At 73.4% G+C, this 54090-nt stretch carries 61 protein-coding genes (1 of these 61 running past the window's edge); 28 read left to right on the forward strand and 33 right to left on the reverse strand.

Annotated features, from left to right (window positions below):
• From Q9S36_RS21675 to Q9S36_RS21690, 4 genes are all read right to left on the reverse strand, one after another.
• Positions 1-420, reverse strand: the 5' portion of a protein-coding gene (locus Q9S36_RS21675) for a SurA N-terminal domain-containing protein (protein WP_311286926.1). Its footprint begins 378 nt before the window's first position; 420 of the gene's 798 nt are visible here — the first part of the coding sequence; its start codon is at positions 418-420; its stop codon lies off the left edge, out of view.
• Positions 421-482: 62 nt separating this feature from the next.
• Entirely contained in the window at positions 483-872 is a 390-nt protein-coding gene (locus Q9S36_RS21680) for a hypothetical protein (RefSeq protein ID WP_311286927.1), read from the reverse strand.
• A 33-nt stretch (positions 873-905) separates the two neighbouring features.
• Entirely contained in the window at positions 906-1688 is a 783-nt protein-coding gene (locus Q9S36_RS21685; protein WP_311286928.1) for a sigma-70 family RNA polymerase sigma factor, read from the reverse strand.
• Positions 1689-1825: 137 nt separating this feature from the next.
• On the reverse strand, positions 1826-2179 hold the full coding sequence (locus Q9S36_RS21690) for a helix-turn-helix transcriptional regulator (RefSeq protein WP_311286929.1): 354 nt from the start codon (positions 2177-2179) through the stop codon (positions 1826-1828).
• A gap of 168 nt (positions 2180-2347) precedes the next feature.
• Between Q9S36_RS21690 and Q9S36_RS21695 the strand changes: the two genes are divergently transcribed.
• Both Q9S36_RS21695 and Q9S36_RS21700 read left to right on the forward strand, forming a co-directional pair.
• A complete protein-coding gene (locus Q9S36_RS21695) occupies positions 2348-2707 on the forward strand; it encodes an ANTAR domain-containing protein (RefSeq protein ID WP_311286930.1) in 360 nt (119 codons plus the stop codon).
• Complete coding sequence (locus Q9S36_RS21700; protein ID WP_311286931.1) at positions 2704-3414, forward strand: GAF and ANTAR domain-containing protein; 711 nt, start codon at positions 2704-2706, stop codon at positions 3412-3414. Before Q9S36_RS21695 ends, Q9S36_RS21700 begins: the two co-directional genes overlap by 4 nt.
• A 23-nt stretch (positions 3415-3437) precedes the next feature.
• Here the strand turns inward: Q9S36_RS21700 and Q9S36_RS21705 are convergent, their stop codons facing one another.
• Positions 3438-4151: a GAF and ANTAR domain-containing protein gene (locus Q9S36_RS21705; protein WP_311286932.1), complete on the reverse strand. Its 714-nt coding sequence runs from the start codon at positions 4149-4151 to the stop codon at positions 3438-3440.
• 212 nt (positions 4152-4363) lie between these two features.
• On the opposite strand from Q9S36_RS21705, the gene Q9S36_RS21710 reads away from it, so the two are divergent.
• Genes Q9S36_RS21710 through Q9S36_RS21720 form a run of 3 tightly spaced genes read left to right on the forward strand, consistent with a single transcriptional unit; the run spans position 4364 to position 7016 of the window.
• The gene (locus Q9S36_RS21710) at positions 4364-4801 is read left to right on the forward strand and encodes an SRPBCC family protein (RefSeq protein WP_311286933.1); all 438 of its coding nucleotides are present in this window, start codon (positions 4364-4366) and stop codon (positions 4799-4801) included.
• Entirely contained in the window at positions 4798-6402 is a 1605-nt protein-coding gene (locus Q9S36_RS21715) for an NAD(P)/FAD-dependent oxidoreductase (RefSeq protein WP_311286934.1), read from the forward strand. The genes Q9S36_RS21710 and Q9S36_RS21715 overlap by 4 nt, the downstream gene beginning before the upstream one ends.
• Positions 6399-7016, forward strand: coding sequence for a class I SAM-dependent methyltransferase (locus Q9S36_RS21720; protein WP_311286935.1), 618 nt, complete (start codon positions 6399-6401; stop codon positions 7014-7016). Before Q9S36_RS21715 ends, Q9S36_RS21720 begins: the two co-directional genes overlap by 4 nt.
• Before the next feature lie 5 nt (positions 7017-7021).
• Here the strand turns inward: Q9S36_RS21720 and Q9S36_RS21725 are convergent, their stop codons facing one another.
• The 3 genes from Q9S36_RS21725 to Q9S36_RS21735 are packed head-to-tail and all read right to left on the reverse strand — an operon-like array spanning position 7022 to position 9362.
• Positions 7022-7234 (reverse strand): CDGSH iron-sulfur domain-containing protein, encoded by a 213-nt coding sequence (locus Q9S36_RS21725; protein WP_311286936.1) that lies wholly within the window; start codon positions 7232-7234, stop codon positions 7022-7024.
• Positions 7231-8178 carry an iron-containing redox enzyme family protein gene (locus Q9S36_RS21730; RefSeq protein WP_311286937.1) on the reverse strand — a complete coding sequence of 316 codons (948 nt, stop codon included), beginning with the start codon at positions 8176-8178 and terminating at the stop codon, positions 7231-7233. The genes Q9S36_RS21725 and Q9S36_RS21730 overlap by 4 nt, the downstream gene beginning before the upstream one ends.
• A 2-nt stretch (positions 8179-8180) precedes the next feature.
• Entirely contained in the window at positions 8181-9362 is a 1182-nt protein-coding gene (locus Q9S36_RS21735; protein WP_311286938.1) for an alcohol dehydrogenase catalytic domain-containing protein, read from the reverse strand.
• Positions 9363-9487: 125 nt separating this feature from the next.
• Here Q9S36_RS21735 and Q9S36_RS21740 point away from each other — a divergent pair, with 125 nt between their 5' ends.
• The 3 genes from Q9S36_RS21740 (at position 9488) to Q9S36_RS21750 (ending at position 11341) form a co-directional block, all read left to right on the forward strand.
• On the forward strand, positions 9488-9997 hold the full coding sequence (locus Q9S36_RS21740) for a CinA family protein (RefSeq protein ID WP_311286939.1): 510 nt from the start codon (positions 9488-9490) through the stop codon (positions 9995-9997).
• Positions 9998-10116: 119 nt separating this feature from the next.
• Complete coding sequence (locus Q9S36_RS21745) at positions 10117-10812, forward strand: ANTAR domain-containing protein (RefSeq protein WP_311286940.1); 696 nt, start codon at positions 10117-10119, stop codon at positions 10810-10812.
• 52 nt (positions 10813-10864) lie between these two features.
• Positions 10865-11341: a hypothetical protein gene (locus Q9S36_RS21750; protein ID WP_311286941.1), complete on the forward strand. Its 477-nt coding sequence runs from the start codon at positions 10865-10867 to the stop codon at positions 11339-11341.
• On the opposite strand, the gene Q9S36_RS21755 is transcribed toward Q9S36_RS21750, so the two are convergent.
• The 3 genes from Q9S36_RS21755 to Q9S36_RS21765 all read right to left on the reverse strand — a co-directional run bounded on the left by Q9S36_RS21755 (position 11338) and on the right by Q9S36_RS21765 (position 13736).
• A complete protein-coding gene (locus tag Q9S36_RS21755) occupies positions 11338-12315 on the reverse strand; it encodes a TIGR03557 family F420-dependent LLM class oxidoreductase (protein ID WP_311286942.1) in 978 nt (325 codons plus the stop codon). The two genes, Q9S36_RS21750 and Q9S36_RS21755, sit on opposite strands and share 4 nt — an antisense overlap.
• A 67-nt stretch (positions 12316-12382) precedes the next feature.
• The gene (locus Q9S36_RS21760; protein ID WP_311286943.1) at positions 12383-13039 is read right to left on the reverse strand and encodes a hypothetical protein; all 657 of its coding nucleotides are present in this window, start codon (positions 13037-13039) and stop codon (positions 12383-12385) included.
• Between the two features lie 88 nt (positions 13040-13127).
• Entirely contained in the window at positions 13128-13736 is a 609-nt protein-coding gene (locus Q9S36_RS21765) for an NAD(P)H-dependent oxidoreductase (RefSeq protein WP_311286944.1), read from the reverse strand.
• A 201-nt stretch (positions 13737-13937) separates the two neighbouring features.
• Between Q9S36_RS21765 and Q9S36_RS21770 the strand changes: the two genes are divergently transcribed.
• Positions 13938-14114 (forward strand): hypothetical protein, encoded by a 177-nt coding sequence (locus Q9S36_RS21770; protein ID WP_311286945.1) that lies wholly within the window; start codon positions 13938-13940, stop codon positions 14112-14114.
• On the forward strand, positions 14111-15541 hold the full coding sequence (locus tag Q9S36_RS21775; protein ID WP_311286946.1) for an FAD-dependent oxidoreductase: 1431 nt from the start codon (positions 14111-14113) through the stop codon (positions 15539-15541). Before Q9S36_RS21770 ends, Q9S36_RS21775 begins: the two co-directional genes overlap by 4 nt.
• Positions 15542-15553: 12 nt before the next feature.
• On the opposite strand, the gene Q9S36_RS21780 is transcribed toward Q9S36_RS21775, so the two are convergent.
• The 4 genes from Q9S36_RS21780 to Q9S36_RS21795 form a co-directional block, all read right to left on the reverse strand.
• Positions 15554-16006: a hypothetical protein gene (locus Q9S36_RS21780; protein WP_311286947.1), complete on the reverse strand. Its 453-nt coding sequence runs from the start codon at positions 16004-16006 to the stop codon at positions 15554-15556.
• A gap of 333 nt (positions 16007-16339) precedes the next feature.
• A complete protein-coding gene (locus tag Q9S36_RS21785; protein WP_311286948.1) occupies positions 16340-17272 on the reverse strand; it encodes a carbohydrate ABC transporter permease in 933 nt (310 codons plus the stop codon).
• The gene (locus Q9S36_RS21790; RefSeq protein ID WP_311286949.1) at positions 17269-18204 is read right to left on the reverse strand and encodes a sugar ABC transporter permease; all 936 of its coding nucleotides are present in this window, start codon (positions 18202-18204) and stop codon (positions 17269-17271) included. The genes Q9S36_RS21785 and Q9S36_RS21790 overlap by 4 nt, the downstream gene beginning before the upstream one ends.
• A 3-nt stretch (positions 18205-18207) precedes the next feature.
• Entirely contained in the window at positions 18208-19554 is a 1347-nt protein-coding gene (locus Q9S36_RS21795; protein ID WP_311286950.1) for an ABC transporter substrate-binding protein, read from the reverse strand.
• Positions 19555-19720: 166 nt separating this feature from the next.
• Here Q9S36_RS21795 and Q9S36_RS21800 point away from each other — a divergent pair, with 166 nt between their 5' ends.
• From Q9S36_RS21800 to Q9S36_RS21810, 3 genes are read left to right on the forward strand one after another with little or no spacing between them, the layout of a single operon-like run.
• Positions 19721-21727, forward strand: coding sequence for a beta-galactosidase (locus Q9S36_RS21800; protein ID WP_311286951.1), 2007 nt, complete (start codon positions 19721-19723; stop codon positions 21725-21727).
• Positions 21727-22530, forward strand: a complete 804-nt coding sequence (locus tag Q9S36_RS21805) for a DeoR/GlpR family DNA-binding transcription regulator (RefSeq protein ID WP_311286952.1) — start codon at positions 21727-21729, stop codon at positions 22528-22530. Before Q9S36_RS21800 ends, Q9S36_RS21805 begins: the two co-directional genes overlap by 1 nt.
• The gene (locus tag Q9S36_RS21810; RefSeq protein ID WP_311286953.1) at positions 22520-24670 is read left to right on the forward strand and encodes an alpha-galactosidase; all 2151 of its coding nucleotides are present in this window, start codon (positions 22520-22522) and stop codon (positions 24668-24670) included. The genes Q9S36_RS21805 and Q9S36_RS21810 overlap by 11 nt, the downstream gene beginning before the upstream one ends.
• Here Q9S36_RS21810 and Q9S36_RS21815 read toward each other — a convergent pair.
• The 9 genes from Q9S36_RS21815 to Q9S36_RS21855 form a co-directional block, all read right to left on the reverse strand.
• A complete protein-coding gene (locus tag Q9S36_RS21815; protein WP_311286954.1) occupies positions 24654-25631 on the reverse strand; it encodes a zinc-binding dehydrogenase in 978 nt (325 codons plus the stop codon). The genes Q9S36_RS21810 and Q9S36_RS21815 overlap by 17 nt on opposite strands.
• Positions 25632-25663: 32 nt before the next feature.
• Positions 25664-26257, reverse strand: a complete 594-nt coding sequence (locus tag Q9S36_RS21820; RefSeq protein ID WP_311286955.1) for a rhomboid family intramembrane serine protease — start codon at positions 26255-26257, stop codon at positions 25664-25666.
• A gap of 43 nt (positions 26258-26300) precedes the next feature.
• Positions 26301-26990, reverse strand: a complete 690-nt coding sequence (locus Q9S36_RS21825; RefSeq protein ID WP_311286956.1) for a response regulator transcription factor — start codon at positions 26988-26990, stop codon at positions 26301-26303.
• Between the two features lie 52 nt (positions 26991-27042).
• Positions 27043-27699 carry an ANTAR domain-containing protein gene (locus Q9S36_RS21830; protein ID WP_311286957.1) on the reverse strand — a complete coding sequence of 219 codons (657 nt, stop codon included), beginning with the start codon at positions 27697-27699 and terminating at the stop codon, positions 27043-27045.
• Between the two features lie 86 nt (positions 27700-27785).
• A complete protein-coding gene (locus tag Q9S36_RS21835; RefSeq protein WP_311286958.1) occupies positions 27786-28448 on the reverse strand; it encodes an HAD family hydrolase in 663 nt (220 codons plus the stop codon).
• Between the two features lie 35 nt (positions 28449-28483).
• Positions 28484-29080 (reverse strand): hypothetical protein, encoded by a 597-nt coding sequence (locus tag Q9S36_RS21840; RefSeq protein ID WP_311286959.1) that lies wholly within the window; start codon positions 29078-29080, stop codon positions 28484-28486.
• Between the two features lie 12 nt (positions 29081-29092).
• Complete coding sequence (locus Q9S36_RS21845) at positions 29093-30520, reverse strand: gamma-aminobutyraldehyde dehydrogenase (RefSeq protein WP_311286960.1); 1428 nt, start codon at positions 30518-30520, stop codon at positions 29093-29095.
• A gap of 8 nt (positions 30521-30528) precedes the next feature.
• Complete coding sequence (locus Q9S36_RS21850; protein WP_311286961.1) at positions 30529-30852, reverse strand: cupin domain-containing protein; 324 nt, start codon at positions 30850-30852, stop codon at positions 30529-30531.
• A gap of 143 nt (positions 30853-30995) precedes the next feature.
• The gene (locus tag Q9S36_RS21855; RefSeq protein ID WP_311286962.1) at positions 30996-32624 is read right to left on the reverse strand and encodes a PucR family transcriptional regulator ligand-binding domain-containing protein; all 1629 of its coding nucleotides are present in this window, start codon (positions 32622-32624) and stop codon (positions 30996-30998) included.
• A 107-nt stretch (positions 32625-32731) separates the two neighbouring features.
• Here Q9S36_RS21855 and Q9S36_RS21860 point away from each other — a divergent pair, with 107 nt between their 5' ends.
• From Q9S36_RS21860 to Q9S36_RS21875, 4 genes are read left to right on the forward strand one after another with little or no spacing between them, the layout of a single operon-like run.
• Positions 32732-34279 (forward strand): CoA-acylating methylmalonate-semialdehyde dehydrogenase, encoded by a 1548-nt coding sequence (locus Q9S36_RS21860; protein ID WP_311286963.1) that lies wholly within the window; start codon positions 32732-32734, stop codon positions 34277-34279.
• On the forward strand, positions 34272-35627 hold the full coding sequence (locus tag Q9S36_RS21865; protein WP_311286964.1) for an aspartate aminotransferase family protein: 1356 nt from the start codon (positions 34272-34274) through the stop codon (positions 35625-35627). The genes Q9S36_RS21860 and Q9S36_RS21865 overlap by 8 nt, the downstream gene beginning before the upstream one ends.
• 13 nt (positions 35628-35640) lie before the next feature.
• The gene (locus Q9S36_RS21870) at positions 35641-37065 is read left to right on the forward strand and encodes an FAD-dependent oxidoreductase (protein ID WP_311286965.1); all 1425 of its coding nucleotides are present in this window, start codon (positions 35641-35643) and stop codon (positions 37063-37065) included.
• A gap of 40 nt (positions 37066-37105) precedes the next feature.
• Positions 37106-38203, forward strand: coding sequence for a heparan-alpha-glucosaminide N-acetyltransferase domain-containing protein (locus Q9S36_RS21875; RefSeq protein ID WP_311286966.1), 1098 nt, complete (start codon positions 37106-37108; stop codon positions 38201-38203).
• Here the strand turns inward: Q9S36_RS21875 and Q9S36_RS21880 are convergent.
• From Q9S36_RS21880 to Q9S36_RS21900, 5 genes are read right to left on the reverse strand one after another with little or no spacing between them, the layout of a single operon-like run.
• Positions 38188-38973, reverse strand: coding sequence for a putative hydro-lyase (locus Q9S36_RS21880; RefSeq protein ID WP_311286967.1), 786 nt, complete (start codon positions 38971-38973; stop codon positions 38188-38190). The genes Q9S36_RS21875 and Q9S36_RS21880 overlap by 16 nt on opposite strands.
• 5 nt (positions 38974-38978) lie before the next feature.
• Positions 38979-39848 (reverse strand): biotin-dependent carboxyltransferase family protein, encoded by an 870-nt coding sequence (locus tag Q9S36_RS21885; protein ID WP_311286968.1) that lies wholly within the window; start codon positions 39846-39848, stop codon positions 38979-38981.
• Positions 39845-40456 carry an allophanate hydrolase subunit 1 gene (locus tag Q9S36_RS21890; protein ID WP_311286969.1) on the reverse strand — a complete coding sequence of 204 codons (612 nt, stop codon included), beginning with the start codon at positions 40454-40456 and terminating at the stop codon, positions 39845-39847. Before Q9S36_RS21890 ends, Q9S36_RS21885 begins: the two co-directional genes overlap by 4 nt.
• Positions 40456-41229 carry a 5-oxoprolinase subunit PxpA gene (locus Q9S36_RS21895; RefSeq protein WP_311286970.1) on the reverse strand — a complete coding sequence of 258 codons (774 nt, stop codon included), beginning with the start codon at positions 41227-41229 and terminating at the stop codon, positions 40456-40458. Before Q9S36_RS21895 ends, Q9S36_RS21890 begins: the two co-directional genes overlap by 1 nt.
• Before the next feature lie 11 nt (positions 41230-41240).
• On the reverse strand, positions 41241-42470 hold the full coding sequence (locus tag Q9S36_RS21900; protein ID WP_311286971.1) for a divalent metal cation transporter: 1230 nt from the start codon (positions 42468-42470) through the stop codon (positions 41241-41243).
• A gap of 92 nt (positions 42471-42562) precedes the next feature.
• Here Q9S36_RS21900 and Q9S36_RS21905 point away from each other — a divergent pair, with 92 nt between their 5' ends.
• Both Q9S36_RS21905 and Q9S36_RS21910 read left to right on the forward strand, forming a co-directional pair.
• Positions 42563-43252, forward strand: a complete 690-nt coding sequence (locus tag Q9S36_RS21905) for a GntR family transcriptional regulator (RefSeq protein WP_311286972.1) — start codon at positions 42563-42565, stop codon at positions 43250-43252.
• A gap of 58 nt (positions 43253-43310) precedes the next feature.
• Entirely contained in the window at positions 43311-43754 is a 444-nt protein-coding gene (locus tag Q9S36_RS21910) for an SRPBCC family protein (protein WP_311286973.1), read from the forward strand.
• Here Q9S36_RS21910 and Q9S36_RS21915 read toward each other — a convergent pair.
• Positions 43735-44289: a D-alanyl-D-alanine carboxypeptidase family protein gene (locus Q9S36_RS21915; RefSeq protein WP_311286974.1), complete on the reverse strand. Its 555-nt coding sequence runs from the start codon at positions 44287-44289 to the stop codon at positions 43735-43737. The genes Q9S36_RS21910 and Q9S36_RS21915 overlap by 20 nt on opposite strands.
• A gap of 87 nt (positions 44290-44376) precedes the next feature.
• Between Q9S36_RS21915 and Q9S36_RS21920 the strand changes: the two genes are divergently transcribed.
• The 6 genes from Q9S36_RS21920 to ppk2 are packed head-to-tail and all read left to right on the forward strand — an operon-like array spanning position 44377 to position 48269.
• A complete protein-coding gene (locus tag Q9S36_RS21920; RefSeq protein ID WP_311286975.1) occupies positions 44377-45054 on the forward strand; it encodes a response regulator transcription factor in 678 nt (225 codons plus the stop codon).
• A complete protein-coding gene (locus Q9S36_RS21925) occupies positions 45047-46150 on the forward strand; it encodes a HAMP domain-containing sensor histidine kinase (protein WP_311286976.1) in 1104 nt (367 codons plus the stop codon). The genes Q9S36_RS21920 and Q9S36_RS21925 overlap by 8 nt, the downstream gene beginning before the upstream one ends.
• Before the next feature lie 32 nt (positions 46151-46182).
• Positions 46183-46518 carry a metalloregulator ArsR/SmtB family transcription factor gene (locus Q9S36_RS21930; RefSeq protein WP_311286977.1) on the forward strand — a complete coding sequence of 112 codons (336 nt, stop codon included), beginning with the start codon at positions 46183-46185 and terminating at the stop codon, positions 46516-46518.
• Positions 46515-47009, forward strand: a complete 495-nt coding sequence (locus Q9S36_RS21935; protein WP_311286978.1) for an SRPBCC domain-containing protein — start codon at positions 46515-46517, stop codon at positions 47007-47009. Before Q9S36_RS21930 ends, Q9S36_RS21935 begins: the two co-directional genes overlap by 4 nt.
• Positions 47006-47422, forward strand: a complete 417-nt coding sequence (locus Q9S36_RS21940) for a DUF6069 family protein (RefSeq protein WP_311286979.1) — start codon at positions 47006-47008, stop codon at positions 47420-47422. The genes Q9S36_RS21935 and Q9S36_RS21940 overlap by 4 nt, the downstream gene beginning before the upstream one ends.
• Before the next feature lie 34 nt (positions 47423-47456).
• Positions 47457-48269 carry a polyphosphate kinase 2 gene (gene ppk2 / locus Q9S36_RS21945; RefSeq protein ID WP_311286980.1) on the forward strand — a complete coding sequence of 271 codons (813 nt, stop codon included), beginning with the start codon at positions 47457-47459 and terminating at the stop codon, positions 48267-48269.
• Positions 48270-48272: 3 nt separating this feature from the next.
• Here the strand turns inward: ppk2 and Q9S36_RS21950 are convergent, their stop codons facing one another.
• Both Q9S36_RS21950 and Q9S36_RS21955 read right to left on the reverse strand, forming a co-directional pair.
• Positions 48273-49304, reverse strand: a complete 1032-nt coding sequence (locus tag Q9S36_RS21950) for an NADPH:quinone reductase (protein WP_311286981.1) — start codon at positions 49302-49304, stop codon at positions 48273-48275.
• Positions 49305-49366: 62 nt separating this feature from the next.
• Positions 49367-50098 carry a M15 family metallopeptidase gene (locus Q9S36_RS21955; RefSeq protein WP_311286982.1) on the reverse strand — a complete coding sequence of 244 codons (732 nt, stop codon included), beginning with the start codon at positions 50096-50098 and terminating at the stop codon, positions 49367-49369.
• Between the two features lie 115 nt (positions 50099-50213).
• Here Q9S36_RS21955 and Q9S36_RS21960 point away from each other — a divergent pair, with 115 nt between their 5' ends.
• The 3 genes from Q9S36_RS21960 (at position 50214) to Q9S36_RS21970 (ending at position 52811) form a co-directional block, all read left to right on the forward strand.
• The gene (locus Q9S36_RS21960) at positions 50214-50741 is read left to right on the forward strand and encodes a SigE family RNA polymerase sigma factor (RefSeq protein WP_311286983.1); all 528 of its coding nucleotides are present in this window, start codon (positions 50214-50216) and stop codon (positions 50739-50741) included.
• Positions 50738-51403 carry a hypothetical protein gene (locus tag Q9S36_RS21965; protein ID WP_311286984.1) on the forward strand — a complete coding sequence of 222 codons (666 nt, stop codon included), beginning with the start codon at positions 50738-50740 and terminating at the stop codon, positions 51401-51403. The genes Q9S36_RS21960 and Q9S36_RS21965 overlap by 4 nt, the downstream gene beginning before the upstream one ends.
• Before the next feature lie 130 nt (positions 51404-51533).
• Positions 51534-52811, forward strand: a complete 1278-nt coding sequence (locus Q9S36_RS21970; protein WP_311286985.1) for an MFS transporter — start codon at positions 51534-51536, stop codon at positions 52809-52811.
• Here Q9S36_RS21970 and Q9S36_RS21975 read toward each other — a convergent pair.
• Positions 52765-54042: a hypothetical protein gene (locus tag Q9S36_RS21975; protein ID WP_311286986.1), complete on the reverse strand. Its 1278-nt coding sequence runs from the start codon at positions 54040-54042 to the stop codon at positions 52765-52767. The two genes, Q9S36_RS21970 and Q9S36_RS21975, sit on opposite strands and share 47 nt — an antisense overlap.
• Positions 54043-54090: the final 48 nt, after the last annotated feature.

The raw sequence follows: 54090 nt of genomic DNA on the forward strand, positions 1-54090 counted from the left end.
GTCGCTGACCGTGATGCCGCGCGACTCGGCCTCCTGGGCGAGCAGCTCGGTGTCGACCAGGTCGTCGACGGCCTGCTTGCGCAGCGCCTCCTCGTCGGGGGCCTGGCCACCCATCTGTGCCTGCGCCGAGGCCTGCTGGAAGGTCGCCTCGTAGATCGGGACGAACTCGTCCTTGGTGACCTCCTCGCCGTTGACCTCGGCGACCACGTCGGGGATGCCGGAGAGGTCCGGCCCCGAGTCGGACCCGCCTTCGGACCCGGCGTCAGCGTCGGAGCCCGGTGACGGGTCGGCCGACGACGAGGAGCCGGACGCCGGGGCGTCGTCGTCGCCGCTGCAGGCGGTGAGGGAGAGGAGCGCGGCGGCCGCGAGGGCGCCGGCGGCGGTCCGGACAGTCCGGTGGGTGCGCATCGTGTGAGTCATCGCGACCGACCGTACGCACCGAACCTGAGCGCCATCCTCAGGTTCGGTGCGTCAGAGGTGCGTCACAGGTGGTCGGGCACGACGAGCGCGTCCGGGTCCTGGCGCACAGGCAGCTGCGCGAGCGCCGTGCGCACGAGGGTGACGCGGGCGGCCACCGCCACCTTCTGGCGCAGCCGGCCGACGCCGCTGTCGCCGAGCGTCTGCTCGACCGCGGCGGCGACCTGCTCGTCGGTGAACGTCGGCCGGGTGCCGGCCGGCACCTCGACGTCGGGCAGCGCGAGCAGGACCGGCAGCACCTGGCCGCCGACCCCCTCCAGCAGGTGGTAGCGGTCGATCTTGCTCATCGCCTCCCAGGCGTCGTCGTCCTTGGCCCGCCGGCGCACCCTGCCGGCCGCCACGGTCCTGGCGGCGGCCGTGACGGCGACGGTCAGCTCGTGCTCGGTGAAGCGCATGCGGCCAGCATGCCCGATCGTCCGCCCGTCGGCTCAGGCGGGCGAGGGCTCGCCGAGCCGCTCGCGGAGGTCGGCCAGGATGCGCGTCAGCACCCGGGACACCTGCGCCTGGGTCAGCCCGATGTCCTCGGCGATCTCCTGCTGCGTGCACTCGTCGAAGAAGCGCAGCCGCACGATGCGCCGGTCGCGCTCGGACAGCGTCCGGACGACGGGGTCGAGCACGACGCGGGCCTCGGCGGACTCCATGGCGCGGTCGTCGGCACCGAGCAGGTCGCCCAGCGTCGACGTACCGTCGCCGACCGTGCCGTCGAGCGACGTGGGCGTGAAGCAGCCGTCAGCGGACAGCGCCTCGACCACGTCGTCGATGCCCTCGTCGAGCTGGCGGGCCACCTCGCTCGGCCGCGGCGAGCGGCCGAGCTCGGCCTCGAGCTCGCGCTGTGCAGTGGCGATGCGCGCCTGGAGGTCCTGCACCCGCCGGGGCGGGCGGACCATCCAGCCGGCGTCACGGAAGTGCCGGCGCAGCTCCCCGCGGATGGTGGGGACGGCGTACGACAGGAAGTCGTGGCCGGCGTCGGGGTCGAAGCGTTGCGCGGCCTTGGTCAGGCCCAGCAGGGCGACCTGCTCGAGGTCGTCGAGGTCGATGCCGCGGTTGCGGTAGCGCGCGGCCATGGACCGGGCCAGCGCGAGGTTGTCCTCGATGAGGACCTCGACCGGCGCGTGCCGCTCGGCCTCCACCGAGGACGGGGCGGAGGACGGGGCGGAGGACTGGGCTGCGGGAAGGACAGGGTGCTGATCGCGGGTCATGGTGTGGACCACGGCTGGCTCCCTTCACGTACGGGTGACGCTTGCCGTGGTCTCCAGCAAGGCGATGTCTCGACTGTGGCATGGTCTGGACCACCGGGACAGCCGCTTTGCGAAGCGTGCGGTGAACGGCGGGCGAACCCCCGGAGCGCTCAGGAGCCGGAGCGACCGAGCGTGTCGCTCGGGTTCTCGTCGAACGCCTCCCGGTAGCCGGCGGCGAACCGGCCCGGGTTGAAGAAGCCGTACCGGGCCGCCGCGTCGCCCACGGTGGACGCGGCGCCGTCGCGCAGCTCCTGGCGGGCGAGGTCGAGCCGGAGGCGGCGGAGGTAGGCCATCGGGGTGCAGCCGAGGTGGCGGCGGAAGGCGTACTGGAGCGCCCGGGGCGTCACCCGGCACGCACGGGCCAGCTGGCCCACCGACAGGTCCTCCTGCGCGCGCTCCTCCATGAGACGCACCGCGCGTCGGAGCGTCTCTGAGGTGACGGCGAGCGGGCTCGGGCGGGGCACGTTCGCCTCCCTTCGGAGAGCAGGGCGACCACCGGGCTCGAGTCCCTTCGACCATACCCCCGATCCCGCGCGACCGCGCGTTGTCAGTGCGCCCTTGTAGACTCCTCAGGTTCGCATTGTTCGAGCTTCCGCCCTGTGTCCGCGGACCGACGTCATGGAAAGGTGACGATGTCTGGGACACCTCTATCCCCGGGCGGGCCGGCCGAGCCCGCCGAGACGCCCGACCCCGCCCTGCGCGACGAGATCGCGCAGCTGCAGGCGGCCGTGCAGTCGCAGCGCGCCATCGGCATGGCCATCGGGCTGCTCTCCGCACGCTACGAGTGCAGCACCGAGCAGGCCTGGCGCACCCTCCTGCGCATCTCGCAGGACAGCAACACCAAGGTCCGGACCGTCGCCCGGGTCCTGGTCGCCACCCACGACGGGTCCGCCGACGGGGCCGAGCGGGCGATCCTCGACGCGTTCGTCGCCCACCTCCCCGCGTCCCGCTGGCCTCCGACGCCCACGACGGGGAATGATCTGGCACCGTGAACATCGACGACGCCGCACTCGCCGAGAGCATCCGCCGGCTCACCCAGTCCGGCACCGACGACGGCAGCGTGCTCACCGCCCTGGAGCAGGTCGTGGCGGCCTGCGTCGACCTGTTCGGGGTGGGCGGCGCCGGCCTGCTGATCGCCGACGAGCAGGACGTGCTCGCCTACGTCGCCGCCAGCGACGGTCCGGGCCGCGTCCTGGAGACGACGGAGGCCGAGACCGGCGAGGGGCCCTGCACGGAGGCGTTCGTCAAGGACCTGGTCGTGGTCAGCCGCGACATCACGGCCGAGTCGGAGCGGTGGCCGATCCTCGCGAGCCGCCTGGCCGACCAACCGGTGCGCGCCGTGCTCGGCGTCCCGGTCCGCATGGGCGGCGTCCCGGTCGGGACGCTCGACGTCTACCAGGAGCACCCGCACGACTGGGACGCGAGCGAGGTCGCCGCCCTCGGTCGCTACGCGGAGGTCATCGCGACCACGCTCGCCGCGGCGCTCCAGGCCCACACCGCCGGCGAGCTCGCCCGCCAGCTGCAGTACGCCCTCGACTACCGCGTGGTGATCGAGCGCGGCGTCGGCTACCTCATGGCCAAGGAGTCCGTCGACGCCGTGATGGCCTTCAACATGCTGCGCGGCGCGGCCCGCCACCGGCGCGCCAAGATCGGTCGGGTCGCCGAGCACGTGCTCGAGCACGGCAGCCTGCCCGCCTGAGCCGCCCGACCCGGTCGCGACCGTCAGTCGTCGACGGCGGTCCCCGCCCGCTCCTGGGGGATCGTGCGGGTCTCGACGATCTGGGCGGCGACGTCGCGGAGCTTGACGTTGGTCGTCGACGACAGCCGGCGCAGCAGCTCGAAGCTCTGGTGCTGGTCGATCCCGTAGCGCTCCATCGCGATGCCTTGCGCCATCCCGATCACGTGGCGCGAGCTGACCGCGGTCTGCAGGGTGCTGGCCCGGCGCGCGGACGAGAGCGCGGTCGTGGCGTGCACGGCGTACACGAGCGCGAGGTCGACCACGTCGCGGTCGGCGAAGCTGCTCGGCTCCGCGCTGTAGAGGTTGAGCGCGCCGAGGGGCTCCTCCCGGTCCGTCACGGCCACCGACAGCAGGGACCGCACACCGAGCCCGTCGGCCCGCGGGCCCCACTGGGGCCACCGCGGGTCGGTCCCGACCGACCCGCTGCGCAGCCAGCCGCCGGTGTCGGCGATCTCCAGGCACGGACCCTCGCCCAGCTCGTACTGGAGCGCGTCGGCCTCGGCCGCGACCGCCGCACTGCTGGCCAGGGTCTTGTGGCCGTCGCGCGAGGTCCGGATGGTGAGGCTGACGTGGTCGGCCTCGGGGACCAGCTCGCGCATCCGGGTGACGATGGCGCGTGACGTCAGCGCCTCGTCGGGCTCCAGCTGGAGCTCAGCGGCGAGCGCCGCGAACACCGCCGAGGAGTCGTGGGTCGACAATGGAGATCCTTGCAGACATCGCGCCTACGACCCGTGTTCTGGAGTCGGGGCAAAAGTTAGCGAACCCACGCACCCGGGTTCAACGCGACACATCCCTTGGAGTGGAACGGCCCCGGCCGGCATCGTGGGAGCGTGACGCATGGCGGGCCCCCGAGCGGGTACGACGCCACGGTGACGACGTGTACGGGGACGAGCATGGGAGGGACCGACGCATGAGCACCCGAAGCAGGCCGGTCAAGGCGAGCGCCGAGCAGGTCTGGTCCGTGCTCGCGGACGGCTGGCTCTACCCGCTGTTCGTGGTGGGGGCCTCGCGGATGCGGGACGTCGACGACGGCTGGCCGGCCGTCGGCACCCGCCTGCACCACAGCGTGGGCACCTGGCCGCTCCTCATCAACGACTTCACCGAGGTGCTGGAGGTCGAGCCGAACCGCCGGCTGCTGCTGCGCGCGCGTGGCTGGCCGGCCGGTGAGGCGCGCGTCGAGTTCACCCTCGAGGAGAGCGGCGACGCCACGGTGGTCACCATCCACGAGGACGCGACCGCCGGACCCGGCCTGCTGATGCCCAAGCCGTTGCGCGACGTCCAGCTCAACGTCCGCAACGACGAGGCGCTGCAGCGCCTCGCCTACGTCGTGGAGGGTCGGACGAGGTGAGCCCGGCGGCGGGCCGCAGCTTCGACGCCGTCGTGGTCGGGGCCGGCCCCAACGGACTGGTCGCGGCCAACGTGCTCCTCGACGCCGGCTGGGACGTGCTGGTGCTCGAGGCCCAGCCCACCGTGGGGGGCGCGGTCCGCAGCGACCGCGAGCTGCACCCGGACTTCGTGCACGACACCTTCAGCGCGTTCTACCCCCTCGCCCTCGCCTCGCGCGCGATCACCTCGCTCCGCCTCGAGGACCACGGCCTGGCGTGGGAGCACGCCCCAGCGGTGCTGGGGAACCCGTTCGGCGACGGCCAGTGGGCCGTGCTCCACCGCGACCGCGAGGACACCGCGGCCGGCCTCGAGGCGCAGCACGCCGGTGACGGCGAGGCGTGGCTCGACCTGTGCCGCACCTGGGACCGCATCGGCGACGCCCTGGTCGACGGACTCACCTCACCGTTCCCACCGGTCCGCGCCGGCGCCCGACTGCTCCCGGCCCTGGCCCGCAGCGGGGGCCTCGACACCGTCCGGCGCCTGGCGACACCGGTGGCCTCCCTGGGCCGCGAGCTGTTCCGCGGTCCCGCCGGCGGCCTGCTGCTCGCCGGCAACGCCGGGCACGCCGACTTCCCGCTCTCCTCCCCGGGGTCGGGGGTCTTCGGCGTGCTGATGACGATGCTCGCGCAGACCGTCGGCTTCCCCGTGCCCCGCGGCGGCGCCCAGGCGCTCACCGACGCGCTCGTCACCCGCCTCACCTCGCTCGGCGGCCAGGTCGCCACGGGCCAGGAGGTCACCCGCGTCGTCGTCCGTGACGGGCGAGCCGTGGGGGTGCGGACGCGGGACGGCGAGTCGTACGACGCCCGCGCGGTCCTGGCCGACGTCGTGGCCCCGCGGCTGTTCGGTGGGCTGGTCCCGGTCGAGGACCTGCCCGCGCGCCTGGTGCGCGGCATGCGCGACTTCGAGCTCGACCCGGGCACGGTGAAGGTGGACTGGGCGCTGACCGGCCCGATCCCCTGGACCGGACGCCCCGAGGCGGCGCCGGGCACGGTGCACGTCGCGGACTCCGTGGAGGAGATGACCGAGACGCTCGCCAAGGTGTCGTCCGGCGTGGTCCCCGACCGGCCCTTCCTGCTCACCGGGCAGATGACGACCAGCGACGCGACGCGCTCCCCTGCCGGGACCGAGTCGTTCTGGGCCTACACCCACGTCCCCCAGCCCGGGATGACCCGGCACGACGCCGGCGAGGGGATCACCGGCCGCTGGGACCACGACGACTGCGAGCGCTTCGCGGACCGCATGCAGGCGCGCATCGAGGCCCGCGCACCGGGCTTCGGCGACCTGGTCGCCGCGCGCCGGGTGATGGGGCCGCAGGAGCTCGAGGCCCGCAACGCCAACCTGGTGGGAGGTGCGATCAACGGCGGGACCTCGCAGCTCCACCAGGAGCTGGTCTTCCGCCCGGTGCCGGCGATGCGCGGTCGCGCCGCGACCGGCGTACCCGGGCTGTTCCTGGCCTCCGCCTCGGCCCACCCCGGCGGGGGCGTGCACGGCGCCGCGGGCAACAACGCCGCCCGGGCCGCGCTGTGGGAGCACCGCACCCGTCGGATCAGGGGGCGGCGATGACGGAGCACCTCGCCTTCGGCCCGCTGACCATCGTCTTCGACGAGCGCGTGCTGCGCCCGCGCGAGTGGACCGCCGCCCAGTCCGCCTGGGCCGCGGAGCTGATGGCCACGGCGCCGCCGGGCCCGGTTCTCGAGCTGTGCTCCGGTGCCGGCCACATCGGCCTGCTCGCCGTGCTGGTGTCCTCACGCCCGCTGGTGTGCGTCGACGCGAGCGCCGCGGCGTGCGACTACGCCCGCGCCAACGCGGTGGCGGCGGGGATCGCCGACCGTGTGGAGGTCCGGGAGGGCCGGCTCGAGACCGCCGTCCGCGACGACGAGCTGTTCCCCGTCGTCATCGCCGACCCGCCGTGGGTGCCGGCGGCGGACACCGGTCGCTTCCCGGAGGACCCGCTGACCGCCATCGACGGCGGCGCGGACGGCCTCGACGTGGCGCGCGCCTGCCTCGCCGTCGTCGACCGGCACCTGGCTCCCGGGGGCTCGGCCGTGCTCCAGGTGGGCACCACCGCGCAGGTGGACGTGCTGGCGTCCGAGCCGTCGTTCGCCGAGGGGCGCCTCGCCGTCGTCGAGGTGCGTCAGGAGGAGCGCGGGGTCCTCGTGCGCATCGACCGGGGCTGACCGCCCTAGCGGGGGATCACCTTGTGGGTGCCGTCGCACCAGGGCAGCCGGCTGGACTTGTCGCACCGGCACAGCGCGACGACCGGGCGCTCCACGCGGTGCACGGTGCCCGACTCGTCACGGACCGCCTCGGCCCCCCGCACCAGCATCGGGCCGTGCGGCTGGATGACGATGTCCGGGTGGGCGAACTCGCGCTCCGCGTCCTGCTCGGCGCTCATGCTCCCGCGTCCCACTGCTCGAGCAGCGCCGTGGCGAACCGCGCCTCGAGGTCGAGGCACGTCCACGCACCGAACAGGATGTCCGCCGCCTGGTCGGGCTCGTCCTCGGCCAGCGTGCCGCAGATGTCCTGCGCGGCGAGGTGCTCGTGGATGGCGTCGGCCTCCACGTGCTCGTCGTAGTAGGCGGACATGGCTCCGGCGAGACCCAGCCGATCGAGCCCCTGCACCATCTTCCGTGAGGGCAGCGAGCTGGTCATCTCGAACGCCGCGAGGTGGCCCATCGCCGCACCGCGCAGGCGGCGGTGCAGGCCGAACAGGGAGACGGCGTTGTTGAGCTCGAGGGTCTCGGGCAACGCGTCGTCGACGTAGGCGCCGTACTCGGAGCGGAGGCCGACGGCGTCCATCCCGCGGGCGAAGAGGTGGTGGTGCAGCCGGTTGGGGTCGCCGTCGCCGTACTCGTCGTACTGGAGCTCCATGAGGGCGGCCTTGGCCCGCACGGGCAGGCGCGGCACGACCCACGCGACCGGGTCGGACTCCTTGAGGTGGTAGATCGAGCGCTGCCGCAGCAGCTCGAGGACCTCGTCGGCGGTGGCGCGACGGCGCACGTGGTCGGCGAGCGAGGGGCCGTCGTCCTCCGACACGACCGTCTCCAGCGCCGCGGGCACGTCGGCGGGGTCGGGGTCCGCGCCCGGCCAGCGCGCCCGCAGGCGCTCCTCGAGGGCGGACTCGAGGCGGTGCCGGACGACCAGCACCTCGGGGTCCCACTCGCCGTCGTCGGTGGCGTCCTCGAAGCCGCGGTAGGACAGCTCGTGGAGCGTCCACAGCGCGACGGCCTCGTCCTCCCGGGAGTCCGCGGCGGGCGCGGGTCCCAGGCTGTGCTCCGACGCCGAGGCGCCCAGCCGGGCGACCGTCCACTCGCTCAGGCCGCCACGCGGCTTGGGCATCCTCACGGCGTGAACACCACCTTCACCATGCCGTCCTCCTTGTCGCGGAACTTCCGGTAGGCCTCGGGGGCGTCGTCGAGCGGCAGGTGGTGGGTGGCGAAGGACTCGACGCCGAGGACGTCCTCCTCCTGGTCGAGGAGCGCGAGGATGTCGTCGCTCCACCGGTGCACGTTGGCCTGACCCATCCGGATCTGCACCTGCTTGTCGAACAGCTGGAACATCGGGAGCGGGTCGGTCGGGGCGCCGTACACGCCGGAGATGCTGATCGTGCCACCGCGGCGGACCGCGTCGATGCCGCTCATCAGGGCGGCCAGCCGGTCCGAGCCGACGTTGAGCATCATCTTCTCCTGCACCTTCTTGGGCAGCAGCGCGAGCGCCTTCTGGGCGGCCTCGGCCACCGGGGAGCCGTGGGCCTCCATGCCGACGGCGTCGATGACCGCGTCGGCGCCGCGGCCGTCGGTCAGCTCGCGGACCCGGTCGCCGATGCCGTCGACCTCCGTGTGGTCGATCGTCTCGGCGCCCCGGCCGTGGACCCGGGCCAGGCGCTCGCGGACGGAGTCGACGGTGATCACCTTCAGGCCGCGGTGCAGCCCGATCCGGGTGGCCATGTCGCCGATGGGCCCGGCGCCGATGACCAGCAGGGTGCCGCCGTCCTCGACGTCGGCGTACTCCACCGCCTGCCACGCGGTCGGCAGCACGTCGGAGAGGAAGAGGAATCGGTCGTCGGGCGCACCGTGCGGAACCTTGATCGGGAGGGCGTCACCGAACGGGACGCGGAGCAGCTCGGCCTGCCCGCCCGGCACCTGGCCGTAGAGCTTGCTGTAGCCGAACAGGCTGGCGCCGGTGCCGCTGTCCCGGTTCTGCGTGGTCTCGCACTGGCTGAACAGGCCGCGGTCGCACATCCAGCACGAGCCGCAGCTGATGTTGAACGGCACCACCACGCGGTCGCCGGCCTGCAAGGTCTGCACGGCGGAGCCGACCTCGCGCACGATGCCCATCGGCTCGTGGCCGACCACGTCCCCGGCCGTCATGAACGGCGTCAGCGGGTCGTACAGGTGCAGGTCCGAGCCGCACAGTCCCGTGGACGTGATCTCGACGACGACGTCCGTCGGCTCCTCGATGACGGGGTCGGGGACCTCCACCACCTGCATGTCCTGCCTGCCCTGCCACGTCACTGCCTTCACCCGGAGACCTCCTTGGTCGCGTACATGCCGACAAAGTGCCCCGCTGCGCCCCGAGCATGCGTGCGCGACACCGACGCATGCGGCGGCGGCGAAGAGGGGACGTGGCAGCGCACGGAGGAGGTGCCATGACCACACGACCGTCGACCGGGACGGAGGACCTGCAGTCCGAGGAGGAGCTCGCCGAGCTGGTGGCGAAGCTGGCCAAGGAGGGAGGACACCGCGTCGCCGTCGCGGAGTCCCTGACCGCAGGACGCGTGTCGTCCATGCTGGGCCGGGGCGAGCAGGCCTCGCAGTGGTACCGCGGCGCGGTCGTGGCGTACGACGAGGACGTGAAGTTCCGCGTCCTCGGCGTCACCCCCGGGCCCGTGGTCACCGACCTGTGCGCCCGCGAGATGGCCGAGGGCGTACGACGGCTCCTCCGCGCTGACGTGGCGCTGGGCATCACCGGGGTGGGCGGGCCCGGCCCCGACGAGGACTGCCCCGCCGGCACGGTGCACCTCGCCGTCGCCACCGCGGCAGCCACCCGATCCCTGCACGCCTGCCTGCCCGGGGACCCCTCCGAGGTCGTCGCCGAGGCGACCCGGCTCTGCCTCGGCGAGCTGGTGCGCGAGCTCGTGGACGGCGATGACGCATAGGTTGCCCTCTGAGTGCGGGCGTGGGACGGTGACGGGTAGAGGCACCACCCATGCGGCCCGCACCGCCGACCCCCGAGTCTCGGCTCTTCGCTCCGTGACGGACGAAGGAGGCTGGGCCGATGACGACCGAGGGGTTCGAGCGCCAGCTCGCCGATGCCGTGCGCGAGCTCAACGCGCAGGAGGACCCGCCGCACACGCTCGAGACGATCGTGGCGATCACGCCGGAGTTCTTCGGGTCCTGCGACTTCGTCGGTGTCTCGCTGGTCGACCGACAGGGCATCCACACCCCGGCGGCCTCCAACGAGAAGCTCCGCGAGCTCGACGAGTCGCAGTACCGCGCGGGACAGGGTCCCTGCTACGACGCGATCCGGCACCACGCGACGGTGCTGGTCGACGACCTCGCCACCGACACCCGGTGGCCGGACTGGGGCCGTGCGATGGTCTCCGAGCTCGGGATCCGGTCGAGCCTGAGCTTCCGCCTGTTCACCCGTCCCGACGATTCACGGGGCGCTCTCAACGTCTACTCGACCGAGCCCGCCGCCTTCGACGACGAGGACCTGCTGCACGGCCAGACCATCGCCGCGATGTGTGCCGTCGCCCTCGCCCGTTCCCTCCACGACGAGCAGCTCGCCGCGGCGCTGGAGTCACGGACCGTCATCGGCCAGGCGCTCGGGATGGTGATGGAGCGGTACGGCATCGACGAGGACACCGCGTTCAACGTGCTGCGTCGCATCGCGTCGCACGACAACCGCAGGATCCGCGACCTGGCGGCCCAGATCGTCCGGGACCGCCGGCTGCCCTCGACCCAGCCGTAGCCCGCCCGTTGGAGCGTGGTGGCACCCGCCCGCGGCTTGTCAGGGTGGGCCCATGGACGACCACCCCACGCAGCAGCACACCCGCCCCGACGGCGTCACCGACGAGACGGTCGAGGCCGTCGGCAAGCTCTCCGCCGCGCTCGACCACATCGAGGACGCACGCGGTCACCTCTATGCCTTCCACCGGCTCATGGGCAGCGCCGAGAACACCCTGGAGGAGGCGACCTCGATGGTGCGCGAGGCCGGCCACGACGACCTCGCCGACGCGCTCGACCGCGACGCCCTGGGAGCCAACCCGCTCCCGGGCATGTGGTCGTTCCAGATGGTCGACGAGTTCGACGACGGGTTCTACGCCCGCGCCAAGGGCCTGCACCAGCGGGCGCTGGACGAGCTGATGGGCGGGCGCCGGCACGTCTTCGAGGCCGAGATGAAGGAGCTGCGGCGCACCCGCGACGGGCGCGAGGGCCACGAGGCGCGCCCGGCGGACGTGCAGGGTGACCCTGAGTACGACGAGGACGCGGAGGGCTAGGTCGACCGCTGGGTCCGACGCCGCAGCTCAGGCAGCACGTCGGACCCGTAGATGGCCAGCATGTCGGCGTAGTGCGGCCCCATGTTGGCGACGTACACCTCGGTGAAGCCGGCCTCGACGAACGGCGCGTAGGCCTCGACGTGCTCGGCGACGTCCGGTCCGAAGGCGCCGTTCTCGGCGAACGCCTCCCGGGTGACGAGCTCGGCGGCCTGCTCGAAGTGCTGCGGGTTCGGCAGCACCTGGCTGAGCTCCCCGGGGACCCCCGCGTTGGGCCACAGCTCGTACGCCGCGTCGATGGCCTCGTCGCGGGTGGGCCCCCAGGCGACCTTGAAGCCGGCCTGGGCCGGGGCGTCGGCGCCCTTCGCCTCGCGGAAGGTCGTCACCGAGTCGGCGTCCGGCTGGGTGGTGATGAAGCCGTCGGCGATGCGGCACGCCACGTCGAGGGCCTTGGGGCCGAACGCGCTCATGTAGATCGGGGGCGGGGTCTCCGGGCGCGTGTAGATCCGTGCGGTGTCGACCTGGTAGTGCCGGCCCTCGTGCGACACCACGTCGCCCTCCCAGAGCCGGCGGATGACCTCCACGGCCTCCTCGAGCATCTCCAGGCGCTTCTCGGTGCGCGGCCAGGCGTCACCGAGGACGTGCTCGTTGAGCGCCTCGCCGGTGCCGACGCCGAGCGTGAACCGGCCCTCGCCGAGCAGCACCGCGGACGTGGCGGCGGCCTGGGCCACGATCGCCGGGTGGGTGCGGACGGTCGGGCAGGTGACGGCCGTCGTGACGGGCAGGTCGCACACCTGCGCGATCGCGCCGATCATCGACCAGACGAAGGGCGACTGACCCTGCGCGTCGGTCCACGGGTGGAAGTGGTCGCTGATCCACAGCGCGTCGAACCCCGCCTCCTCGGCGCGGCGGGCCTGGTCCAGCAGCTGGTCGGGGGCGTACTCCTCGCAGGAGAGGAAGTAGCCGAAGCGGGTCACGACGCGGTCTCCGGGCGCAGGTCCATGACCGGCCACGTACCCCCGGCTGCAGCCACCATGCGCGGCGTCAGGCGAGCAGCGCCTGCGCCACCGTGGCCGCCTGCACCGCGCTCACGCCCGCGCGCTCGGCCGCCCGGGTCAGCAGCTCGTCAGCGTCGCTCGTGGTGAGCCCCAGCCGGGCCGCGACGACGCCGATGGCGACGTCGAGCACCCGCTGTTCCCGCAGCCGCTCAGGTGCCGCCTCCGCGCGTCGCAGGGTCTCGAAGCCCAGGTCCGCGTTGGTCACCGCTCCCGCCTGCCACCCGCCGAGGGCGTCGACGAGGCCCTCGATGCGGTCGTGGAAGGCGTGCGGCGTGGACGCGTAGAGGTCGATCGTGAGCACCGCCCGGCCGTGCTCGACCACCGGGAGCGACACGGTGCTGAGGATCCCCGCGAACGCGCGCTCGCGGGCCATCTCCGCCCACTCGCCCTCGTCCAGCGCATGGGCGTCGCCGGTCGCGTCCGCCGACGCCTGCCCGCCCTCGTCGGCGGGACGCGTCGTCGCCGTGTCGTCGACGAGGGTGAAGGTGAGGTCGTCGTCGAGCAGCGTCACGCTGAGCGCGACGCACTCGGGCACCGTGCGCACGGCCCAGCCCTCGATCACCCTCAGCAGCACCTCGACGTCGTCGACCGCCGTCGTGACGTACTCGTCCAGCGCCTCCCTGCTCTGCGGCAGAAGCTCCATGGCGTCCTTCGAGTCGGTGCGGGCGAAGCCTCGATGGTGCGCCTCCCTCGCCGTACCTGCCACACCCGGCGGGGCGTGGGTGCCGCGGTCAGCCGGGCGGGTACGGCGACCCGGCGAGGAGGCCGGCGAGGTGCGCTGCGTTGCGCGCGAGCACCTCGGTGGTGCCGGCGGTCTTCTCCGGGGTGGTGTCGAGGTCCCGGTAGTCGACGGCCTGCATGGCCTCGCCCACCCAGTACGTCGCTGCCTGCGCCGGGAGCGTGAAGCCCACGTCGGACAGGGCCTGGGCGAGCTCGGCGGTCACGTGGTGAGCGCCGTCCTCGTTGCCGACGACACCGATCGCGGCGACCTTGCCGAACACCAGCGGGCGTCCCTCGTCGTCGGTCTCGGAGAGCTCGGCGTCGAGCCGCTCCAGCACCATCTTGCAGACCGAGGACGGCTGGCCCATCCAGATCGGCGTGACCAGCACCAGGACGTCTGCGGCGAGCATCTTCTCGCGGATCGACGGCCAGGCGTCCCCGTCGCCCTCGTCCGTGCTCACGCCGAAGCGGACGTCGTGGTCGACGACGCGCTGCATCACCCCGGGGACTCCGCGTTCCTCGAGGGCGGCAAGGACCTGCGAGCCGAGCAGGTCGGAGCTGGACTCGGCGGGCGAGGGCTTGAGCGTGCACGAGAGCACGAGGCAGGAGAGATCGGGCATCCGCACCGGTACCCCGCTGGCGGACCGCGATGCGCCGAGCGCCGGGGACGTCCTCGCACGGCGTACGGGAGGACGTCCCCGGCGGACCCCTGCTGCGAGGTCGTGGTACCCCAGGAGGGTGTGGCGCATGCGCGACGCTGCGACGCGGCTCATGGACGGGGAGGGGATGGGTACGAGGACGCCGACCCCGAGGAGGACCCCATGAGCTCGTCCGGCGACAACGCCCCCGACACCCAGGCCCCCGACACCCAGGCCCCCGACACCCAGGCCGACCCGCAGACCCATCTCGACACGGACCCGGTCAACGCACCGAACCCGGAGACCGACCTGGCGGGCGACCCCGTCGAGGACCAGGACGACGAGGCGACCGACGCGTGACCTCGCTCTGGCTCGACGGCGCCCCCGCCGTCGCGGACGACGCGCTCCCCGACCGGACGCCCGACGTCCTCGTCGTCGGCGCCGGGCTGACCGGGCTCACCACCGCCCTGCTCCTGGCCCGGGCCGGGCAGGACGTGGCGGTCGTCGAGGCCCGCACGGTCGGCGCCGTGACCACCGGCAACACCACCGGCAAGGTGTCGTTGCTGCAGGGCACCCACCTCTCCCGGATCCTGCGCCACCAGACCGCCGAGGTGGGACGCGCCTACGTCGAGGCCAACCGCGAGGGCATGGAGTGGCTGCTCCGCTTCTGCGACGAGCACGACGTCGCCTACCAGCGCCGACGCGCCGTGACGTACGCCGCGGACGACCCCGAGCGCTCCAGCGTGCAGGAGGAGCACCGCGCCGCCGCGTCCCTCGGGCTCGAGGTCCGGTGGCTCGACCGGCTCGACGTGCCGTTCCCCCACGTCGGGGCGACCGTGCTGGAGGAGCAGGCACAGATCGACTCGATGGAGGTGCTCGCCGCGCTCGTCGCGGAGGTGCGCCGCCACGGCGGCACCCTCACCCAGGGCGCCCGGGTCCGGTCGGTGTCGAAGTCCGGCGAGCCGGTCGTGACCCTGGAGGACGGGCACGAGCTGCGCGCGCGCCACGTCGTGGTGGCGACCGGCGCATCGATCCTCGACCGCGGGCTCCACTTCGCCAAGGTCGAGCCCCAGCGGTCCTACGCCCTGGCGTACCAGTGGTCCGGGGCGCTCGACGGCATGTACCTCTCCGCCGGCTCCGACTCCCGGTCGGTGCGTGACGCACCCGGTGGTCACCTCGTCATCGGCGGCAGCGGCCACGTGGTCGGCCGCACCCGCTCCGAGAGCGCCCACGTCGAGGAGTTGCGCGCGTGGACCGCACGGTGGTTCCCCGGTGCCGCCGAGACCCACCGCTGGTCGGCGCAGGACTACAGCAGCTACGACGGGGTGCCCTTCGTCGGGCGCCTGCCCGGTGGCGAGGGCCGCGTGCACGTCGCGACCGGCTACGAGAAGTGGGGCATGGCCAACGCGGTCGCCGCGGCCCGCACCATCTCCTCCGACCTCCTCGGCGACGTGCCGTCCTGGGCGGCGGTGCTGGCCGGGCGCACCCCGCGGGCCATGGGTGCCGCCGAGCTCGCCCGCGTCAACCTCGGGGTCGGCGTGGCAGCCGCGGCGCGCGCGGCGAAGGCCGCGGTCGACCGGCTCCCGGGCGCCGGCACGACCCCGACCGGGTACGACTGCGGCGTGGTGGGCGTGTGCACCCACCTCGGCGGACTGCTCTCCTGGAACGACGCCGAGCAGACGTGGGACTGCCCGCTCCACGGCTCGCGGTTCGCCCCCGGCGGCGAGGTGCTCGAGGGGCCCGCGACGCGCCCGCTGAGGAAGCGTGGTCGGACCGAGCCGCAGTAGAGGGAGCTGGAGTCAGCGGTTGGCGCAGACGATCTCGGCCTTGAGGGCGTCCTCGGAGGAGAGGTCGGCGCCCGGGCCGCAGACGAGGTCCAGCGGGTCGGCCGCACCCTCGACGGCGGTGACGCCCTTGTCGAAGGCGGGCACCACGTCGCTGCACGCGTGCTCCAGGCCGATGCGGGTCAGCGCCGAGGTGGCGGTGTCGCCGCTGAGCGCGAGGTGCACGCCCCACGCGGCCGCGTCGGTGCGCTGGCAGTCCACGGCCGCGTTGGCCTGCAGCGCGGCGAAGTCGAAGGCGTCGGTGCCGAGCTCGTCCGCCACGGCGGCCCGCCAGGCAGCGGTCGCCTCGTCCTCCTGCTGGGCCACCTCCCGGACGGCGCCGTCCTGCTCGGACGCCGACGCGTCGCCACCGGAGCAGGCGGACAGGGCGGGGACGAGCAGGGCCAGGGCGAGGACGAGTGCACGCATGCGAGCAGGCTAGGAGCGCGCCGCGACTCCCGTCCGGAGATTGTTACCCGCGGGTACGTGATGCTCGCAACATGATCTCCGCTGGTTGAGCAGGGCGCCCTGCGCCCGTGTCGAAACCGAGGACTCGCGAGAACCTTGGTTTCGACACGCTCGCTGCGCTCGCTGCTCAACCGGCGGCCAGCCCGAACCGGACGTCATCGACCGGTGACACGCGCCGGAGCGAAGCGGAGGCGCCAAACAGCACAGGACCAGTGTGCTCGACCGCGCCCATCTGGGACATCGTGGTTTCGAGGCTCGCTGCGCTCGCACCTCAACCGACGAGGAAGATCTGCGCTACCCCTTGGTGGAGCCCAGCGTCAGGCCAGCGACGAACTGCTTCTGGAGGGCGAAGAAGACCACGAGCACCGGCAGCGCGACGATGATCGAGCCGGCCGCGACGAGGTTGGTGTCGGTGAAGAACTGTCCGCGCAGGTTGTTCAGCGCGGACGTCACCGGCAGCTTGTCGCCCTGCTGGATGAGCACGGTCGCCCAGAAGAACTCGTTGTACACCCAGGTGACCTGGAGCGTGGCGAGCGCCGCGAGGGCCGGGCGGACCAGCGGCATGGTGAGCTGCCAGTACTGCCGCCACACGCTGGCGCCGTCGAGCTCGGCCGACTCGTAGATCTCGTAGGGCAGCGTCTTCATGTAGTTGCTGAGCACGAAGGTGCAGAAGCCCATCTGGAAGGCCGTGTTGACCAGGATGAGCGCCCAGAAGCTGTTGAGCATGGACCCGGAGTCGCTCAGGAAGTACGGCAGCGGGATCTCGCGGAACATCCGGAAGACCGGGATGAGGAGCGCCTGGGGCGGCAGCAGGTTGGCGGCGAGGAAGACCCCGAGCAGCGTCAGGTTGAAGCGGTAGCTGAACCGGGCCAGCACGAACGCGACCATCGAGGAGAGCCACAGCGTCAGCAGGACGGCGGGGATGGTGACGAGCAGCGAGTTCTTCATGTGCAGCCCGAAGTTCGCCCGCGTCCACGCCTCCTCGTAGTTGTCGAGCGTCCACCCGCCGAAGGAGAGGTAGCCGTTGGCCTGGGTGTAGTCGTACTCCCGGAAGGAGTTGACGAGCGCCCAGAGCAGCGGGAACAGCCAGACCAGCGCGAGCAGCGCCATCACCACCGTGGCGATGGTCCCGCGCCGGCGGCCGAGCGCCACGCCACCGCCCTCCTGGCGCGGGGCGGTCCGCTCGGTCCGGACGCTCGGCGCGGCGACAGGGGTCTCGTACGTCATCCTCGACGCTCCTCACGGAACACGGTGCGCAGGTAGATGGTGATGAACACCGACGAGATGACCATCATGATCACCGCGAGCGCGGAGCCGAAGCCGTAGCGCGTCGCCTCGCCGATGACGTTCTGCGCGACCAGCGCGCCGATCACCTCGAGGCCGTTGCGGCCCTTGTTGATCACCCAGACCAGGTCGAACGCGCGCAGCGACTCGATGACGACGATGACGACCACGATCATGTTGATGGGCCGCATCACCGGGAAGATCACGTTGAAGAAGGTCCGCACCTCGCCGGCGCCGTCGACGGCCGCGGCCTCCCGCAGGCTCGCGTCGACACCCTTCAGCCCGGCCAGGTAGATGAGCATGATGTAGCCGGTGTGGCGCCACGACGTCGCGACCAGGACCGCCCACAGGTTGATGTCGGGATCGCCGTACCAGTCCACCTGGGTGCCGAAGAGGTCGTTCACCAGGCCCTGGTCGCGGGAGTAGAAGAGCTGCCAGATGAACCCGATGAGGGCCAGCGACAGCACGACCGGCATGTAGAACGCGGTCTGGTAGAACCGGCTGCCGCGCATCTCGCGGTCGAGCACCACCGCGAAGAGGATCCCGAGCGGGGTCGGGACCAGGAACAGGAACGCCAGCCAGATCAGGTTGTGCTGGATCGCCGGCCAGAACGGCGGGTAGATCGTGGCGATGTCGCGGTAGTTCTGGAGGCCGACCCACTCGATCGTGTCGAGGTCGCCGAAGCCGTTCCACCGGCCGAAGGACAGCGCCACGGACCCCAGGGCCGGCAACCACACGAGGGCCAGCACGAGCACGAGCGGCACCGTGACCATGAGGACCACCGTGAGGCGGTCGCGGGCCGACCGGCGCTTCTCCCGGCCCTGCTTCGGCGCCGCGGCAGCAACCTGCCGCGGCGCCTCGTCGATGTGTGCCATGGCTCAGCCGAAGATGGAGGCGGCCTGCTCCTGGATGCTGGCCGTGACCCCGTCGATGTCGTCGGGGTTCTTCAGGAACTCCTGGATCGAGGGGATCATCACCGTGCTGGCGAAGTCGGCGTTGGTGTCGCGGTCCATGAACTGCGCGATGTTCGACGCGGCGCCGACGACCTCCGCGGACTTCTTCTGCAGGTCGCTGTACGTCGACGTGCTGGCGCCCTCGTTGGCCGCGATGAACGGCGCGTCGGCCGCCTCGTTGCCCGCGTCGGCGGCGGCCGCGCTGCCGAGCCACTTCGCCATCGCCTTGCCACCCTCCTGGTTCTTGCCCGCGGCCGCGACGCAGAAGCCGTCGATGGGGGCGTCCAGGGCGTCGGAGCCGATGGAGGAGTCGAGCTCAGGGAAGGTGAAGAAGTCGAGGTCCTCGCCGTTCTCGCCGAGCGCGTCCACCACGAAGGTGCCGAGGAGGTACATCCCGCACTCGCCCTTGCCCATGGATGTCGCTGCCTCCTGCCAGGTGCGCCCCAGCGGGTCCTCCTGGTGGTACGGCAGCAGCTGGCGCCAGGTGTCGAAGACGAGCTTGACCTCGTCGCCGTCCCACGCCTCCTCGCCCTTCATCAGGCTCATGTGGAAGTCGAACCCGTTGAGGCGCATGTTGAGGATGTCGAAGGTGCCCATGGCGGGCCAGCCGTCCTTGTCGCCGAAGGCGAACGGCGTGATCCCCTTGCCCTGCATGTCGTCCATCAGCGCCATGAAGTCGTCGTTGGTGGTGGGGGCCTCCCAGCCGTTCTTCTCGAAGACCGACTTCCGGTAGAAGACCGCCCACGGGTAGTAGCTGATCGGCACGAAGTACTGCTTGCCGTCGGCGGCGGTCGAGGCCTCCTTGAACGAGTCGTTCAGGCCGTCGATGGGCCACTGGTCGCTCAGGTCGGAGATCAGGCCGTTCTCGGCGAACTGCGCCATCCGGAAGCCGGCGAACCAGGTGAACACGTCGTCCGGCGTGCCCTGGAGGTAGGTGTTGATGCTCTCCTGGAAGGTGTTGTGGTCCACCGCGTTGAGCGCGACGGTGTTGCCCGACTCCTTCTCGTACGCCTTGGCGATGGCCGCGAGGCGGTCGTGCGCCGCGCCGACGCCCTCGGCCTCGTTGATGCCGAACTTCACCGTGCCCGAGCCGGACCCCGAGCCCCCGCCGGAGTCGCCGCCACAGGCGGCGAGCAGGCTGGCCCCGCCCACGGCGAGGCCGGAGAGGGCGGCGCCGCGCAGGATCGTGCGGCGCGTGGCGGCCATGGTCACGAGAGCGGACCGGGGCACGGAGGTGCCGCCCAGGGCACCGGTGGGACGGGGTCGGGACACGGGAGCCTCCAAGACACAGAATCAAACAGGGAACGACAGCATGTGACGGCCGACACAGCCCCGTCAACCCTCAGGATGTCGATATCTCGATCGAAAGTCCACAGAAAACAAACAAAGTCACCGTCGTTCCGTTGACTTGTGGTGCGATGCTCGTCACAGTTCTGGCATGCCGACTCCTCTGCCCGCGCTCGCCTTCGGCGGCGACTACAACCCTGAGCAGTGGCCCCGCGAGGTCCAGGAGGAGGACCGCCGGGCGATGGGCGAGGCCGGGGTCGACCTGGTCACCCTGGGGGTGTTCTCGTGGGCTTTCCTGCAGCCCGCTCCCGACCAGTGGGAGTTCGGGTGGCTCGACGAGCAGATGGACGAGCTGCACGCGGCCGGCGTCCGTGTCGACCTCGCGACCGCCACCGCGTCCCCGCCGCCGTGGCTGACCCACCGGCACCCCGAGATGCTCCCCGTCACCCAGGACGGTCGCACGCTGTGGCCGGGTGCACGGCAGGGTTTCTGCCCGAGCTCGCCGGTCTACCGCGAGCACGCGCTGGCCCTGTGCCGCGCACTCGGTGAGCGCTACGCAGACCACCCCGCCCTGGCCCTGTGGCACGTCTCCAACGAGCTCGGGTGCCACAACGCGCGGTGCTACTGCGACGTCAGCGCGGCGGCGTTCCGTGACTGGCTCCGGCGGCGCTACGACGACGACGTCGACCGCCTCAACCACGCCTGGGGCACCGCGTTCTGGTCCCAGCGCTACGGCGACTTCGACCAGGTCCTGCCGCCGCGCGTCGCCCCGGCGTGGGCCAACCCCACGCAGCAGCTGGACTTCCTGCGATTCTCCTCCGACCAGCTCCTCGACAACTTCGTCGCCGAGCGCGACGTGCTGCACGAGGTCTCCCCCGGCGTCCCGGTGACCACCAACTTCATGGTCATGCGGCACACCTTCGAGATGGACTACCTCCGGTGGGGCCGCGAGCTCGACGTGGTGTCGAACGACCACTACCTCATGGCCGAGGACCCCCACTCGCACCACGAGCTCGCGTTCAGCGCCGACCTGACGCGCGGCACCGCCGGCGGCCGGCCGTGGCTGCTGATGGAGCACTCCACGAGCGCGGTGAACTGGCAGCCGCGCAACATCGCCAAGCGACCGGGCGAGATGGCCCGCTCGAGCCTGGCCCACGTCGCCCGCGGCGCCGACGCGGTGCTGTTCTTCCAGTGGCGCGCGTCGCGCGCCGGTGCGGAGAAGTTCCACTCCGGGCTGATGCCGCACGCCGGCACCGACACCCGGCTCTGGCGCGAGGTGTGCGAGCTCTCCGGCGTCCTGGACGCGATCGAGGAGGTCGCCGGGAGCGCACCGCGGAACCAGACGGCGATCCTCTTCGACTGGGAGGCGTGGTGGGGCTGCGAGCTCGACTCGCACCCGAGCATCGACGTGCGCTACCGCGACCGGGCCGAGGACTTCCACCGCGCGCTGACCGCGCTCGGCGTCGGCGTCGACGTGGTGCACCCGAGCGCCGACCTGTCGGCGTACGACCTCGTCGTCGTGCCGACGCTCTACCTCGTCACCGACGAGGCGGCTGCCGCCGTGGCGGCCGCAGCCGAGCGTGGCGCGACCGTCGTCGTCACCTACTTCAGCGGCATCGTCGACCCCCACGACCACGTCCGCCTCGGCGGCTACCCGGGTGCCCTCCGCGACCTGCTGGGCGTGCGCAGCACGGAGTTCCTGCCGCTGAACGCCGGCCAGGTGGTGCGGGTGGACGGCCTGGGCGACGGCGGCCTCGACGCCGACACCTGGTCGGAGGACCTGGAGCTGGCCGGCGCCACCGCGGTGGCCACCTACGCTGACGGGCCCGCGCGCGGCCTGCCCGCGGTGACGCGCCGCGACGTCGGCTCCGGCGCCGCCTGGTACGTCGCCACGCGGCTGGGGCCGGACGGCACCGACCGCCTCGTCGAGCGCCTCGTCGCCGAGTCGGGGGTCGAGCGGCTGCCGGGTGCCGGCCCCGACGTCGAGGTGACGCGACGGGTGGGCGACGACGCGTCGTGGCTCTTCGTCGTCAACCACGGCGAGGCCGACGCCGCGGTCCCGGTGCGCGGCCACGACCTGGTCGCTGACCGCGCCGTCGACGGAGACCTCGTGGTCCCGGCCGGCGGGGTGGCCGTGGTGCGGGAGCAGGGGGCCTGATGCTGGCGGCGCAGCGGCGGAGCCTCATCCTGGCCGAGCTGAGCCGAGGTGGCACCGTGCGCGTCACGGACCTCGTCGACCTGCTCGGCGTCTCGGACATGACCGTGCGCCGCGACCTCGTGGCCCTGCACCGCGAGGGCCTGCTCGAGAAGGTGCACGGCGGGGCCCTCGCGGTCGCCGAACCGTCCTCCTCGGAGCCGGGCTTCGCCGCCAAGTCGGTGCAGCGCCGCAGGGAGAAGGAGGCGATCGCCGCCCGCGCCGCCGGCTTCGTGCACGCCGGGATGGCCATCGCGGTCTCGGCCGGCACCACGACCCACGCCCTCACCGAGCACCTGACCCGGATCCCCAACCTCACCGTCGTCACCAACTCCGTGTGGGTCGCCGACGTGCTGCACCGCCACGGCGACAGCACGACGTCGGTGCTGCTCACCGGCGGGCTCCGCACCCCGTCCGACGCCCTCGTCGGACCGGTCGCGGTGTCCTCGCTGCGCAGCCTGCACGTCGACGCCTTCTTCATGGGGGTGCACGGGATGGACGTGCGGGCCGGGTTCAGCACCCCCAACCTGCTCGAGTCCGAGACCAACCGGGCGATGATCGAGCGCTCCCGCCGCCTGATCGTGTGCGCGGACTCGAGCAAGTGGGGCGTGGTCGGGCTCAGCAGCATGGCGTCGCTCTCCGAGGCTTCGGTGCTCGTCACCGACGCCGGGCTGTCGGCCCAGGCGAGCGGCATCCTGTCCGACCACGTCGACGAGCTGGTCCTGGTCAACGCGGGCGACCCCGGTGTGGCGGCGCATGACGACTGAGGCCTTCGCCCCCGTCCACCTCGGTCGGGGCGGGGTGAGCGTCGTGGTGGCGCCCGACGCCGAGGGCGTCCCCGTCCTCGTCCACTGGGGTGCCGCCCTGGGCACCACCTCCTCCGAGGTGCTGGCCGAGCTGGTAGCCGCGCGCCGGCCCGGCGTGCCGCACTCCGCCTACGACCACCCGCGCACCACCGGGCTGGTGCCCGAGGTCACCCGCGGCTTCACCGGGACGCCGGCACTGGAGGGGCACCGCGTCGGTGGCGACGCGGCGGCGCTCCCCCGGCTCGCGCGGTGGTCGAGCAGGCCCGCCGACGACGGGTCGGACGCCGGCGTGCGCCTCACCGGCGTCGACGACGAGGCCGGGTGGTCGGTCGACGTCGACCTCCTCCTCAGCGACGCCGGCCTGCTGCGGGCGCGCACGTCGGTGACCAACACCCGCGACGGGGTGCTGCACCTCGCCGCGGTGCGCTCGGCGCTCCCGGTCGGGCCGCACGCCAGCGAGCTGCTCGACCTGACCGGACGGTGGTCGAAGGAGCGCTCCCCGCAGCGCCACCCCTGGGTCCAGGGCACGCACCGCCGCGACGGCCGCCACGGTCGCACCGGACACGACGCCACCCTGCTCATGGTCGCCGGGACGCCGGGCTTCGGCTTCTCGCACGGCGAGGTCTGGGGCGTGCACACCGCGTGGAGCGGCGACCACATGACGTACGCCGAGCGCACCCCCGAGGGCGACTGCCTCCTCGGTGGGGGCGAGCTGCTCGCCCCGGGCGAGGTGGCGCTCCAGCCCGGCGAGACCTACGCCGGCCCGTGGCTGCTCGGCTCGTGGTCGGTCGAGGGCCTCGACCCGATGAGCCACCGGTTGCACGCCCACCTGCGTGCCCGGACCCCGCGGTCACGGACCGAGCGTCCCGTGGTCGCCAACACGTGGGAGGCCGTCTACTTCGACCACCGCCTCGACCGGCTCACCCACCTCGCCGACGTCGCCGCCTCCGCGGGCGTCGAGCGGTTCGTCCTCGACGACGGGTGGTTCCTCGGCCGCCGCGACGCCAACGCCGGGCTCGGGGACTGGACCGTCGACCCGCAGGTCTGGCCGGAGGGGCTCGGCCCGCTCGTCGACCACGTCCGCGGCCTCGGCATGCAGTTCGGGCTGTGGGTCGAGCCGGAGATGGTGAACCTCGACTCCGAGGTCGCCCGCCGCCACCCCGAGCGGGTGCTGCGGGGCCACGCGGACCTGCCCGCGTCCTGGCGCGAGCAGCAGGTGCTCGACCTGCAGGACGAGGCGGCGTACGCCGAGGTGCGCGACGCACTGCTCGCCCTGCTCGACGCCTACGACATCGCCTACCTCAAGTGGGACCACAACCGGGACCTCACCGACGCCACCCACGGCGGCCGGCCCGCCGTCCACGGCCAGACCCGCGCGCTCCACCGGCTGCTCGACGAGCTGCACGCGGCCCACCCCGAGGTCGAGATCGAGTCCTGCTCCTCCGGCGGCGCCCGCGTCGACGCCGCGATCCTCGAACGCACCGACCGGATCTGGGCCAGCGACACGATCGACGCCCTCGAGCGGCAGAGCATCCAGCGGTGGACCTCGCTGCTGGTGCCGCCCGAGCTGATCGGCTCCCACGTCGGCGGCCCCGTCGCGCACACCACCGGGCGCGCGCACCGCCTCGGCTACCGCGCGGCCACGGCGCTGCTCTACTCCTTCGGCATCGAGTGGGACGTGACGGGTCTCGACCCGCTCACCCTCGAGGCCCTCGGCCGGTGGATCGACCTGCACAAGCAGGTGCGCCCGCTCATCGCCACCGGGACGCTGGTGCACCCCGACCACGCCGACCCCGCCGTCCTGGTCACCGGCATCGTCGCCGCCGACCGCTCGGAGGCGTGGTACGTCGTCGCGACGGTCGCCTCACCCGCCACCCAGCACCCGGCCGCCCTGCGGCTGACCGGGCTCGACCCCGAGCGGACCTACCGCATCGCCGACGTGACGGCCACGGCCGACCAGCACGGCGCCGACCTCACGACGTGGTGGGCGGCGGCCGGCGAGCACGCGCTCCCCGGCCGGATCCTCGCCACCGCGGGCGTGTCGCTGCCGGTGATGGCGCCGGAGACCGCGCGGGTGCTCCGGCTCACGGCCGGAACATGATCTTCCCGGTCCGGCCCGGCGTCTGCGAGGCCGCGACCGCCTCGGCGGGCTGGTCGAGGCCGAAGGTCCCGCCCGAGGTGAGCGGCAGGCTGCCGTCGAGCACCAGCCCGATCAGCTCGCCGAACATGCGGGCGCGGTCCTGCGCCGACGTCGTCCGGCTGACCTTGGCGCCCCAGAAGCCCTTGACGGTGAGCTGCTTGAAGATGACCGGCCCGCTGCTGATCACCAGCGGCTGGTTGCTGGCCGCACCGAAGGTGACGAGCAGGCCGTCCTCCCCGAGGAGCTCGGCGAGGCCGTTGGCGACGTCGCCGCCGACCGAGTCGACCGCCGCCCGAGCCCCGGCGTCCCCCACGAGGGCGCGCGCCTGAGCGACCCAGTCCTCGGACTCGGTGGCGATGGCGTGGTCGATCCCGAGCTCGGCGAGCTCCGCGACGGCCGCCTCGCGTCGGACGAGGTTGACGACGTTGATGCCGCGCGAGCGCGCCAGGACCGCCACGATCTTGCCGACGGCACCGTTGGCCGCGGTCTGGACGATCCAGTCGCCGGCGCCGACCTCGAGGAACTCCACGAGGCTGATCGCGCTGAACGGCATCGAGATGAGCTGGGCGGCTGCCTCGTCGGCCATCTCGTCCGGGACCGGGACGAGGGCCCCGGCGGGGGCCACGAAGTGCTCCGCCCACGTGCCGGGCGACCCGGCGACCGCGACCCTGCGGCCGACGAGGGCCTCGTCGGCGCCCTCGCCGACGGCCTCGACCACGCCGACGGCCTCGGTGCCGCCCACCGCCGGGAGCGCCGGCCTGACGCCGTAGTTGCCGGCGACGGTGACGAGGTCGTGGTTGTGGATCGGCGACAGCAGCGTGCGCACCAGCACCTGACCGGGACCCGCCACCGGCGTCTCGACCTCCCGCTCGGTGAGGACCTCCTCGGGTGCTCCGAAGGTGTCGTGACCGACGCTGCGCATGGTGTCTCCTGCCGTGGGTGGGGTGGGGGGTGTCATTCGTACGACGTGCGGCGCCGGCCGCTGGTGATCCGGGCCGCGACCGCGCCACCGATCGCGCCGAACAGGTGGCCCTGCCACGAGACGCCCGGCTGGCCGGGGAGCACCCCGAGCAGCGCGCCGCTGTAGAGGAGGAACACCACGACCCCGATGAGGATCTCGGACCGGCGGCCGGTGAGGAAGCCGCGGACGACCAGGAACACGATCCAGCCGAACACCAGCACCGAGGCGCCCGCGTGGGTGGTCTGGGCGCCGGCGAACAGCCAGACGCCCAGCCCGCCGACGAGCCAGATGATCGCCGTGGCCAGCAGGCCGCGGGCGAGGCCGGTGACCAGCGCCAGGAAGCCCAGGACGGCCACCGGGACGGTGTTGCTGACCAGGTGGTCGAAGCCGAAGTGCAGCACCGGCGCCACGAGCACGCCGACCAGTCCCTCCTCGCTGCGGGGCTGGACGCCGTACGCGTCGAGGGGGTGGCCGGTCGCGGCGTCGACGATCTCCAGCACCCACAGCAGCGCGACGAACGCGCCGGTCACCAGCGCGGCGTCGCGCCAGGTGTCGGTGCTCCGGGCCGGAACGGTCGTGCGGGCCATGCCCCCATGGTGACAGCGGGGGTGTAGCCGCCCGGAGTCGCGGTCAGGCCGTCGGGCGGACCGCCTCGACGGGCACGGGGTCGACGAGGCGCAGGCCGCCGTCGTCCGCCTCGGCGGAGAGCAGCAGGCCGTGCCGGACCGCCCACAGGACGGCCTGGGAGCGCGACGTGACACCGATCTTGGAGTAGGCGCTGCGGATGTAGGACTTGACCGAGTTGATGCTCAGCAGGGTCTCGTCGACGATGTCCTGGTTCGAGCGGCCGGCGGCGATGAAGGCGAGCACCTCGGTCTCGCGCTGCGTCAGGGGCCACCGCTCCTCGCCCGGCTTCTGCGCGACCTTGCGGCCGGTCCAGGCGTCGATGACCACGCGTCCGTCGGCGATCTGCAGCAGGTCGCGCACCATCCGGTGGGCGGGCAGCCACTTGCTGACGAAGCCGGCTGCGCCGCGCGACATCGCCGTGGACACCGCGCCGGGCGAGCAGTCCCAGCTGTAGGCGACCATCCGGCCCGGCACGCGGAGGGGCTGTCCGGGTGCGCGGTGGGGTGCGGCCGGCTCGAAGAGGGTGAGGTCGCACGGCGGCGACGGCTGGTCGGCGCGCAGGCCGACGAGGGTGACCGCGGCGGAGTGGGGGGCGAGCATGCTCCGCAGGCCGTGGAGGACCAGCTCGCTCTCCTCCCGGACGCCCACGAGGAGGGCCCGGGTCGGGAGGACGGTGGGGGGAGGTCGGTGCATGGCCCCCCGGTACCCCGTCAGGGGTGGGGCATGCGCGTCACCTGCGGAACCGCTACAGGCCGGGCAGCGCGAGCAGCACGAGGGCGGCCTGCACGTCGGCGATGCCGGCCTGGCTGGCGCAGGAGTGGAGCACCGATCGTGCCGTCTCGATGTCGAGTCCCTGCCGGGCGGCGAGCAGCCCCACCGCGACCTCGACCGTACGACGCTCCTTCAGCCGCTGCGGCGCCTCCTCCGCGCGGCGACGCGACTCGAAGGCGAGGTCGGCGTTGGTGACCGCCCCGTCGCGCCAGGCGCCCAGCGATCGGGAGAGGTCCTCGAGCCGGTCGTCGAAGGCGTGCGGAGTGGACGCGTAGAGGTCGATGCCGAGGACCACGCGGTCGCGATGCACCACGGGGAGCGAGACGGTGCTGGCGATCCCGGCGGCGGCCTGCTGGCGCGCGAGCGCGGCCCAGCCCTCCTCGTCGAGGGCGTGCCAGCCCGTGGCCGGCGGCGCGGCGCTCGTCGGCGCCGGCGCGTCGTCGCCGGTCGGCCCCTGCCTGACGAAGGTGAAGGTCAGGTCCTCCTCCAGCAGCGTGACGCTCATCGCGACGCACTCGGGGACGGTCCTGACGGCCCAGCTCTCGATCACGCTGAGCTGGTCCTCGAGGTCGTCGCCCGCCGGCGTGAGGTACTCGTCGAGCGCCTCGCGGCTCTGCGGCAACAGCTCCATCCGGATCTCACCCCCGAAAGCTCGGTCACGGCCCACCGTCGATGCTGGCGGGTACGACGCGGCGGTGCCACACCCGCCCGGGCGAATCAGGTGTCGCGGAGCGTCTCGGCCAGCTCGTGCGGGGTCTCGAACACCATCACGGCGCCGGCCTCGCGCAGGTCACGCTCGGGAATGCCCCCGGTGAGCACCGCGATGCAGGGCACGCGGGCGGCGGTGGCCGCCTCGACGTCCCACACGGTGTCCCCGATGACGACCGCCCTGCCCGCCTCGACCTCCTCCAGCGCCACCTCGATCAGGTCGGGGTGCGGCTTGGTCCGCGACGCGTCGTCGCCGCTGACCGTCGCGGTGAGCATGCCGGCGGCACCCTCGACCAGGTCGAGGAAGCGGTCGGTGATCTCCTGCTCGGACGAGGACGCGAGCACCACCCGGACCCCGCGGTCGCGCAGGAGCTGGATGAGCTCGCTCGCGCCGTCGGTGGCCGACACGAGGCCCGCGCGCTCGGTGAGGTGGGCCTGGTGGCGGCGGCGTACCTCGTCACCGACGTTGCGCTCGACGGCCTCGCCCGCCACGCGCTCGACCAGCTGGTCGCCGCCCATCCCGATGAGCCGGTGGATGCGGTGCGAGGCGATGTCGAGCCCGACGTCGCGGAAGGCCTCGCGCCACGCGAGGACGTGGACGTAGTTGGAGTCCACCAGCGTGCCGTCGAGGTCGACGACGACCGTGTCGATTCCGGAGAGGACTTCTGTCACGGGGCCGATGCTGCCCCGCGTGCCCCGGTCCTGCTTCACCCCGGAGGACGGGCTTGGTGCACGTCGAGCCGCAGCAGCCGACTGGCGAGGTCGACGCACGGACCGAGGGCGACGATGACCGCGAGCGTGCCGACGCCGACGGTCGCCCCGAGCAGCCAGCCGACCAGGGCGCCGCCACCCTGGACGGCGCTGTAGCTCCACCGGAACGGCAGCGGCGGGTCGTACGCCAGCGCTGCCGCCTCGGCGGGACCGGCGCCGGTGTGGCTGCCGAGGTAGGTGGCGATGCCGACGGCGAGCACCGGGAAGGCGAGCACCAGCAGCACGATGCGCGCGGGCCAGCCGTCGGGGACGTCCCACGCCCCGAGGAGGACGTCGACGGTAACGCCGACCAGCACGACCTGCACGACGGTGCCGATGCCCGGGAACACCCGGCGCACCGCGGCCAGGACCAGGAAGGCGATGCTGACCAGCGTGTTGGCGAGCAGGAAGCCCATCCCCGAGGCCAGCGCGATGCCGTTGACCAGGGTCGAGTAGCCGTCGGAGCCGAGGTCGGCGGTCAGCAGCATCGCCACGCCGACCCCCAGCACCACGCACCCGCCGACGAGCTGGACGAGCTGACGCGGCGAGGGCACGGCGCAAGGATGTCAGTAGTGCGCGGTCATCACGTGCTTGATGCGGGTGTAGTCGTCGAAGCCGTAGCCCGAGAGGTCCTTGCCGTAGCCGGAGGCCCCGAACCCGCCGTGGGGCATCTCGGAGACGAACGGGATGTGGGTGTTGACCCACACGCACCCGAAGTCGAGCTCGCGGGTGAGCCGGTCGGCGGTGCCGTGGTCGCGCGTCCACACGCTGCCGGCGAGTCCGTAGGGGACGCCGTTGGCCATCCGCACCGCCTCGGCCTCGTCGTCGTACGCCTGCACGGTGAGGACGGGACCGAAGACCTCCTCCTGCACGACGCGGTCGTCCTGGTGCACGCCGGTGACGACCGTCGGCGCGAAGAAGTAGCCGGTCTCGCCGTGGCGGCTGCCGCCGGTGCGGACGGTGGCGTGGTCGGGGAGTCCGGCGAGGTACCCCTCCACCTTGGCGAGGTGGGTGGCGTTGTTGAGCGGGCCGTAGTCCGCCTCGACGTCCGACGGCGGGCCGGGCCTGGTGTCCTCGGCCTCCTTGACCAGCAGCTCGACGAGCTCGTCGTGGACGCTGCGGTGCACGATCACGCGCGTCGCGGCGGTGCAGTCCTGGCCGGCGTTGAAGTAGGCCGCGGCCGCGACCATCTCCGCCGCCCGGCGCAGGTCGGCGTCGGGCGCGACCACTACCGGCGCCTTGCCGCCGAGCTCGAGGTGGGCACGCTTGAGGTTCTTCGCAGCCGACGTGGCGACCTCGATGCCGGCGCGGACCGAGCCGGTGATGGCGACCAGGCCGGGCGTCGGGTGCTCGACGAGGTGGCGGCCGGTGGTGGCGTCACCGTTGACCACGTTGAGCACGCCCGCGGGCAGGACCTCCCCCGCGATCTCGGCGAGCAGCACGGTCGAGCGCGGCGTGGTGTCGCTGGGCTTCAGCACCACCGCGTTGCCGGCCGCCAGCGCCGGTGCGACCTTCCAGATCGCCATGGCGAAGGGGTAGTTCCACGGCGTCACCTGCCCGACCACGCCGATGGGCTCGCGGCGGATGCTCGAGGTGTGTCCCTCGAGGTACTCCCCCGCTGACTTGCCCTCGAGCAGCCGGGCGGCGCCGGCGAAGAAGCGCAGCTGGTCGACGCCCTGGTCGACCTCCTCGCTGGCGATGTAGCGGATCGGCTGACCGGTGTCGCGCGCCTGCACCTCGCTGATCTCGTCGCGGCGCTCGGCGATCGCGCTCGCGAGGTCGAGCAGGAGGCCCTGGCGGCGCCCGGGCGTCAGCCGCTTCCAGGTCTGCGACGCGCGGGCTGCAGCGGCGTACGCGCGGTCCACCTCCTCCGCCGTGGAGACGGGCGAGCGGCCGTCGGTCTGCCCGGTCGTGGGGTCGACGAGGTCGATGAACTCGCTGGTGGTGGACTCGACGAGCTCGCCGTCGACGTAGTTGCGGATCGTGTCGGTCATGGGTCTCCTCAGGCGACGTAGATCTTGCGCAGGGTCTCGTGGACGACCCAGGTGGTGTGCTCGCCCGCACGCAGGCGGACGACGGTGCCGGGGCCGAGGTCGACGCGCTCGCCGTCCTCGAAGCTGACGGTGGCCGATCCGGAGAGGACGACGAACACCTCGTCGACCTCCACGTCGGTGGCCGTGCCGGGGCTCATCTCCCACACCCCGACCTCGACACCCGCGACCGCGGCCAGCGCGCGGGACCCGGCCTCGGGTTCGCCGTCGACGACGGTGGCGGGGTCCAGCGGTGTGGTCGGCACGGCGGCGGACACGTCGAGCACGCGGAACATGGCTGTAATCCTCCCCCGACGTGCGGTCCCGGAGGCCGACGATCTGTCGGCAGTTCGACTGCGAGTCGGACGATCCGGCGGCCCCGCGCGCCGACTTGTCAGGCTCTCGCTGAACTTGTCAGGCCGTGCACGGGCTGACATGTTCAGCGATCCCCGGCCGGCCGGGGATCACTGGCGAGCTCGTCGGCGACGAGGGCGACGTGCAGGGAGACCCGGACGTCGGGGTCGTCGAGGTCGGCGCCGAGGACCGTCTCGATGCGGGCCAGTCGGTCGTAGAACGCGGCGCGGGACAGGTGCAGGCTGGCCGCCGCGTCGGTCTTGCTGGACGGGTGGAGCAGCAGCGCCCGCAGCGCCGCGAGCAGCTCGGTCCGCGACCCCTCGGCGCTGTCGTGCCGCTTGAGCGGGGCGAGCTCGCGGTCGACGAACAGCCGCACCCGCTCGTCCTCGCCGAGCAGGGCGAGCAGCCCCCGCAGGTGCAGGTCGGCCAGCCGGTGCACGTCCGGGTCGCGCTCGCGGCGGCTCTGCGGCGCCGCGTCCGCGACCTGGCCGGCCTCCGTCACCGAGCGCGCGACCTGGTCGCGGTCGTCGGCCACCCGCCCCGCAGCCAGTACGACGTCGTGGTGCGGCAGCACGCGGGCGGCCAGCCGGTCGACGAGGTCGTCTGCGTCGGCCGTGGCCGGCGCGGACACGAGCACCCGCAGGTCGCGCTCGACCTCGCAGACCAGGGCCGGGAGGCGGAGGCCGTGCGCGGCCCGCACCACGGCCGCGGCGAGCTCGTCGAGGTCGGCGGGGGTCGTCGTACCGACGCGGGGGCGGACGACGAGGCCGACGAACCGGCGCCGGCGGACGGGGAAGCCGGCCACCTCGCAGCGGCGCAGCACCTCCTCGGAGCCGGGGTGCTCGGACAGGCCGGCCAGCAGCTCGAGGTGGGTGCGGCGCATCAGGGTGCCGCGGTCACGGTCGTGGAGCCGGTGCAGCGCGAGCGCCGCGGCCGCCCGCTCGGCCACCGCGACGAGGCGCTGCGGGGGCGCGGTCGCGGAGCCGATGACGAGCCGGCCCCACGCCTGCTCCGTGGTCCCGAGACGGGTGACGAGCCAGCCGTTCGCGGCGTCCCACCCGGTGCGGCCGGCGACCTCGACCCGGCGCGACCGGGCGGGCCAGCCGTCAAGGAAGCCGGCGGTGTCGTCGGGACCGGCGAAGTAGTCGAGGGGGCGGTGCTGCGCGTTCTCGACCACCACCGGTCCCCCGGAGAGCCGTTGCACGGCCTGCAGGATCTCGACCGGCCCGGCCTGCGAGAAGTTCAGCTCGGTGAACGTCTCGTGGACCCGCTGGGCCTCGCGCAGCTCGGTGAGCTGGTGGTCGACGACGCGCTCGCCGATCTCCTGTGCGAGGGCGGCGAACCGGGTCTCCCGGGCCAGGACCACCAGGGGGAGGCCGTGCCGCTCGCACGCCGCGACCAGCGGCTCGGGCAGCTCTGACCGCCACCGCCTCCCAAGCTCGACGACCACGCCGGCGCTGCCCACGTCGACCAGCTCGTCGACGAAGGCGGACAACCCGGACGCGTCGTCGTCGGCGGGCAGGCCCGTGCCCATCGTCAGCACCAGGTCACCGGGGCGCAGGAGCTCGCGCACGTCGGGCCGCTCGGTGGCGTGCACCCAGCGGATCGGCCGGTGGGTCGCGGACGCGCCGGCGACGACGCTCGGCGCCGCCCGGTGGAAGGTGGGCAGCGCGAGCGCCTCCTGGAGCGTCACGCCCGGCGTCACCTCGGCCACGGCAGGCAGCCTACGCGGGTGACGGGTGACGAAGTGTCCGAACGAGGACCCCAAAGCCTACGATCCGACAGCCCCGGCGAGCGGTGGCGAACGAGCAGGATGGCGGCATGACGACCTCTGGACCCGTCGACATCGTGCACTGGGTGGACGGCCGCGAGCTGACCGGCTCCCCCACCGGCTGGGCGGACGTGACCAACCCCGCCACCGGCCAGGTGACCGGCCGGGTCGCGCTCGCGAGCGAGGCCGACGCGGCCCACGTCATCGCGGCCGCCGCGCGCGCCGCCCGGGCGTGGGGCACGACCTCGCTGGCAAGGCGTACGCAGGTGCTGTTCGCCTTCCGCGAGCTGCTCTTCAACCGCAAGGAGGAGCTCGCGGCGATCATCACGGCCGAGCACGGCAAGGTCCACTCCGACGCGATGGGCGAGATCGCCCGCGGACTGGAGGTCGTGGAGTTCGCCTGCGGCATCTCGCACCTGCTCAAGGGCGGGCACAGCGAGGAGGCGTCGACCGGCATCGACGTGCACTCCAAGCGGGTGCCCCTCGGCGTGGTCGGCATCATCAGCCCGTTCAACTTCCCGGCCATGGTGCCGATGTGGTTCTTCCCGATCGCCATCGCGGCCGGCAACGCCGTCGTCCTCAAGCCGAGCGAGAAGGACCCCAGCGCCGCCGGCTGGCTCGCCGCACTGTGGCGGGAGGCGGGACTCCCCGACGGCGTCTTCAACGTCCTGCACGGCGACAAGACGGCGGTCGACGCGCTCCTCACCAGCCCCGACGTGCAGGCGATCAGCTTCGTCGGCTCGACGCCGATCGCGGAGTACGTCTACGAGACCGCGAGCCGGCACGGCAAGCGTGTGCAGGCCCTCGGCGGGGCGAAGAACCACATGGTCGTGCTGCCCGACGCCGACCTCGACCTCGCCGCCGACTCCGCCGTCAACGCGGGCTACGGCAGCGCCGGCGAGCGTTGCATGGCGATCAGCGTGCTGGTGGCCGTCGACCCGATCGGCGACGAGCTGGTCGCCCGGATCGCCGACCGCACCCGCACGCTCCTGATCGGAGACGGCGGCCGGTCCGCCACCGGCGAGGGCAAGGAGGCGGACATGGGTCCGCTCGTCACGAAGGCCCACCGGGACCGCGTCGCGAGCTTCATCGACTCCGGCGAGGCGGCGGGCGCGAAGGTCGTCGTCGACGGCCGCGACATCGAGGCGCGCGGTGGCTCCCAGGACGTGACCGACGGCTTCTGGCTCGGGCCGACGCTCTTCGACGAGGTCACACCCGACATGGAGATCTACACCGAGGAGATCTTCGGCCCGGTGCTGTCGGTGGTCCGGGTCGGCTCCTACGAGGAGGCGGTCGCGCTGGTCAACGCCAACCCGTACGGCAACGGCACCGCGGTCTTCACCAACGACGGTGGCGCGGCCCGCCGCTTCGAGGCCGACGTCGAGGTCGGGATGATCGGCGTCAACGTGCCGGTCCCGGTGCCGGTGGCCTACTACTCGTTCGGAGGCTGGAAGCGCTCGCTCTTCGGTGACACCCACGCCCACGGCACCGAGGGCGTCCACTTCTTCACCCGCGGCAAGGTCGTCACCACCCGGTGGATCGACCCGGCCAACCGCCCCGAGGGTGGCCTCGAGCTGGGGTTCCCGCGCAATGACTGACGTGATCAGCACGTCGGACCTCGCCGGCACCCACGACGCGGAGCGGGCCTACGAGCTCGACCGCGCGCACGTCTTCCACTCGTGGTCGGCCCAGGCGGAGATCAGCCCGATGGTGATCACCCGCGCCGAGGGCAGCCACGTCTGGGACGGGGCCGGCCGGCGCTACCTCGACTTCAGCTCCCAGCTGGTCTTCACCAACCTCGGCCACCAGCACCCGCGCATCGTCGCGGCCATCCGCGAGCAGGCCGGGCACCTCGCCACGGTCGCGCCGGCATTCGCCAACGGCACCCGCTCGGAGGCCGCCCGCCTCATCGCGTCGCACACCCCCGGCGACCTCGACCACGTCTTCTTCACCAACGGCGGCGCCGACGCCAACGAGCACGCCGTACGCATGGCACGGCTGCACACCGGGCGCCACAAGGTGCTGACGACCTACCGCAGCTACCACGGCGGCACCCACCTCGCGGTGAACATGACCGGCGACCCGCGCCGGTGGGCGAGCGACCACGGCTCCGCCGGCACGGTCCACTTCTTCGGCCCGTTCCTCTACCGCAGCGCGTTCCACGCGACCACCGAGGCAGAGGAGTGCGAGCGAGCGCTCGAGCACCTCGAGCAGGTCGTCGCCCTCGAGGGACCGGCGACGGTCGCGGCGATCGTGCTCGAGGCGATCCCCGGCACCGCCGGCATCATGGTGCCGCCGCCGGGATACCTCGCCGGGGTCCGGGAGATCTGCGACCGGTACGGCATCGTGCTCGTCGCCGACGAGGTGATGTCGGGCTTCGGCCGGTCGGGGCGCTGGTTCGCCGTCGAGCACGGGGGCGTGGTCCCCGACCTGCTGACCTTCGCCAAGGGGGTGAACTCCGGCTACGTCCCGCTGGGCGGGGTCGCGATCAGCGACGCGATCCACGCGACGTTCGCCCACCGCACCTACCCCGGCGGCCTCACCTACTCCGGCCACCCCCTCGCCTGCGCCGCGGCGGTCGCGACCATCCGGGCGATGGAGGACGACGACGTCGTCGCCCGCGCCGACCGGCTCGGCGCCGAGGTGATCGGCCCCGGGCTCCGGGCGCTCGCCGAGAAGCACGAGTGGATCGGCGAGGTGCGCGGCACCGGCGCCTTCTGGGCCGTGGAGCTGGTCCGCGACCGGGCGACGCGCGAGCCCCTGGCCCCCTACGGCGGCGCCAGCGCGGAGATGTCCGCGGTCGTGAAGGGCTGCCAGGAGCGCGGCCTGCTGCCGTTCTCCAACTACAACCGGATCCACGTCGTGCCGCCGCTCACCACCAGCGACGACGAGGTCCGGGAGGGCCTGGCGGTCCTCGACGCGGCCCTCTCCGCGGCAGCCGGCTGACACACTTCCCGACGTGCTCGCCCACCGCACCGCCTACGAGCGGCACGCGCCCGACCCCCGGCTGGTCGAGCGTGCGCTCGCGGGCAGCAGGCAGGCGGTCTTCTGGCTGGAGGACTCCGGAGCGGAGGCACGCCACCCCGAGCTGACGGCCTCCACGACCGCCGACCTGACCATCGTGGGCGGCGGCTACCTCGGGCTCTGGACCGCGGTGCACGCCAAGCGGCGCGACCCGGCGCTCCGGGTCACCCTCCTCGAGGCGCGCACCGTCGGGTGGGCGGCCTCGGGCCGCAACGGCGGGTTCTGCGAGGCGTCGCTCACCCACGGCGAGGAGAACGGCCGGGCCCGCTGGCCGGAGGAGCACGACGTCCTCGACCGGCTCGGCCGGGAGAACCTCGACGCCTTCGAGGACGACGTACGCACCCTCGGGCTGGCGTGCGAGTGGGAACGCACCGGCGCGCTCGGCGTCGCCGTCGAGGAGCACCAGGTCGAGGAGCTCCGGGGCGAGCCCCACTTCCTGGACGCAGCGGGCATCCGGGCCGAGGTCGACAGCCCGCTGTTCCTGGCCGGCGTCCTCGAGCCCGACCAGAACGCGCTGGTCCACCCCGCCCGGCTCGCGCACGAGCTCGCCCGGGTCGCAGCGGAGCTCGGCGTCGAGCTGCACGAGCACTCGGCCGTCACCGAGCTGCGGCGTACGTCCTCGGGCGCTGGCCTGTCGAAGATCGAGGTGCACACGGACCGGGCCGTGGTGACGTCCGACCAGGTGGTGCTCGCGACCAACGTCTTCCCGTCGCTGCTGCGCCGCAACCGGCTGATGACCGTCCCGGTCTACGACTACGTGCTGATGACCGAGCCGCTGACCGACGAGCAGCTCGCCTCGGTCGGCTGGGCGGGCCGGCAGGGACTCGGCGACCTCGCCAACCAGTTCCACTACTCCCGGCTGACGGCGGACAACCGGATCCTGTGGGGCGGGTACGACGCGATCTACCCGACGGGCGGGCAGGTGCGCGCCCGGCACGAGGACCGCCCCGCGAGCCACGCACGCCTCGCGTCGCACTTCCTCGCCACCTTCCCCCAGCTGGAGGACGTGCGGTTCAGCCACCGCTGGGCCGGCGCGATCGACACGTGCACCCAGTTCACCGCGTTCTACGGGCTCAGCCACGGCGGCCGGGTCGCGCACGCCGCGGGTTTCACCGGGCTGGGCGTGGGCGCGACCCGCTTCGCCGCCCAGGTGCTGCTCGACCTGCTGGCCGGCGAGCCCACCGAGCGCACCGAGCTCCGCATGGTGCGGGAGCGCCCGCTGCCGTTCCCGCCCGAGCCGCTCGCCTCGATCGGGATCAACCTCACCCGCTGGTCACTCGACCGGGCCGACCACCGGCAGGGCCGGCGCAACCTCTTCCTCCGGACCCTCGACCGCGCCGGCCTCGGCTTCGACTCCTGAGCGGCGACCGGCTCCCGCACGCTCGACCTAGTCTGGGGCGATGGGACCAGCGGCCGACCGGCTCGTCGGGCTCGACGTCGCCCGCTGCCTGGCGCTCCTTGGCATGGTCGCCACGCACCTGTTCGACGAGCGCACGGCCTCGGGCGACCTCACCACGGTCCAGTGGGTCGCCGGCGGGCGCTCCTCGGCGCTGTTCGCCGTGCTCGCGGGTGCCAGCCTCGCACTGATGACCCGGCACCAGCGCCGCGGTCGTGACCTCCTCGCCATGGCCGCCCGGGCCGCGCTGATCGCGGTGGCGGGACTGGCGCTCGGCGGCGTGGGCAGCGGCCTGGCCGTCATCCTCACCTACTACGGCGTGCTGTTCCTGATGGGCCTCCCGTTCGTCCGCCTCGGCGCCCCGTCCCTGGCGCTGCTGTGCGCCGCGTGGGTGCTCGTGGGCCCGGTCGTCTCGCACCTGGTCCGTCCCCACCTGCCTCCGCGCGGCTTCGACAGCCCGACGTTCGCGCAGCTGGCCGACCCGGGCCGGCTCGCCAGCGAGCTGTTCTTCACCGGCTACTACCCCGTCGTCCCGTGGCTGGCGTACCTGCTCGCCGGGCTCGCCCTGGGCAGGCTCGACCTCCGCAACCCCCACGTGGCGGGACCTGTCGCGCTGGCGGGCGCGGGGCTCGCCGCGCTCAGCACGGCGGTGTCGCGGGCGCTCGCCGACCCCGCGCGTGCCGAGGACGGCGCGACCGGGATGTTCGGCAACCCGCCGGCGGACGGCGACTGGTCGTGGCTGCTCCTCGTCGCTCCTCACAGCTCCACGCCGTTCGACCTCGTCCAGACCATCGGGAGCGCGATGCTGGTCATCGGCAGCTGCCTGCTGGTCGAGCACCTGCTGCCACGACCGGGGGTGGTCGCCCTTGCCATCTGCTTCGGCGCCGGCGCGATGACCCTCACCCTCTACTCGCTGCACGTCCTGCTGCACACCCCGGACGTGTGGCCGCGGGAGGACCCGGGGACCTACGTCCTCCACGCCGGGATCCTGCTCGCGATCGGAGCCGGCTACGCCGCGGCCGGCCGTCGTGGCCCGCTCGAGCGCCTCGTCGGCCTGCCCCTGCAGCTCGCGCGCCGGGACGGGCGTCAGGGCACCAGGTAGTCGCTGTCGCGCGCGTCGGTGATCGCCATGTGGCCGGGTGCGTGGCCGATCGCGAACGCCGGCCGCGACTGCATCACCGCCGCCTGCGGAGTCACCCCGCAGGCCCAGAACACCGGCACCTCGCCAGGCCGGACCTCCACGGGCTCGCCGAAGTCGGGCTCGTCGAGGTCGGCGATGCCGAGCGCCCGCGGGTCGCCGACGTGGACGGGCGCGCCGTGCACCGACGGGTAGCGCGAGGTGACGCGCACCGCGGTCGCGACCTGGCTTGCCGGGACCGGACGCATCGAGACGACGAGCGGCCCGGAGATCGAGCCGGCGGGGCGGCACTCGACCGACGTGCGGTACATCGGCACGTTGCTGCCTGCCTCGACGTGCCGCACGGGCACGCCCGCGTCCACCAGGGCCGCCTCGAAAGTGAAGCTGCACCCCACCAGAAAGGCGACCAGGTCGTCGCGCCACAGGTGGCTGACGTCGTCGACCTCCCCGACGAGCTCGCCGTTCTCGTAGACGGTGTAGCCCGGCAGGTCGGTGCGCAGGTCGCCCGAGAACAGCGGGCTGCTCGTGGCGCCCGGCTCGGTCACGTCGAGCACCGGGCACGGCTTGGGGTTGCGCTGGGCGAACAGCAGCACGTCGTACGCCACGTCGCGGGGCACCGCGATGAGGTTCGCCTGCGTCCAGCCGGCGGACCAGCCGGCGGTCGGCACGCGCAGCCCGGAGCGGAAGCGCGCCCGCGCCTCGGCGGGCGAGAGCGTGGACGGGTCGTCGGTCATCGTGGTCACCTCGTGCTGCCGCGGAATCGGATGTGCTGCCCGGGCCGGGCCTGTGCGGCCAGCCCGAGGTCGGCGCGGACCACGACGGCGATGACGGGGTAGCCCCCGGTCACCGGGTGGTCGGCCAGGAACAGGGTCGGCTGCCCTGAGGGCGGGACCTGGAGCGCACCCGCCACCATGCCCTCGCTCGGCAGCTCGTCGTCGCGCGCCCGCTCGAGCGCCGCGCCGTCCAGACGCATGCCGACGCGGTTGCTCTCGGCGGTGACCTCGTAGGGCGACCCGAGGAGGGCGTCGTACGCCGCCTCGGTGAACCAGTCGTCGCGGGGACCGCGGGCTACGCGCAGCCACACGTCGCCACTGTCGGGCACGCGCACGGGCGCGTGGTCGACGCCGGGCAGCGGCCCGGTGGCACGACCCACCCGCAGCTGCCGGCCCGGCTCCAGCGGCGGCGGCCCCACCCCCGACAGCGTGTCGGTCGACCGCGAGCCGAGCACCGGGGTCACGTCGACGCCGCCGCGGACCGCGAGGTAGCTGCGCAGGCCGGACGTCGGGGCCCCGAGCCGCAGGGTGGCGCCGTCGGGCACCCAGACGACGGCGTACGGCGCGACCTGGCGCCCGTCGACGTCCATCGGGCACGGCGCACCGGCCAGCGCGACGGTGAGGCCGCCGTGGGCGCGCACCTCGAGCCCACCGAAGGTCACCTCGACGCAGCTGGTGCCGGGTGCGTTGCCGACGAGCCGGTTCGCCAGCGCCATCGAGTCGGTGTCGGCCGCGCCGGAGCGGCCGACACCGAGGGCGGCCAGCCCGGGGCGGCCGAGGTCCTGGACCGTGGCCAGCGGGCCGGTCGCCACGACCTCCAGCGCGCGCGCCGTCACGTCGCCTCCACGAAGCGGACCCGCACCCCGGGGAGCAGCAGCGCCGGCGGGTCCCGGTCGAGGTCCCACGTGCGCAGGGTGGTGTGGCCCAGCAGCTGCCAGCCGCCCGGCGACTCCCGGGGGTAGACCCCCGCGAACTCGCCCGCCAGGCCGACGGCGCCGGCTGGCACCCGCGTGCGGGGGGTGCTGCGACGCGGCACGTGGAGCCGCTCGTCGGTGCCCACGAGGTAGCCGAAGCCGGGCGCGAAGCCGCCGAAGGCCACCGTCCACTCCTGGCCGGTGTGGGCCTCGACCACCCCTCGCTCGCCGAGGCCGGTCAGCTCGCCGACCTCCTGCAGGTCGGCGCCGTCGTAGACGACGGGGATCTCGACCTGCCCGACGTCGGGCCGGGCACCACGCGTGGGCCGGGCCCCGCGCACCGCTCGCTCGATCTCGGCCGGGTCGGCACCGGCCGGGTCGAGGCGCAGCAGCAGCGTGCGCGCCGCGGGGACGAGGTCGACGACACCGGCGGGCGGCTCGTCGACCAGCTCGGCGTAGAGCGCGAGGACCTCGTCGAGGTCGTCGAGCTCGACGAGCAGCCCGGAGTCGGCGCAGGGAAGGACCCGCATCAGGTCGCGCCGCCCGCGAAGGGGGCGACCCGCACGCCCGCGTCGTGCAGCGCGTCGCGCACGCGGACCGCCATCGCGACCGCCCCCGGGCTGTCGCCGTGGACGCACAGCGAGGACGGGCGTACGGCGACGACCGTGCCGTCGACCGCCTCGACCTCGCCCCGCGTCGCCATCGCGACGCACCGGGCCGCGACCTCGTCGGCGTCATGGAGCACCGCGCCCTCCTCGCGTCGGGACACGAGGGTGCCCTCGGGCGTGTAGGCGCGGTCGGCGAACGCCTCGGCGACCGTGGGCAGGCCGGCCTCGGCAGCCAGGGTGAGGAAGACCGACCCCGGGAGCCCGAGGACGGGCAGCGCGGGGTCGTAGCGGTGGACGGCCTCCACTACCGCGGCCGCCTGCGCCTCGTGGTGCACGATCGCGTTGTAGAGCGCGCCGTGGGGCTTGACGTAGCGGACCCGGTCGCCGGCGACGCGCGTGAAGGCCTCGAGGGCACCGATCTGGTAGAGCACGTCGTTGGTGAGCTCCTCCGGCTCGACGTCGATGAAGCGACGGCCGAAGCCGGCGAGGTCGCGGTAGCCGACCTGGGCCCCGACGGCCACCCCGCGCTCAGCCGCCACCGCGCAGACGCGGCGCAGCGCGGTCGGGTCTCCGGCGTGGAAGCCGCACGCCACGTTGGCGCTCGACACCACCTCCAGCAGGGCCTCGTCGTCGCCGAGGGTCCAGCGCCCGAAGCCCTCGCCGAGGTCGGCGTTGAGGTCGACCGTGGTCGTCATCGTCGCCTCCCTCAGGCCCACAGGTCGGCGATGCCGCCCAGGGAGCTCCAGCCGAGGTAGACCGTCAGCACCCACACCGCGATGCCGACGGCGAGCAGCCAACGGGGGTAGCGGTAGCCGTCGAGCAGGTCGTGGGTGCGGCGGGCGGCGACCCAGAGGATCACGGCGAGCCCGACCGGGAGGATGAGGCCGTTGAGCGCGCCCGCGAGGACCAGCAGCGTGACCGGCGCCTTGCCGAGGACCAGGAACAGGCCCGCGCAGACCACGATGAACGCGACGACGCCGTGGTTGCGGCGGCGCTGGTCGCCCTTGAGCAGCCCGCTCAGGAACGACACCGAGGTGTAGGACGCACCGATGACCGAGGTGATGCTCGCGGCCCAGAGGATGACGCCGAAGACCCGGACGCCCGCGTCGCCGAGCGCGTGCTGGAAGGCCGAGGCCGGCGGGTTGTCGGCGGCCAGGACGGCGCCGCCGGAGACCACGCCGAGCACCGCGAGGAACAGCAGCGCCCGCATGACGCCGGTGACCAGGATGCCGGTCACGCTGCCGCGGCTGATCTGCGCGACCTGGTCGGCGCCGGTGATGCCGGAGTCGACGAGGCGGTGGGCACCGGCGTAGGTGATGTAGCCGCCGACGGTGCCGCCGATCAGCGTGGTGATGATGAGGAAGTCGACCTCGTCGGGCAGCACGCTCTGCTTCAGCGCCTGGCCGACCGGCGGGTCGGAGACGAAGGCGGTGTAGAGAACCATCGCGATCATCACGACCCCGAGCACGACGACGATGCGGTCCATCGCCACGCCTGCGCGGCGGCTCAGGAAGACACCGATGGCGATGACCGCCGAGATCGCACCGCCGAGCTTGACGTCCATCCCGAACATCGCGTTCATCCCGAGCGCGGTGCCGCCGATGTTGCCGATGTTGAACACCAGCCCGCCGAGGACGACCAGGGCGGCGAGGACGTAGCCCGCCCCCGGCGCGACCTTGTTGGCGAGGTCCTGCGCGTGCATGCCGGCGATGCCGATCACCCGCCACACGTTCAGCTGCACGGCGATGTCGACCAGGATCGAGACCAGGATCGCGAAGGCGAACGCCGCGCCCAGCTGGTCGGTGAAGACGGTGGTCTGGGTGATGAAGCCCGGTCCGATCGCGCTGGTCGCCATCAGGAACATGGCCCCGACCAGGGCACCTCTCCTCGCCCGGGCGGCCGTGCCTGACGTCTGCTCGTCTACCTGCTGGTCCATCGGTCTTCCTGTCCGTGTGGTGAGCCCCGTCACACCACGGTGCAGGATTGTTGAACAATCTGTCAATCCCCTCGTCCCCCTAGACTGGTGCCGTGGTGTCGGGTGCCTGGGTGCAGGAGCTGTCCGCGGAGCGGGCCGCACTGGGTCGTGCGAGCACGGCGGGCCGGGTGGCCGAGATCCTCCGCGCGCACGTCACCGAGGGCCGGCTCCCGCCCGGGACCCGGCTCTCCGAGGAGGACATCGGCGCCGCGCTGGGCGTCTCGCGCAACACCCTCCGCGAGGCCTTCCGGCTCCTCGCGCACGAGCGGCTGCTCGTCCACGAGTTCAACCGCGGCGTCTTCGTCCGGCGGCTCACCGTCGCCGACGTCCACGACCTCTACCGCTTCCGCCGGCTCGTCGAGGCGGGCGCCCTGCGGGCCTGCCCGGCCGGCGCCCCGCTCGACGACGTACGCCGTGCGGTGGAGGAGGGCGAGGCGGCCGCGGCGGAGGGACGCTGGGTCGACGTCGGCACCGCCAACATGCGCTTCCACCAGTCCCTCGCCGCACTCTCCGGCAGCCCACGGGTCGAGGAGGCGATGCGCCACGTGCTCGCCGAGCTGCGGCTGGTCTTCCACGTGATGGCAGCGCCGCAGACCTTCCACGAGCCCTACCTCGCCGACAACCGCCGGATCCTCGACCTCCTCGAGTCGGGCGAGCCCGACGCCGCCGCGACCGCCCTGGAGCGCTACCTCACCGCGGCCGAGGAGCAGCTCACCGCCGCCTACGCCGCCGCGTCCGGCTGAGGACCGCCACCCCTTCGGGCGAGCTGCGGGCGCGAGCCACGTGCCTACTGTCGAGGACATGACGACAGTGAGCCGCACCTTCGACGTCCGCCCCGCCCCCGACCTGGTGATCGCCTACCTCAAGGACTTCGGCAACGCCGAGGACTGGGACCCCGGCACCGAGTCCTGCACCCGCCTCGACTCCGGCCCCGTCCAGGTCGGCTCGCGGTGGCACAACACCTCCAAGATCGCCGGGGTGAGCACCGAGCTCGAGTACACCCTCGAGCAGCTCACCGACGACACGATCGTCCTGGTGGGGCGCAACGACACCGCCACCTCGACCGACACCATCACCGTCGTGCCGAGCCCCGACGGCCCGGGCAGCCGGATCACCTACGAGGCGGTGATCGAGCTGTCCGGCGCGGCGAAGGTCGCCGACCCGATCATGAAGATCGTCTTCGAGAAGATCGGCAGCGACACCGAGGACGACATGACCACCGTCCTCAACCGCCTGCAGGGCTGAGCCGGCCGGATCGCGTGCCCCGTCCCTGCAGCCGCGGGTCGTCCGTCGGGTCGGCGTAGGTGGGTGGGCAGCCGCGGTCCGGCGCGGCGGGGTCGAGCTCGAAGTGCCAGGGCTCGTTGTCGTACACCCGGCACAGGCCGTGGTCGGCGCCGTGCTCGGCCAACCAGTCGGCGGCCCGCTGCGGCCCCACGTCCACGGCCAGGCCGGCTTCGTGGGCGGACGTGCCCGGGCGCGCGACCCACGCGGCGGCGGCCGCCTCCGAGCCGTGCTCGGCGACCGCCGCCTCGAACAGCTGTGCCTGCTGGGCCCGCGACCGCCAGCCGCTGTTCACGACGATGTCGACCCCGTCGACCTCCGCCGCGGCCGTCGCGGCCCGCAGCGCCTCGCGCAGCCGGACGTCGAGGCGCGCGATGCCGGGCTCGACCGACGACGACCGGCCCATGCGGTCCAGGGCGAGGACGGACGGCTCCTGGGTCGCGGCACAGCCGAAGGCGAGGAGGGCGAGGGCGAGAGCGGCAAGGCGTGCAGGGGACATGCGTCCAGTGAAGGAACCGCGGCGTTGCCGGAGCGTATGCGTTTTCCGATACGCCGACGACACACCGCGCTCCCTACCATCGAGGGCATGCGCGTGCTGATCGTCGAGGACGAGCCCCTGATGGCGGGTGCGATCCGCGACGGGCTGCGGCTCGAGGCGATCGCGGCCGACGTGGCCGGCGACGGCGACACCGCGCTCGAGCTCCTCGGCACCAACTCCTACGACATCGCCGTCCTGGACCGCGACGTCCCCGGGCCGTCCGGCGACGACGTGGCCGCGCACATCGTCGCGTCGGGCTCGGGCCTGCCGATCCTCATGCTCACCGCGGCCGATCGCCTCGACGACAAGGCGTCGGGCTTCGAGCTCGGCGCCGACGACTACCTCACGAAGCCGTTCGAGCTCCAGGAGCTGGTGCTCCGGCTGCGCGCGCTCGACCGGCGGCGCGGGCACCACCGACCCCCGGTCCGTGAGCTGGCCGGCCTGCGGGTCGACCCGTTCCGGCGCGAGGTGCACCGCGACGGCCGCTACGTCGCCCTCACCCGCAAGCAGTTCGCCGTGCTGGAGGTCCTCGTCGCCGCCGAGGGCGGCGTGGTCAGCGCCGAGGACCTGCTGGAGCGGGCGTGGGACGAGCACGCGGACCCGTTCACCAACGCCGTACGCATCACGGTGTCGGCACTGCGCAAGCGGCTCGGCGAGCCGTGGGTGATCGCGACCGTGCCGGGCGTCGGCTACCGCATCGACGTCGATGCCGAGCCCCGTGGCTAGGGAGCCCGGCCCCAGCGTCCGGCTGCGGCTGACGCTCAGCTACGCCGGGTTCCTCCTCGTGGCGGGCGCGGGGCTGCTGGCCGTCGTCTGGGTCTTCCTGCTCCGCTACGTGCCCGACGAGGCCGGGTCCACGAGCGGGCTCGCCTCGCCCGACGGGTTCGGCACCAGGTTCATGCCCGGCCGCTCGGACCTGTGGGCCGCCTTCGCCCCCAAGGCCGCGCTGATGATGGCCCTGCTCCTCGTGGTCGGGCTCGCGGGCGGCTGGGTGCTGGCGGGCCGGATGCTCGCCCCGCTCGAGCGGATCACCGCCGCGACCCGCGCCGCCGGCGACGGTGCGCTCGACCACCGCATCCGGCTGCCCGGTCGCAGCGACGAGTTCCGCGAGCTCGCCGACGCGTTCGACGGCATGCTCGAGCGCCTGGAGGGCCACGTCGCGGAGCAGCAGCGGTTCGCGGCCAACGCGTCCCACGAGCTGCGTACGCCGCTCGCCATCACCCGCACACTGCTCGACGTGGCGGCACGGGACCCGCACCCGGACGTTGACCTGCTCGTCGCGAGGCTGCGGACCGTCAACGCGCGGGCCATCGACCTCACCGAGGCCCTACTGCTGCTGAGCCGCGCGGACCAGCGCTCCTTCGAGCACGAGCCGGTTGACCTGTCGCTCCTCGCCGAGGAGGCGGCCGAGGTCCTGCTGCCCCTCGCCGAGCAGCGCGACGTCGTGGTGACGACGGCGGGCGACCCTGCCGTGGCGTCGGGCTCACGCGCGCTGCTGCTGCAGCTGACGACGAACCTGTTGCACAACGCGATCGTGCACAACCACGGGGGTGGCCGCGCGTGGGTCACCGCCCGCACCAGCGCCGCGAGCGCCACCCTCAGGGTCGAGAACACCGGCGCGCCGCTCGACCCTGCGCTCGTCGCCACCCTGGCCGAGCCGTTCCGGCGCGGCTCCCAACGCCTCCACGACGACCACGGCGGGGTCGGCCTCGGGCTGGCGATCGTGCAGCGGATCACCGCCGCCCACGACGGGACGCTCGCCCTCGCCCCGCGCCCGGGCGGCGGGCTGGTCGCGACGGTGGTCCTGCCAAGCAGACATTGACCCGATCGGTTCAGTGTGCAATGGTGAACCACATGGTTCAGCAACACGTCCTCGACCGGGCCTTCTCCGCCCTCGCCGACCCCACCCGTCGCGCGATGCTCGAGACCCTCGGCCGCGGTCCGGCCACGGTCTCCGAGCTCGCCGAGCCCCTCGGCATCTCGCTCACCGGGGTCAAGAAGCACCTCCACGTGCTCGAGGAGGCGGGGCTGGTGACCACCGAGAAGGTGGGCCGTTCGCGCCACTGCCGCCTCGGCACCGAGCGACTGGACGACGCCATGGCCTGGATCTCCTTCTACCAGGGCCTGTGGGAGCGCCGCCTCGACGGCCTCGACGCCTACTTCACCCTCCAGAAAGGCCAGGACCGATGACCACCGACGACACCACCGACCACACCACCGACGACACCACCGGGCAGCTCGACCTGCGCACGTCGCGCCGCCTCCCCGCGACCCCGGAGGAGGTCTTCGACGCCTACACCGACGCCGAGAAGCAGAAGGTGTGGTTCTCGATCCTCGACGAGGAGCCGGGGATCGTCGAGATCGAGGTCGACCTCCGCGTCGGCGGCCAGCAGGTCGCCGTCTGGGGACCCGGCCCGGACCTGTTGTTCCGGGAGACCCAGACGTTCGTCGAGATCGACCGACCCCACCGCCTCGTCACCGACTCCGTCGGCCGGTCCCCCGACGGGGCCGAGATGGCCACCCGGATCACCGTCACCTTCGAGGCCGACGGCGACGGCACCCTGATGTCGGTGCACCAGGTCGGCTTCCCCGTGCCCGAGGTGCGCGACTTCTTCGTCGCCGAGGTGTGGAACGGCGCGCTCGACCGCATCGAGGCCTACCTGGTGCGGGCGGCGTCGTGAGCGCCGTCGCCGCCGCTGTGCAGGACCGGCCACGGGCGCGCGTCCGCACGGTCGTCGGTGCCGTGGTCGCAGCCGTGCTGGTCAACCTCGTGGTGTACGCCGTCGGGCGACTCGCCGGCGGCGACTTCACCTTCACCCGGGACGACGGCCGCGCCACCGTCGACGCGGCCACCGTGGCGGGCTTCACCGCCGTCCCGCTGGGGGCCGGTCTCACCCTCGTCGGGCTGCTCGCGCACCGGCTGCGGTGGGTGCCCCGGGTCGCCGCCGTGGTGGCGCCGCTGCTCGCCGTCGCGACGATCCTGGTGATGACCGTCCCGGTCGACCTCGACGCGGTGAGCACCGCGACGCTCGCGACGTGCCACCTCACCCTCGTCCCGGTCAGCCTGCTCGCGATCCGCCGCCTCCGCCGGTAGCCGTACCCTCGGGGACAGCACCCCGGGAGGCGGCATGGTCGACGGCACCGACGACGAGCGCTACACCGCGAAGGGCCGGCTGCGCAGGTCGGTCTACGAGGCGGAGATGAAGCGGCTGCAGGAGCAGCTCGTGCTGCTCCAGTACTGGATCCAGTCGCAGGGCCTCAAGGTCGTCGTGCTCTTCGAGGGCCGCGGCTCCGCCGGCAAGGGCGGGGTGATCAAGCGGATCACCGAGCGCACCAGCCCGCGCACCGTCCGGATCGCCGCACTGCCGAAGCCGACCGACCGGGAGACGACACAGTGGTACTTCCAGCGCTACGTCGAGCACCTGCCCGCCGCCGGGGAGATGGTCCTGTTCGACCGCTCCTGGTACAACCGCTCGAACGTCGAGTGGGTGATGGGCTTCTGCACCGAGGACGAGCACCAGGAGTTCCTGCGCAGCTGCCCGGAGCTCGAGCGGATGCTCGTCCGCTCGGGGATCGTGGTGCTCAAGTACTGGTTCTCCGTCAGCGCCGAGGAGCAGCAGCGGCGCTTCGAGGCCCGCAACAACGAGCCCCTCAAGCGCTGGAAGCTCTCCGACATGGACCTCGCCGAGCGCGAGCTCTACGTCCGCTACTCGATGGCCAAGGACACGACCTTCCAGTACACCGACATCAAGCAGGCTCCGTGGTGGGTCGTGCCGTCCGACGACAAGCTCGCGTCGCGGCTGAACTGCATCAGCCACCTGCTGGCGCAGTTCGACTACGAGGACGTCGCCCCGCCGCGGGTCACGCTGCCCGAGGTGCGCGACATCCCGTACGTCCGCCCGCCCCTGCACGAGCAGACATTCGTGCCCCAGCTGTTCTGAGGCTCACTCTGCCCGGACGTCACCGACGTCGAGCAGCACCTTGCCGACCGCGCCGCCCTCCACCGCGGCGTGCGCCTGCGCCGCCTCCGCGAGCGGGTAGTGGTGGAGCGGCAGGCCGTGCTCCTCGCCCACCCCGAGCGCGCCGTCCGCGACGGCGGCGGTGATGTCCTCGGCCGCGGCGCGCAGTGCCTCCTGCCCGACGGTGTAGAGGAGCACCCACTGGAAGCGGGCGTTGGTGGAGAAGGTCTCGCGGACGCTGAGGGTGACCTCGTCACCGCCGTTGTTGGCGTAGATCGCGATGGTGCCGCGCGGACGGATCAGCCGCACGTCGGACCGCAGGTTCTGCGCCGGCGCCACCTCGACGACGAGGTCGAGGCCGTCCTTGGCGACCTCGCGGACGGCCGCCACGACGTCGGCCTCGCGGTAGTCCACCGTGTGGTGCGCGCCTGCCGCAGCCGCCAGCGCGGCCTTCTCGGGACTGCTGACCGTGCTGATGACCGTGGCGCCGGCCCACCGGGCCAGCTGGATGGCCGCGTTGCCGACCGCGCCGGCACCGCCCGACACGAGCACGGTCATGCCGTCCAGCGCGCCGGGCGCGAGCCGGTCGGGTCCGTCCTCCGAGGTGGTCAGCGCTCGGTGCGCGGTGACCGCCGGGACGCCGAGCGAGGCGCCCAGGTCGTACGACGCCGCGTCGGGCAGGACCGTCACGTTGGCCGTCGGCAGCACGACGTGCTCCTGGGCGGTGCCGCCGGGACGGGTGTGCTGGGCGAGCATCGTCCAGACCCGGTCGCCGACCGCGAGGTCCGTCACGCCGGGGCCGACCGCGGCGACGATGCCCGCGCCGTCCTGGCCCGGCACGATCTCGGGGAAGGCCAGCTCGCCCATGCCGCCGGCGCGGAACTTCCAGTCCGTCGGGTTCACGCCGGCGCGGACGACCCGGATCCGGACCTCGCCCCGCCCCGGCTCCGGCACCGGACGCTCGACCACCTCCAGCACGGAGGAGTCGCCGCTCTCGGTGTAGACCACAGCACGCATGGGTTGCCCTTCGTCGGTGGGGTGATGTGCCCCCAACGCCTACCACCGGCGATCCATGCCCGCTACCGGTAGGTCCCGCCCGCCACGCCGAAGTGCTCCTCCAGGGTCGTCGTGCCCGACCGGCGGAGCTCGGCGGCCAGCTCGACGCCGACGTAGCGCAGGTGCCAGGGCTCAGGACGGTAGCCGGTGACGTCCTCGTCGCCCGCGCGGTAGCGGACCACGAAGCCGTGGCGCCACGCGTGCCGGGCGAGCCAGCGGCCGCCCGGGGTGCGGGCGAAGCACGGGTCGAAGCTGCAGCGCGGGTCGGCAGGAGTGACCAGGTCGACGGCCAGGCCCGTCTGGTGCTCGCTGTGCCCGGGGCGCGCCGAGACGAGGTCCGCCTGCACCCGCCCTCGCGCGGCGACGGTCGCGTCGTGGACCTGCCGCTGGTAGTCGTAGGACCGGAAGGCGCTCGCGATCTTGAAGCCGAGCCCGGCCCGGTCGCTGGCGTCGAGCAGGCGCGTCAGCGGGGCGGCCGCCACCGTCGCGACCTGGTAGCCGCGCACGATCGCGACGTCGGGACGGAAGTCCAGCGGGGTGATGGGGTGCGTCTTGTTGACAACCACCCACGGGCTGGTCGGATCGGTGGTCGAGTGCCTCGGCGGCACCGGCTGCGTCGCCGCCTCCGCGGACGGTGCGACCACCGGTGCCGGCACCCGCTCCGGAGGCGCACCGGCGCGCCGGGCGTCCTCGGAGTGACCCGGCAGGAGCAGCAGGCCCAGGCCGATCACTGCCGAGACGGCGACGACGGGCACTGCTGCGAAGATCCTCACGTCGACCTGACCGGCACGAGCACCCGTGGGGTTGCCCGCGATCCCGAGCAACCTCGCAGGCGCTCGCCCCGGTCAGCAGGGTGTGGAGGCGGGTGGGATGAGGTCGCGGAGCCGGACCGAGGAGTTCGTGGCGTTCACCGCCGCGCACCGGCGCGACCTCGTGCGCACGGCGACCCTGCTGTGCGCCGGGGACGCCGCCCACGCCGAGGACGTCGTCCAGATCACCCTGACCCGACTCTTCCTCGCCTGGACCAGGGTCCGGCGCGCCGACAGCCCCCTGGCCTACGCGCGTCGGAGCCTGACCAACGCGTTCCTCGACGAGGCGGGCCGGGCCCACCGGCGTCGCGAGTCGGTGGCGGCGGACCCGCGGACGGCCGCCGCCGAGCCCGCCGCGTCACCCGAGGACGTCGTGCTCCGGCGGCTGGTCCTCGACGCCCTGGCCACCCTCGCGCCCCGCCAGCGGGCGGTGGTGGTCCTGCGGCACTGGCACGACCTCGATGTCGCCCAGACCGCCGAGGCGCTCGGCTGCTCCACCGGGACCGTGAAGTCCCAGAACGCCCGTGCGCTCGCCCACCTCCGCTCGGTCCTCGAGGCCGCGCCCGACGTACTGGAGGCCCTCTCGTGACCATCCACCAGGACCCCGACCTGCACCGCGTGCTCGCCCTGGCCGCCGGTCCCGGCGAGTCCCCTGCCTCCGAGCCCGGCGGCGACCTCGCGCGCGCCCAGCAGGCGCTGCTGGTGCGCCGCCGTCGACGGTTCCGCTACGCCGCCTCCGCGATGACGACCGTCGCAGTGGTGGCGGTCCTGGTCGCCGGCGCGCTCGGGGGCGGTGGCACCGGCACCACCCCCACACCGCCGGACGGTCGCGGCTCGGTGGTCAGCGACCGGGTCACGCTGGCCGGTGGACCGCTGGCGGTCGAGCCCTACGTCTTCGACCAGGTGCCCGTGGGCTGGCACGTGCAGGGCCAGTCGCCGACCGCGCTCACCATCGCACCGTCGGACGGCTCGGTGTCCGAGGACCCCGACGACTTCATCGGCAAGCTCGTGGTGATGTTCGACCGGCAGCAGCTCCACGGCGAACCCGTCGTGCACGACGGGCGCACCTTCCACGTCGCGGTCGGCGACGACGACGGCTACACGACCGTGTCGGTGCGCACCACCCGCGCCGAGCCCGCCGGAGTGGTGCGCGTGCAGTACCCCGTGCACGCGGGATGGGAGATCGCGCAGATGCTCGACTTCCTCGCCGGCGTGACCGTCACCGACGGGGCCCGCCCCGGGGTCGGCTGAGGGGCGCTCGACCCCGCCGGCCGATTGCGCGCGCGGCCCGGCCGGCTCGTAGGATCGTGGCAGCAGAGGGTTTCACGCGTCTTGGAGGTGGGTTCGGCGCGTCGTTCCGACGCACCCGAAGGACCCGCCCGTGAGCCCGCTCGCCTCCTACCGCCGACTCCTGCAGCTGGCCGGACCCACCTACGTCCTCGTGGCGTTCGTCGGTCGCCTGCCGCTCGCGATGAGCCAGCTCGGCACCCTCCTCCTCGTCGCCACCTCCAGCGGCAGCTACGGACTCGGCGGCCTGAGCGCCGGCGCGCTCGCCGTCGCCAACGCCGTCGGCGCACCCGTCGCCGGCACCCTCGCCGACCGCGTCGGCCAGCGCCACGTCGTCCTGGCGCAGTCGCTGCTGGGCGCGGCCGGGCTGGCCGCCCTCGTCGCCGTGGTCCGCGGGGACTCCTCCGACGTCCTCGTGGTGCTCACCGCCGCCCTGACCGGTCTCGCCCTCCCGCAGGTCGGCCCGCTCGCCCGCGTGCGGTGGCGGCCGCTGACCCGCACGACCGGGGCGCACCAGCGCCGCCTGGTCGACGCGGCGTTCTCCTACGAGGGCGCGGCCGACGAGGCCTCCTTCGCCATCGGTCCCGCGCTGGTCGGGCTGTCCGTCGCGGCCTTCTCACCCTCGGGCGCGCTGCTGCTCGCGGCGGGGCTGCTGGCCGTCTTCGGCTCGCTCTTCGCCCTCGACCCGTCCGCGCGACTCGCGCACGAGGGCCGTCACGCGGTGGCCGCGGGACGGCTCCTGGTCCCTGCCTACGCCGTGCTCGTGGTGGCGCAGGTGACGATCGGCTCGCTGTTCGGGGCGACGCAGACCGGTGCGACGGTGCTCGCCACCGACCTCGGGAAGCCGGGGCTGGCCGGCTTCGTCCACGCCACGCTGGGCGTGGGGAGTGCGCTGGCCGGCCTGGCCACGGCGTACGTCCCCGAGCGGATCGGGCACGAGCGCCGCGCCCTGGTCGCGGCGTGGGCGCTGCTCGCCTTCTCCGTGCCGCTGCTGCTGGCGGACACCCTGCTCGCCACGACCGCCACGGTGCTGGTGCTCGGCCTGGCCGTGGCGCCCTACATGATCGCGGTCTTCTCCCTCGCCGAGCGCGTCGTGCCGCCGTCGCGGGTCGGTGCGGCCATGACGATGCTCGCCAGCGCGACCGGCCTGGGGTACGCCCTCGGCTCGAGCCTCGCCGGCCGGCTGGCCGACACCTCCGGGGCGACCGCGGCCCTCTCGGTCACGGTCGGCGCCACCGGGGTCGCGGTGCTGCTGATGAGCTCCCAGCAGCGGCGGCTGCGGTCGGCGACCGCCGCGACCCCGGCCGACGTGGCCGAGGAGTCCGTCAGCGGCGACCCCGTGCCTTGCGGATCTTCTTCTTCAGCTTCCTGACCTTCGACTCGGCCGTGCCGAGGTCCGTCCGCGCCTTGGTGAGCACGAGCTGCGCCGCGTCGATGCCGGCCTGCGCCGCGTCGTGTGCGGGGGTCGCGGCAGCCAGTGCGGCGCTCGCCTGGGTCACGGCGTCGGCGAGCGGCTTCTCCGCGGCCACGAGCGCGGGGAGGTCGGCCTTGGCCTTCGCCAGGTCCGCGCGGAGCTTGTCCTGCTCCTTGTAGAGAGGGTCGATGTGCTGCGTGGCGTACGCGTTCATCGCGGCGTTCGCGGCGGCGACGGCGGCGGCCTGGTCGGCGATCGGCTGGGCGTAGGCGTCGATCTGTCGCTGCAGGTCGGCGGCCACCGCGGCCCAGCTCTGGATGTCGTTCTGGATCTCGGTCAGCCGGGCGTTGAGCTGGTTGAGGTGGGCCTCGATGTCGAGCCGCTGGGCCTTCCTCTGGTTGTACTCGGCCTGGGCACGGTCGAGCAGCGCCTCCGCGTCGTCCAGGCCCGGAACCGGTCGCCACGTGCCGTTGCGCAGGCCCTCCCAGAAGCCGTTGCGCTTGCGGGTGTCGTCCCACTGCGCCTTGCGGCGCTCGAAGTCGAGGCGGCAGGCCTCCTTGTAGTCCCAGGCCTGCTGCTCGGCGGCCCAGGCGGCGCTGTGGGCGTCCTGGACCTGGCTGATCTCCGCCGCCACGTTGCTGGCGGCCACCGCGGCCTCGTTCTGGTTCGCCCAGGCGGTGGTCTGCTGCGCGCGCAGCGCCTGCACGGCGTTCTGCAGCTCGACCTGCCGCGCGCTGGCGGCGTCGTACGCGTCCCGGAGAGGCTTGTAGCCGGCCTGCGCGGCCGCCATCCGCTTCTCGAGGTCGGCCCACAGCGCGCCCTCGCTGTCGACGAGGCGCTGCGCGGTGTCGAGCGCCGCCTTGGCGGCGGCGTGCTTGGCACGCGCCTCGTCGAGGGCGACGGACGCGGACTGGTAGGTGAAGATCGCCGCGGTGCCCGCCTCCCGCAGGGCCTGCAGCTTCGTCGTCGCGGTCTCGACCGCGGCGGCCGCCCGGCGCTTCGCCTTCACCGCCTTGCGCAGCCGCGCCTTCAGCTCCTTGACCGAGGCCGCGGCCGGCTTGGCGTGCACCGCCCGGCTCTCGGTCGCCGACGCGGGGCGGGTGTCGGCGCCCGACGCGGCGGGCGCCGACAGTGGGACGGACAGGGCGGCGGCGACGAGCAAGGCTGCGGCGCGGTTGCCGGACTTCATCAAGGACTCTCCTGGCGGTGACGCTCGGTCAGGACTGTCCTGACGTTC

This window comes from Microbacterium sp. ARD31 (genome assembly GCF_031844425.1).

Coding starts and splice junctions, on each gene's coding strand:
- Q9S36_RS21680 (WP_311286927.1), bottom strand. CDS start 872: ATGCGCTTCACCGAGCACGAGCTGACCGTCGCCGTCACGGCCGCCGCC.
- Q9S36_RS21695 (WP_311286930.1), top strand. CDS start 2,348: ATGTCTGGGACACCTCTATCCCCGGGCGGGCCGGCCGAGCCCGCCGAG.
- Q9S36_RS21710 (WP_311286933.1), top strand. CDS start 4,364: ATGAGCACCCGAAGCAGGCCGGTCAAGGCGAGCGCCGAGCAGGTCTGG.
- Q9S36_RS21720 (WP_311286935.1), top strand. CDS start 6,399: ATGACGGAGCACCTCGCCTTCGGCCCGCTGACCATCGTCTTCGACGAG.
- Q9S36_RS21725 (WP_311286936.1), bottom strand. CDS start 7,234: ATGAGCGCCGAGCAGGACGCGGAGCGCGAGTTCGCCCACCCGGACATC.
- Q9S36_RS21730 (WP_311286937.1), bottom strand. CDS start 8,178: ATGCCCAAGCCGCGTGGCGGCCTGAGCGAGTGGACGGTCGCCCGGCTG.
- Q9S36_RS21740 (WP_311286939.1), top strand. CDS start 9,488: ATGACCACACGACCGTCGACCGGGACGGAGGACCTGCAGTCCGAGGAG.
- Q9S36_RS21745 (WP_311286940.1), top strand. CDS start 10,117: ATGACGACCGAGGGGTTCGAGCGCCAGCTCGCCGATGCCGTGCGCGAG.
- Q9S36_RS21750 (WP_311286941.1), top strand. CDS start 10,865: ATGGACGACCACCCCACGCAGCAGCACACCCGCCCCGACGGCGTCACC.
- Q9S36_RS21760 (WP_311286943.1), bottom strand. CDS start 13,039: ATGGAGCTTCTGCCGCAGAGCAGGGAGGCGCTGGACGAGTACGTCACG.
- Q9S36_RS21765 (WP_311286944.1), bottom strand. CDS start 13,736: ATGCCCGATCTCTCCTGCCTCGTGCTCTCGTGCACGCTCAAGCCCTCG.
- Q9S36_RS21770 (WP_311286945.1), top strand. CDS start 13,938: ATGAGCTCGTCCGGCGACAACGCCCCCGACACCCAGGCCCCCGACACC.
- Q9S36_RS21780 (WP_311286947.1), bottom strand. CDS start 16,006: ATGCGTGCACTCGTCCTCGCCCTGGCCCTGCTCGTCCCCGCCCTGTCC.
- Q9S36_RS21785 (WP_311286948.1), bottom strand. CDS start 17,272: ATGACGTACGAGACCCCTGTCGCCGCGCCGAGCGTCCGGACCGAGCGG.
- Q9S36_RS21790 (WP_311286949.1), bottom strand. CDS start 18,204: ATGGCACACATCGACGAGGCGCCGCGGCAGGTTGCTGCCGCGGCGCCG.
- Q9S36_RS21800 (WP_311286951.1), top strand. CDS start 19,721: ATGCCGACTCCTCTGCCCGCGCTCGCCTTCGGCGGCGACTACAACCCT.
- Q9S36_RS21805 (WP_311286952.1), top strand. CDS start 21,727: ATGCTGGCGGCGCAGCGGCGGAGCCTCATCCTGGCCGAGCTGAGCCGA.
- Q9S36_RS21810 (WP_311286953.1), top strand. CDS start 22,520: ATGACGACTGAGGCCTTCGCCCCCGTCCACCTCGGTCGGGGCGGGGTG.
- Q9S36_RS21815 (WP_311286954.1), bottom strand. CDS start 25,631: ATGCGCAGCGTCGGTCACGACACCTTCGGAGCACCCGAGGAGGTCCTC.
- Q9S36_RS21820 (WP_311286955.1), bottom strand. CDS start 26,257: ATGGCCCGCACGACCGTTCCGGCCCGGAGCACCGACACCTGGCGCGAC.
- Q9S36_RS21825 (WP_311286956.1), bottom strand. CDS start 26,990: ATGCACCGACCTCCCCCCACCGTCCTCCCGACCCGGGCCCTCCTCGTG.
- Q9S36_RS21830 (WP_311286957.1), bottom strand. CDS start 27,699: ATGGAGCTGTTGCCGCAGAGCCGCGAGGCGCTCGACGAGTACCTCACG.
- Q9S36_RS21845 (WP_311286960.1), bottom strand. CDS start 30,520: ATGACCGACACGATCCGCAACTACGTCGACGGCGAGCTCGTCGAGTCC.
- Q9S36_RS21850 (WP_311286961.1), bottom strand. CDS start 30,852: ATGTTCCGCGTGCTCGACGTGTCCGCCGCCGTGCCGACCACACCGCTG.
- Q9S36_RS21860 (WP_311286963.1), top strand. CDS start 32,732: ATGACGACCTCTGGACCCGTCGACATCGTGCACTGGGTGGACGGCCGC.
- Q9S36_RS21865 (WP_311286964.1), top strand. CDS start 34,272: ATGACTGACGTGATCAGCACGTCGGACCTCGCCGGCACCCACGACGCG.
- Q9S36_RS21875 (WP_311286966.1), top strand. CDS start 37,106: ATGGGACCAGCGGCCGACCGGCTCGTCGGGCTCGACGTCGCCCGCTGC.
- Q9S36_RS21880 (WP_311286967.1), bottom strand. CDS start 38,973: ATGACCGACGACCCGTCCACGCTCTCGCCCGCCGAGGCGCGGGCGCGC.
- Q9S36_RS21890 (WP_311286969.1), bottom strand. CDS start 40,456: ATGCGGGTCCTTCCCTGCGCCGACTCCGGGCTGCTCGTCGAGCTCGAC.
- Q9S36_RS21895 (WP_311286970.1), bottom strand. CDS start 41,229: ATGACGACCACGGTCGACCTCAACGCCGACCTCGGCGAGGGCTTCGGG.
- Q9S36_RS21900 (WP_311286971.1), bottom strand. CDS start 42,470: ATGGACCAGCAGGTAGACGAGCAGACGTCAGGCACGGCCGCCCGGGCG.
- Q9S36_RS21910 (WP_311286973.1), top strand. CDS start 43,311: ATGACGACAGTGAGCCGCACCTTCGACGTCCGCCCCGCCCCCGACCTG.
- Q9S36_RS21915 (WP_311286974.1), bottom strand. CDS start 44,289: ATGTCCCCTGCACGCCTTGCCGCTCTCGCCCTCGCCCTCCTCGCCTTC.
- Q9S36_RS21920 (WP_311286975.1), top strand. CDS start 44,377: ATGCGCGTGCTGATCGTCGAGGACGAGCCCCTGATGGCGGGTGCGATC.
- Q9S36_RS21930 (WP_311286977.1), top strand. CDS start 46,183: ATGGTTCAGCAACACGTCCTCGACCGGGCCTTCTCCGCCCTCGCCGAC.
- Q9S36_RS21935 (WP_311286978.1), top strand. CDS start 46,515: ATGACCACCGACGACACCACCGACCACACCACCGACGACACCACCGGG.
- ppk2 (WP_311286980.1), top strand. CDS start 47,457: ATGGTCGACGGCACCGACGACGAGCGCTACACCGCGAAGGGCCGGCTG.
- Q9S36_RS21950 (WP_311286981.1), bottom strand. CDS start 49,304: ATGCGTGCTGTGGTCTACACCGAGAGCGGCGACTCCTCCGTGCTGGAG.
- Q9S36_RS21960 (WP_311286983.1), top strand. CDS start 50,214: ATGAGGTCGCGGAGCCGGACCGAGGAGTTCGTGGCGTTCACCGCCGCG.
- Q9S36_RS21975 (WP_311286986.1), bottom strand. CDS start 54,042: ATGAAGTCCGGCAACCGCGCCGCAGCCTTGCTCGTCGCCGCCGCCCTG.